Annotated in this window: 59 protein-coding genes, 2 tRNA genes, 1 pseudogene and 1 riboswitch (2 of these 63 running past the window's edge); of the genes and pseudogenes, 40 read left to right on the forward strand and 22 right to left on the reverse strand. The window is 47.4% G+C overall.

Annotated elements, in window-relative coordinates:
- The 11 genes from queF to EJP77_RS17610 form a co-directional block, all read right to left on the reverse strand.
- Nucleotides 1–336: the 5' portion of a preQ(1) synthase gene (gene queF / locus EJP77_RS17565; RefSeq protein ID WP_127200562.1), read on the reverse strand. Its footprint begins 162 nt before the window's first position; only the first 336 of its 498 coding nucleotides appear in the window; its start codon is at nt 334–336; the stop codon falls past the left edge of the window.
- 30 nt (nt 337–366) lie between these two features.
- The gene (queE, locus tag EJP77_RS17570) at nt 367–1,122 is read right to left on the reverse strand and encodes a 7-carboxy-7-deazaguanine synthase QueE (RefSeq protein ID WP_281278501.1); all 756 of its coding nucleotides are present in this window, start codon (nt 1,120–1,122) and stop codon (nt 367–369) included.
- Nucleotides 1,115–1,609 (reverse strand): 6-carboxytetrahydropterin synthase QueD, encoded by a 495-nt coding sequence (gene queD / locus EJP77_RS17575; RefSeq protein ID WP_127200563.1) that lies wholly within the window; start codon nt 1,607–1,609, stop codon nt 1,115–1,117. Before queD ends, queE begins: the two co-directional genes overlap by 8 nt.
- Nucleotides 1,606–2,274 (reverse strand): 7-cyano-7-deazaguanine synthase QueC, encoded by a 669-nt coding sequence (queC, locus tag EJP77_RS17580; RefSeq protein ID WP_127200564.1) that lies wholly within the window; start codon nt 2,272–2,274, stop codon nt 1,606–1,608. The genes queD and queC overlap by 4 nt, the downstream gene beginning before the upstream one ends.
- 91 nt (nt 2,275–2,365) lie before the next feature.
- Nucleotides 2,366–2,409, reverse strand: a riboswitch (PreQ1 riboswitch).
- 154 nt (nt 2,410–2,563) lie between these two features.
- Nucleotides 2,564–4,288, reverse strand: coding sequence for a proline--tRNA ligase (locus EJP77_RS17585; RefSeq protein ID WP_127200565.1), 1,725 nt, complete (start codon nt 4,286–4,288; stop codon nt 2,564–2,566).
- Nucleotides 4,289–4,374: 86 nt separating this feature from the next.
- Nucleotides 4,375–4,533: a hypothetical protein gene (locus tag EJP77_RS17590; RefSeq protein WP_221886022.1), complete on the reverse strand. Its 159-nt coding sequence runs from the start codon at nt 4,531–4,533 to the stop codon at nt 4,375–4,377.
- Nucleotides 4,534–4,596: 63 nt separating this feature from the next.
- Complete coding sequence (locus EJP77_RS21025; RefSeq protein ID WP_281278502.1) at nt 4,597–4,725, reverse strand: hypothetical protein; 129 nt, start codon at nt 4,723–4,725, stop codon at nt 4,597–4,599.
- 103 nt (nt 4,726–4,828) lie between these two features.
- Nucleotides 4,829–5,578: a CPBP family intramembrane glutamic endopeptidase gene (locus EJP77_RS17595; RefSeq protein ID WP_127200567.1), complete on the reverse strand. Its 750-nt coding sequence runs from the start codon at nt 5,576–5,578 to the stop codon at nt 4,829–4,831.
- Complete coding sequence (locus EJP77_RS17600; protein ID WP_127200568.1) at nt 5,559–6,104, reverse strand: PadR family transcriptional regulator; 546 nt, start codon at nt 6,102–6,104, stop codon at nt 5,559–5,561. The genes EJP77_RS17595 and EJP77_RS17600 overlap by 20 nt, the downstream gene beginning before the upstream one ends.
- A 136-nt stretch (nt 6,105–6,240) precedes the next feature.
- Complete coding sequence (gene speD / locus EJP77_RS17605; protein ID WP_127200569.1) at nt 6,241–7,059, reverse strand: adenosylmethionine decarboxylase; 819 nt, start codon at nt 7,057–7,059, stop codon at nt 6,241–6,243.
- Nucleotides 7,060–7,326: 267 nt separating this feature from the next.
- Nucleotides 7,327–8,262, reverse strand: a complete 936-nt coding sequence (locus EJP77_RS17610) for an RluA family pseudouridine synthase (protein ID WP_127200570.1) — start codon at nt 8,260–8,262, stop codon at nt 7,327–7,329.
- A 201-nt stretch (nt 8,263–8,463) separates the two neighbouring features.
- On the opposite strand from EJP77_RS17610, the gene recQ reads away from it, so the two are divergent.
- Complete coding sequence (gene recQ, locus EJP77_RS17615; protein WP_127200571.1) at nt 8,464–10,335, forward strand: DNA helicase RecQ; 1,872 nt, start codon at nt 8,464–8,466, stop codon at nt 10,333–10,335.
- Between the two features lie 36 nt (nt 10,336–10,371).
- On the opposite strand, the gene EJP77_RS17620 is transcribed toward recQ, so the two are convergent.
- On the reverse strand, nt 10,372–10,647 hold the full coding sequence (locus EJP77_RS17620) for a hypothetical protein (protein WP_127200572.1): 276 nt from the start codon (nt 10,645–10,647) through the stop codon (nt 10,372–10,374).
- A gap of 37 nt (nt 10,648–10,684) precedes the next feature.
- Between EJP77_RS17620 and EJP77_RS17625 the strand changes: the two genes are divergently transcribed.
- Nucleotides 10,685–12,457 (forward strand): B12-binding domain-containing radical SAM protein, encoded by a 1,773-nt coding sequence (locus tag EJP77_RS17625; protein WP_127200573.1) that lies wholly within the window; start codon nt 10,685–10,687, stop codon nt 12,455–12,457.
- 211 nt (nt 12,458–12,668) lie between these two features.
- Here the strand turns inward: EJP77_RS17625 and EJP77_RS17630 are convergent, their stop codons facing one another.
- The 4 genes from EJP77_RS17630 to mnmL are packed head-to-tail and all read right to left on the reverse strand — an operon-like array spanning nt 12,669 to nt 15,589.
- Nucleotides 12,669–13,610 (reverse strand): alpha/beta hydrolase, encoded by a 942-nt coding sequence (locus tag EJP77_RS17630; protein WP_127200574.1) that lies wholly within the window; start codon nt 13,608–13,610, stop codon nt 12,669–12,671.
- A 26-nt stretch (nt 13,611–13,636) separates the two neighbouring features.
- Nucleotides 13,637–14,035: a VOC family protein gene (locus tag EJP77_RS17635; RefSeq protein ID WP_127200575.1), complete on the reverse strand. Its 399-nt coding sequence runs from the start codon at nt 14,033–14,035 to the stop codon at nt 13,637–13,639.
- A gap of 17 nt (nt 14,036–14,052) precedes the next feature.
- Complete coding sequence (mnmM, locus tag EJP77_RS17640; RefSeq protein ID WP_127200576.1) at nt 14,053–14,634, reverse strand: tRNA 5-(aminomethyl)-2-thiouridylate-methyltransferase MnmM; 582 nt, start codon at nt 14,632–14,634, stop codon at nt 14,053–14,055.
- 1 nt (nt 14,635) lies between these two features.
- Nucleotides 14,636–15,589, reverse strand: coding sequence for a tRNA modification radical SAM protein MnmL/YtqA (gene mnmL / locus EJP77_RS17645; RefSeq protein WP_127200577.1), 954 nt, complete (start codon nt 15,587–15,589; stop codon nt 14,636–14,638).
- 432 nt (nt 15,590–16,021) lie between these two features.
- Here mnmL and trmB point away from each other — a divergent pair, with 432 nt between their 5' ends.
- Nucleotides 16,022–16,729 (forward strand): tRNA (guanosine(46)-N7)-methyltransferase TrmB, encoded by a 708-nt coding sequence (gene trmB / locus EJP77_RS17650; RefSeq protein WP_127200578.1) that lies wholly within the window; start codon nt 16,022–16,024, stop codon nt 16,727–16,729.
- A gap of 48 nt (nt 16,730–16,777) precedes the next feature.
- Here trmB and EJP77_RS17655 read toward each other — a convergent pair whose 3' ends face one another.
- A complete protein-coding gene (locus EJP77_RS17655; protein WP_127200579.1) occupies nt 16,778–17,917 on the reverse strand; it encodes an MGDG synthase family glycosyltransferase in 1,140 nt (379 codons plus the stop codon).
- Nucleotides 17,918–17,969: 52 nt separating this feature from the next.
- The gene (locus tag EJP77_RS17660; RefSeq protein WP_127200580.1) at nt 17,970–18,497 is read right to left on the reverse strand and encodes a phosphatase PAP2 family protein; all 528 of its coding nucleotides are present in this window, start codon (nt 18,495–18,497) and stop codon (nt 17,970–17,972) included.
- Between the two features lie 695 nt (nt 18,498–19,192).
- On the opposite strand from EJP77_RS17660, the gene EJP77_RS17665 reads away from it, so the two are divergent.
- The 5 genes from EJP77_RS17665 to EJP77_RS17685 all read left to right on the forward strand — a co-directional run bounded on the left by EJP77_RS17665 (nt 19,193) and on the right by EJP77_RS17685 (nt 22,308).
- Nucleotides 19,193–20,431: a glycosyltransferase family 2 protein gene (locus EJP77_RS17665; RefSeq protein ID WP_127200581.1), complete on the forward strand. Its 1,239-nt coding sequence runs from the start codon at nt 19,193–19,195 to the stop codon at nt 20,429–20,431.
- Between the two features lie 296 nt (nt 20,432–20,727).
- Nucleotides 20,728–21,222 carry a translation initiation factor IF-3 gene (gene infC, locus EJP77_RS17670; RefSeq protein ID WP_127200582.1) on the forward strand — a complete coding sequence of 165 codons (495 nt, stop codon included), beginning with the start codon at nt 20,728–20,730 and terminating at the stop codon, nt 21,220–21,222.
- 34 nt (nt 21,223–21,256) lie between these two features.
- A complete protein-coding gene (gene rpmI, locus EJP77_RS17675; protein WP_127200583.1) occupies nt 21,257–21,457 on the forward strand; it encodes a 50S ribosomal protein L35 in 201 nt (66 codons plus the stop codon).
- 30 nt (nt 21,458–21,487) lie between these two features.
- Nucleotides 21,488–21,847 (forward strand): 50S ribosomal protein L20, encoded by a 360-nt coding sequence (gene rplT, locus EJP77_RS17680; RefSeq protein WP_127200584.1) that lies wholly within the window; start codon nt 21,488–21,490, stop codon nt 21,845–21,847.
- 131 nt (nt 21,848–21,978) lie between these two features.
- Nucleotides 21,979–22,308 (forward strand): hypothetical protein, encoded by a 330-nt coding sequence (locus tag EJP77_RS17685; RefSeq protein ID WP_127200585.1) that lies wholly within the window; start codon nt 21,979–21,981, stop codon nt 22,306–22,308.
- Here EJP77_RS17685 and EJP77_RS17690 read toward each other — a convergent pair.
- A complete protein-coding gene (locus EJP77_RS17690) occupies nt 22,305–22,775 on the reverse strand; it encodes a GNAT family N-acetyltransferase (RefSeq protein ID WP_127200586.1) in 471 nt (156 codons plus the stop codon). The genes EJP77_RS17685 and EJP77_RS17690 overlap by 4 nt on opposite strands.
- A 559-nt stretch (nt 22,776–23,334) precedes the next feature.
- Between EJP77_RS17690 and ilvB the strand changes: the two genes are divergently transcribed.
- From ilvB to EJP77_RS17770, 16 genes and pseudogenes are all read left to right on the forward strand, one after another.
- The gene (ilvB, locus tag EJP77_RS17695) at nt 23,335–25,080 is read left to right on the forward strand and encodes a biosynthetic-type acetolactate synthase large subunit (protein ID WP_127200587.1); all 1,746 of its coding nucleotides are present in this window, start codon (nt 23,335–23,337) and stop codon (nt 25,078–25,080) included.
- Nucleotides 25,080–25,565, forward strand: a complete 486-nt coding sequence (ilvN, locus tag EJP77_RS17700) for an acetolactate synthase small subunit (RefSeq protein WP_127200634.1) — start codon at nt 25,080–25,082, stop codon at nt 25,563–25,565. The genes ilvB and ilvN overlap by 1 nt, the downstream gene beginning before the upstream one ends.
- Nucleotides 25,566–25,747: 182 nt before the next feature.
- A complete protein-coding gene (ilvC, locus tag EJP77_RS17705) occupies nt 25,748–26,740 on the forward strand; it encodes a ketol-acid reductoisomerase (protein ID WP_127200588.1) in 993 nt (330 codons plus the stop codon).
- Nucleotides 26,741–26,883: 143 nt separating this feature from the next.
- Nucleotides 26,884–27,660: pseudogene (locus EJP77_RS17710) on the forward strand (alpha-isopropylmalate synthase regulatory domain-containing protein); the annotation flags it as partial.
- Between the two features lie 197 nt (nt 27,661–27,857).
- Nucleotides 27,858–28,937 carry a 3-isopropylmalate dehydrogenase gene (gene leuB, locus EJP77_RS17715; protein ID WP_127200589.1) on the forward strand — a complete coding sequence of 360 codons (1,080 nt, stop codon included), beginning with the start codon at nt 27,858–27,860 and terminating at the stop codon, nt 28,935–28,937.
- A 187-nt stretch (nt 28,938–29,124) separates the two neighbouring features.
- Nucleotides 29,125–29,670, forward strand: a complete 546-nt coding sequence (locus EJP77_RS17720) for a peroxiredoxin (RefSeq protein WP_127200590.1) — start codon at nt 29,125–29,127, stop codon at nt 29,668–29,670.
- Between the two features lie 220 nt (nt 29,671–29,890).
- Entirely contained in the window at nt 29,891–30,316 is a 426-nt protein-coding gene (locus EJP77_RS17725) for a hypothetical protein (RefSeq protein ID WP_127200591.1), read from the forward strand.
- Nucleotides 30,317–30,594: 278 nt separating this feature from the next.
- Complete coding sequence (locus tag EJP77_RS17730; protein ID WP_127200592.1) at nt 30,595–31,707, forward strand: ATP-binding protein; 1,113 nt, start codon at nt 30,595–30,597, stop codon at nt 31,705–31,707.
- A 199-nt stretch (nt 31,708–31,906) separates the two neighbouring features.
- The gene (locus tag EJP77_RS17735) at nt 31,907–32,866 is read left to right on the forward strand and encodes an aldolase catalytic domain-containing protein (protein WP_127200593.1); all 960 of its coding nucleotides are present in this window, start codon (nt 31,907–31,909) and stop codon (nt 32,864–32,866) included.
- Between the two features lie 122 nt (nt 32,867–32,988).
- A complete protein-coding gene (locus tag EJP77_RS17740) occupies nt 32,989–35,109 on the forward strand; it encodes a putative bifunctional diguanylate cyclase/phosphodiesterase (protein WP_127200594.1) in 2,121 nt (706 codons plus the stop codon).
- Between the two features lie 77 nt (nt 35,110–35,186).
- Nucleotides 35,187–35,263, forward strand: a tRNA-Pro gene (locus EJP77_RS17745).
- Between the two features lie 10 nt (nt 35,264–35,273).
- Nucleotides 35,274–35,347, forward strand: a tRNA-Gly gene (locus EJP77_RS17750).
- A gap of 286 nt (nt 35,348–35,633) precedes the next feature.
- Nucleotides 35,634–36,662, forward strand: coding sequence for a BMP family ABC transporter substrate-binding protein (locus EJP77_RS17755; protein WP_127200595.1), 1,029 nt, complete (start codon nt 35,634–35,636; stop codon nt 36,660–36,662).
- Nucleotides 36,663–36,814: 152 nt separating this feature from the next.
- Nucleotides 36,815–38,350, forward strand: coding sequence for an ABC transporter ATP-binding protein (locus tag EJP77_RS17760; protein ID WP_127200596.1), 1,536 nt, complete (start codon nt 36,815–36,817; stop codon nt 38,348–38,350).
- Nucleotides 38,343–39,419, forward strand: coding sequence for an ABC transporter permease (locus tag EJP77_RS17765; protein ID WP_127200597.1), 1,077 nt, complete (start codon nt 38,343–38,345; stop codon nt 39,417–39,419). Before EJP77_RS17760 ends, EJP77_RS17765 begins: the two co-directional genes overlap by 8 nt.
- Nucleotides 39,420–40,379 carry an ABC transporter permease gene (locus EJP77_RS17770; protein ID WP_127200598.1) on the forward strand — a complete coding sequence of 320 codons (960 nt, stop codon included), beginning with the start codon at nt 39,420–39,422 and terminating at the stop codon, nt 40,377–40,379.
- Nucleotides 40,380–40,617: 238 nt separating this feature from the next.
- Here EJP77_RS17770 and EJP77_RS17775 read toward each other — a convergent pair whose 3' ends face one another.
- Nucleotides 40,618–40,812 carry a YwbE family protein gene (locus EJP77_RS17775; RefSeq protein ID WP_127200599.1) on the reverse strand — a complete coding sequence of 65 codons (195 nt, stop codon included), beginning with the start codon at nt 40,810–40,812 and terminating at the stop codon, nt 40,618–40,620.
- A gap of 523 nt (nt 40,813–41,335) precedes the next feature.
- On the opposite strand from EJP77_RS17775, the gene pheS reads away from it, so the two are divergent.
- The 3 genes from pheS (at nt 41,336) to zapA (ending at nt 46,499) form a co-directional block, all read left to right on the forward strand.
- Nucleotides 41,336–42,370: a phenylalanine--tRNA ligase subunit alpha gene (pheS, locus tag EJP77_RS17780; protein WP_127200600.1), complete on the forward strand. Its 1,035-nt coding sequence runs from the start codon at nt 41,336–41,338 to the stop codon at nt 42,368–42,370.
- Between the two features lie 24 nt (nt 42,371–42,394).
- Nucleotides 42,395–44,842 carry a phenylalanine--tRNA ligase subunit beta gene (gene pheT / locus EJP77_RS17785; protein ID WP_127200601.1) on the forward strand — a complete coding sequence of 816 codons (2,448 nt, stop codon included), beginning with the start codon at nt 42,395–42,397 and terminating at the stop codon, nt 44,840–44,842.
- 109 nt (nt 44,843–44,951) lie between these two features.
- The gene (zapA, locus tag EJP77_RS17790; RefSeq protein ID WP_185897389.1) at nt 44,952–46,499 is read left to right on the forward strand and encodes a cell division protein ZapA; all 1,548 of its coding nucleotides are present in this window, start codon (nt 44,952–44,954) and stop codon (nt 46,497–46,499) included.
- A 51-nt stretch (nt 46,500–46,550) separates the two neighbouring features.
- On the opposite strand, the gene EJP77_RS17795 is transcribed toward zapA, so the two are convergent.
- Entirely contained in the window at nt 46,551–46,925 is a 375-nt protein-coding gene (locus tag EJP77_RS17795) for a cupredoxin domain-containing protein (RefSeq protein WP_127200603.1), read from the reverse strand.
- Nucleotides 46,926–47,525: 600 nt separating this feature from the next.
- On the opposite strand from EJP77_RS17795, the gene EJP77_RS17800 reads away from it, so the two are divergent.
- Entirely contained in the window at nt 47,526–48,257 is a 732-nt protein-coding gene (locus EJP77_RS17800) for a GGDEF domain-containing protein (protein WP_185897390.1), read from the forward strand.
- Between the two features lie 75 nt (nt 48,258–48,332).
- Here EJP77_RS17800 and EJP77_RS17805 read toward each other — a convergent pair whose 3' ends face one another.
- Nucleotides 48,333–48,680: a phage holin family protein gene (locus tag EJP77_RS17805; RefSeq protein WP_127200605.1), complete on the reverse strand. Its 348-nt coding sequence runs from the start codon at nt 48,678–48,680 to the stop codon at nt 48,333–48,335.
- Nucleotides 48,681–48,862: 182 nt separating this feature from the next.
- Here EJP77_RS17805 and EJP77_RS17810 point away from each other — a divergent pair, with 182 nt between their 5' ends.
- The 12 genes from EJP77_RS17810 to EJP77_RS17865 form a co-directional block, all read left to right on the forward strand.
- Nucleotides 48,863–51,229 carry an endonuclease MutS2 gene (locus EJP77_RS17810; protein WP_127200606.1) on the forward strand — a complete coding sequence of 789 codons (2,367 nt, stop codon included), beginning with the start codon at nt 48,863–48,865 and terminating at the stop codon, nt 51,227–51,229.
- 19 nt (nt 51,230–51,248) lie between these two features.
- Complete coding sequence (locus EJP77_RS17815; RefSeq protein ID WP_127200607.1) at nt 51,249–51,668, forward strand: DUF350 domain-containing protein; 420 nt, start codon at nt 51,249–51,251, stop codon at nt 51,666–51,668.
- Nucleotides 51,669–51,817: 149 nt separating this feature from the next.
- Nucleotides 51,818–52,357: a hypothetical protein gene (locus EJP77_RS17820; protein ID WP_127200608.1), complete on the forward strand. Its 540-nt coding sequence runs from the start codon at nt 51,818–51,820 to the stop codon at nt 52,355–52,357.
- A 124-nt stretch (nt 52,358–52,481) separates the two neighbouring features.
- A complete protein-coding gene (locus EJP77_RS17825; RefSeq protein WP_127200609.1) occupies nt 52,482–52,715 on the forward strand; it encodes a hypothetical protein in 234 nt (77 codons plus the stop codon).
- 17 nt (nt 52,716–52,732) lie between these two features.
- Nucleotides 52,733–53,077: a spore coat protein gene (locus tag EJP77_RS17830; RefSeq protein WP_127200610.1), complete on the forward strand. Its 345-nt coding sequence runs from the start codon at nt 52,733–52,735 to the stop codon at nt 53,075–53,077.
- A gap of 189 nt (nt 53,078–53,266) precedes the next feature.
- Nucleotides 53,267–53,767, forward strand: coding sequence for an Lrp/AsnC family transcriptional regulator (locus EJP77_RS17835; protein ID WP_127200611.1), 501 nt, complete (start codon nt 53,267–53,269; stop codon nt 53,765–53,767).
- Nucleotides 53,768–53,780: 13 nt separating this feature from the next.
- On the forward strand, nt 53,781–54,995 hold the full coding sequence (locus tag EJP77_RS17840) for an aminotransferase class I/II-fold pyridoxal phosphate-dependent enzyme (protein ID WP_127200612.1): 1,215 nt from the start codon (nt 53,781–53,783) through the stop codon (nt 54,993–54,995).
- 138 nt (nt 54,996–55,133) lie between these two features.
- A complete protein-coding gene (locus EJP77_RS17845) occupies nt 55,134–55,400 on the forward strand; it encodes an aspartyl-phosphate phosphatase Spo0E family protein (RefSeq protein ID WP_127200613.1) in 267 nt (88 codons plus the stop codon).
- Nucleotides 55,401–55,486: 86 nt separating this feature from the next.
- Nucleotides 55,487–56,053, forward strand: coding sequence for a cob(I)yrinic acid a,c-diamide adenosyltransferase (locus EJP77_RS17850; protein WP_127200614.1), 567 nt, complete (start codon nt 55,487–55,489; stop codon nt 56,051–56,053).
- Nucleotides 56,050–57,012: an RluA family pseudouridine synthase gene (locus EJP77_RS17855; protein WP_127200615.1), complete on the forward strand. Its 963-nt coding sequence runs from the start codon at nt 56,050–56,052 to the stop codon at nt 57,010–57,012. Before EJP77_RS17850 ends, EJP77_RS17855 begins: the two co-directional genes overlap by 4 nt.
- A gap of 13 nt (nt 57,013–57,025) precedes the next feature.
- Complete coding sequence (locus tag EJP77_RS17860; protein WP_127200616.1) at nt 57,026–57,391, forward strand: arsenate reductase family protein; 366 nt, start codon at nt 57,026–57,028, stop codon at nt 57,389–57,391.
- Between the two features lie 101 nt (nt 57,392–57,492).
- On the forward strand, nt 57,493–57,671 hold the start of the coding sequence (locus EJP77_RS17865) for a 5'-3' exonuclease (RefSeq protein WP_127200617.1). 709 nt of this gene lie beyond the right edge of the window; 179 of the gene's 888 nt are visible here — the first part of the coding sequence; the start codon lies at nt 57,493–57,495; its stop codon lies beyond the right edge, outside the window.

Genomic DNA, 57,671 nt, shown 5'->3' on the forward strand with positions numbered 1-57,671 from the left:
CATAAGTTTAATTAGATCGTTCATAATGATATTCATGCAATCTTCATGGAAATCACCGTGGTTGCGGAAGCTGAACAGATACAACTTCAGCGACTTGCTCTCTACCATCTTGATATCAGGAATGTAGCTGATATGCAGAGTTGCGAAATCAGGCTGGCCGGTAATCGGGCACAGGCTGGTGAACTCCGGAAAGTTGAATTTTACGAAATAATCACGATAGGCATGCTTGTTCTCGAAGCTTTCCAGAACTTCTGGGGCGTATTGGAACACATATTTGGTTCCTTGATTGCCCAGCAGGGTCAGGTCCTGCATCTCACTTGGTTGTCTTCCGCTCATAGTTTGATTGTCCTCCGATATCTATATTAATTAGACCCCGCGCTTGTTCCCCCATACGAGGGTATGCAGCTGAGGCAGTACGCGAACGTTGTTCAGCTCTTCAGATTGCATAACAGCATCAATCAGCTGTTCATATTGAGTAAGCAGATAGGAAGCATGAGCATCGGTATCCATCCGCTGTACATCGGGATTCCCGACCTGCAGGAACATGACCGCATCAGGATAACGAGCGTGTACCTTTGTGGCATAGGCCAAGTCTTCCTCATCAAAAATAACGACTTTCAGGCTGTAAGCATAACCCTGCGGTCTCGCCGCAAGCTTGAATACAATCTCATCAAGTTTGCCCCAATCGGTGGTCATTCCTGAACTTGGCGGCTTCGGAGAGAGGGTAACTTCATCAATCTCATGCAGCCAATCCTGCCAGCGTGAACCTTGAGTCTCCACCGCAATACGGATCCCCTGTGCCTTAAGCAGAGAGACAAGTGATCCAAGCTGCGGCAGCAGGGCAGGGTTCCCTCCAGACAGAGTCACGTGGGAGAAGCGGCTTCCGCCGATGAGCTTCAGTTCCTCCCATATTTGCTCCGCGCTCATGGGCTGAATCAGATCCTTGGCACTGCCATCCCAGGTAAAAGCAGAATCGCACCACGAGCAGCGGTAGTCACAGCCCGCGGTACGAACGAACATGGTTTTCTGTCCGATGACCATGCCTTCGCCTTGAACGGTCGGACCGAAGATTTCGAGTACAGGAATGCCGGGAGCCGCTTTGACCTCAGCTGAATTATTCACCGGTCATCCACTCCCGTCTAACCTCGGCGTAGCTGGTCGGAGTCTCATACAGCCTGATGAACTCAGTACGTCCATCACAGATTAGGGACTTATACTCATCAGACAACAGAGCTTCTTCCATTTGTTCATACAGCCATACGACCATATTCTCTGCGGTTGTGTTCATTGGCGGCAGGGTCTCGTTCAAGTAGCGGTGATCCAGATAAGTCTCTATCCGGGTTTTCCATATTTCTTTGATCAGCCCGAAATCAGCCGTAATCCCGGTATCATCCGGCCGTGCACTGATTCCGATGACAGCTTTATAGGTATGGCCGTGCAGATTCTTGCACTTGCCTTCATATGCGTGTAGATGATGCGCGGCATCAAATGTAAATTCCTTGCTCACCAGAACTCTACGGTTGTGGTAACGGAGCTCGCTGGCCTTAATATCAACCTCAAACTGCTGGAGCTTTTCTACGATGCGAAATTCACCTGGTGTTCGGCTCATGAGCGATCTCCTTCCTTACGGGACTGCAGGAATTTATCCAATCCGGCTTGTCTGAGCTTGCAGGCAGGGCATTCTCCGCAGCCGTGTCCAATCACGCCGTTATAGCAGGTCAGCGTCTTCTCGCGTACGAAGTCGAACGCGCCGAGCTCATCCGCAAGCGCCCAGGTCTCAGCTTTATCCAGCCACATAAGCGGGGTGTGGATCACAAAGTTATAGTCCATCGCGAGATTGAGTGTAACATTCAGCGATTTGACAAAAGTATCGCGGCAGTCCGGATAACCGCTGAAATCGGTCTCGCAGACACCGGTGATCAGGTGTCTTGCCCCGGCTGTCTTGGCTAGTACAGCTGCAAAGCTGAGGAACAAATGATTGCGGCCTTCCACAAAGGTGCTTGGCAGGCTGCCCTCTTCCTGGGTAATCTCGATATCATCACGTGTAAGAGCATTCGGGGCCAGCTGGTTCAGCAGGCTCATATCAAGCACGGTATTCTTGACTCCTAGCTCGTCGGCAATCTGCTTGGCGCATTCGATCTCCAGGCTGTGACGCTGACCGTAGTTGAAGGTAACCGTCTCGACCTCGGCAAAATGCTTCAATGCCCAGAACAGGCAGGTCGTGCTGTCTTGCCCGCCGCTGAATACGACGACAGCTTTTTCATTTTTAAGCATAAAAAAACCTCTCTATCTTCTAAAGTGTGGAAGAGAGAGAGTTCTTGAACTGGCATCGCAAAAAAACAAGCCCTGTCAAATTGCGGATAAGGCTAGCTTAGTTTTTTATAGAGGGAGTTCGCGAACCTCTCCCATGCGCCTTGGCACATGGACTTTCTTCAGTTAAACGCAGGATGCGCTGAACTATTATAACACAATTTAGCTGCAGGAGAGGAAGAAAGTTATGGCTATATAAATTCAAAAAAAGGAATGACCGGGCAATCCGGCCATTCCTTGATGCAGCAGCGAGTTACTTCAACTGATGCTCCGTTATTCTCGACAATGCAGCTTCTAATTCCAGCACTTCCGCCTCCGCCTTGTGTCTTTCTTTCCACTCCACCTGTCTGTCCTTGGCCAGCTTGCCAATGACGATGCGGATCGGAATCCCGATCAGGTCCGAGTCCTTGAATTTGACACCGGGCCGCTCGTCCCGGTCATCCAGTAAGACCTCTATACCTTGGCTTGTGAGCTTCTCGTAGAGCTCATCTGCCAGGCCCATTTGGGTCTCATCCTTGATGGAGAGCGGTACGATATGGACCTGGTAAGGTGCCAGGGAGGCAGGCCATAAGATTCCATTCTGGTCGTGATGCTGCTCGGCCACAGCCGAGAGAATACGGGAGACGCCGATGCCATAACAGCCCATGATGAGGTTTTGCTCCTGACCCGAGGCGTCAGAGTACACAGCCCCGAGCGCCTCGCTGTACTTCGTTCCCAGCTTGAAGACATGGCCAACCTCGATTCCGCGCACTAGATTCATCTCGCTTCCACAATGCGGGCATGGGTCGCCTAGGGTCACATTCCTCAGATCCAGCACCGTATCCAAGGCAAAATCGATACCAGGGCGGACACCGCTCAGATGATAATCGGATTGGTTCGCCCCGGTTATGCCCGTATCCATCAAGCCGACCTCTTGGTCAACAAGCAGGGGGATGGAAAGTCCTACCGGACCCGCGAAGCCAACTTCAGCGCCTGTCACCTGCAGGACTGTGGCTGCATCAGCAAGCTGAACCGTTTCAGCACCGGTATGGTTCTTCAGCTTGATTTCATTCACTTCATGATCACCTCGAACAAGGACAGCCACCGGATTGCCGTCCATGAGATAGATCAGCGTCTTGATGAAATTGCCCGCTTCCTGCTCTGTGAAGGTAACAAGCTCATCAATAGAGTGGACTCCGGGCGTAGCGAGCAGGTGAGGGGCAGGCAGATTCGCTCTGCGGCTTATCCGGGTCCCCAGGTGCTCAGGCTGATAAGAAGTCTGATATTCCGCTTTCTCCAGATTGGCGGCATAGTCCCCTACAGGGCATACGGCGATCGTATCCTCGCCGATCTCCGCTAGAGCCATGAACTCATGAGTCTCTCCCTCGCCTCCGATAGCCCCGGCATCCGCCTGAACCGACCTGAAGTCAAGCCCGCATCTTGTGAAAATACGGGTGTAGGCTGCATGCATGGACCAGTAGCTGGTATCCAGTCCGTTCCAGTCAGTATCGAAGGAATAAGCGTCCTTCATCAGAAATTCTCTTCCCCGGAGCAGACCGAAGCGAGGCCGTCGCTCATCCCGGAATTTAGTCTGGATCTGGTAGAGGGTCATCGGCAGCTGCCGGTAAGAGTTTATCTCATCCTTCATCAGGGAAGTAATAACCTCTTCATGAGTAGGGCCAAGGGCGAACTCCCTGCCATGACGATCCTCCAGACGGACAAGCTCAGGTCCGTAGACCTCATATCTGCCCGATTGTCTCCACAGCTCCGCAGGCTGCATGGCAGGCATAAGCAGTTCCTGCGCATCCGTCAAATTCATTTCCTCCCGAACGATGGCTGCTGCCTTCTGCAGGACACGCCATCCGAGGGGCAGGTAGGTATACACTCCTGAAGCCAACTGACGGATATATCCGCCGCGCAGCAGTAGACGGTGGCTCTGCGTCTCGGCATCCGCAGGAGCTTCTCTTAGTGTAGGTATCAGCATGCGGCTTTGTCTCATTCATCTCATCCTTTCTCGAAAGTATTCTAGGAACAAAAAAGAGCGCTATTCGTCAAGGGACGAATGCGCTCGTGGTACCACCCTAATTAGATCAGCATGCTGCTAGGCTGATTCTTAGCCTGATAACGGGGTTCACCGGCAGCGGTTTGCCGCTGCAGCTTCCAAGGTAGGGAGTCCTCGAATCGTGCCGGGAAGCCTTTCAGCCCAAGGGTTTCCTCTCTATACGGCCGGTGTCCGAAGCTCATGATCTTGGTCAATGCTGATGCTATATAAGCCACTTGAAATTTTAACATTGATTAGGGTTGTAATTACGGAGAATGCTTGGACTTCCGGCCGCTGTTGTCTCCAGATTTCTTGATGTATACCGTTCTTTGCGGTTGAAATCCGGAGACAAAGGCGGTCGCGTTCGCTCCTACAGTTCCAAGCTTCCCCTCCATTACGCCTTCCTGTATGTTATTTTTTAAGTGCTTTATATTTAATATTTCCAATTAAATTACAACAAATTTGGCTCCAGGTCAATCTCTGGCTGCTGTTTCTGGATTAACTGGCTAGGGCGGACTGGATAGGAACCCGTCTCAAAGTTAAGATCAACCATATGGCCTGTAGGGCTAATACTGCTATGACAACAAGAGTTCCATACCAGACCGAGTCACTAGGGCTCATAAATTGAATTAGATTATGTATAAAGTGGAAGGTGATTAAGGGAAGGATATTGTTATTCATGATGATTAATAAAGCCAGGACAAGTCCAACGAGCAGGGCATATACAATCTGCAGAATCGTCTCAAATAAATTTTGACCAGACAGGGCATTTAATATGTGCGTGACTCCGAACAGGATGCTGGAAGTTACGACAGCGGTGGTGACCCCTTTGGCAAGCAGAGTCCGAAGAATTAAGCCGCGGTAGATGGTCTCCTCGACAAAACCAACCAGCAGAGTAAACCCGATAAAGTACAGCAAAGTTGAAGCTGATGTGGACTTAAAGCCATTCATGCAGTTAATGCCGAGGACCAGCACAAGCGGCAGATAATAGATCCAGTTCCGGGACGGTATGTTCCTAAGCGACTCAAAGCCTAGAGCTTTCCATTTTCCTCTTATCGTCAGATACACAATCAGCACGAGAGCGAAAGGGATGAAAGAGATAACCACAGGTGCGGTATAATCCAGCTGTTTGATTTGTGCGTAAGCCCCCGCTGCGAACATGGCAATAAGCAGAAGTGCTTCAATAATAACTACGGCCAGCACAGGCCTCCTTGCTGAAAAGCTTCTTTTATTCGGAGATGTTGTCATGATTCAGATCATTCCTCTCTTTAATATCGTTAATCCATTGTTCCTTCATGTTCAGATACCGCAGCCCATACTTAAGCATGGATACCCGGTAGTAATGATCCTCCGGATTCTCCACCTCCTGCAGCTCTTTCGATACGATGTCCTGGACCGCCTCCAGACGTTTAAGCTGCTGATGAAGTCCTGAATGATATTCAGCAAGGCGCTCCTCCCGAGTAGCTGGATCCAGATAATCGTAGAAAAAAATTTTCAGCAGCGGTTCACCACGAAATACCTGCAGTGGCTCTGCCAGCCATAGAAGAAATTGGCGCTTGCCTTCAGGGAGCAGAGTGGCGATCTTCTTGTTCTTCGCATCTTCGGTATCGGTAATGGACACCCAGCCTTTCTCAGCCAGCCTCTTTAGGGCCGGATACAGACTTCCGAAGCTGGCTTTATAGAAGAGACCTACCGTGCTGTCGATCGTCTTCTTGATCTCGTAGCCGTTCATCGGCCGCTCAATAAGCAGTCCTAATATTACGTATTCCAGCAAATGAACACCCTTCTCTCCATGTATCTACTCGATATATCTATTTGATACATTTATCATAATTGATTTCAATATTTTGTCAACACAAAAAAGAGAGGATTGATGAACAATCCTCTCCAGTTCAGAACACAGGCTCGTCTCAGAGGGAGCCGCGTTTCATATTTTTTCCATAATAGATTTCATCCATTTCGATCTTGAGCCGGTCTGTGATCGAAGCCTGCTCTTCTGGGCTGAGCTTTTCCTTCGTATAGCCGAACAGGTAGTTGTCCAAATCGAAGGCTTTGAGTTTGCACTTGGTGTGGAATATATTCTCTTGATACACGTTAACATCGATCATGTCATACAGCTTCTTATCCTTGTCGGGGATGTAATTCTGGATGGAGCTGATGTCGTGATCAATGAATAGCTTGCGTCCGTTGATATCGCGGGTGAAGCCGCGAACCCGGTAATCCATTGTCATCATATCCGGCTCAAAAGAGTGGATCAGGAAGTTAAGGGCTTTGAGCGGCGAGATCTCCCCGCACGTAGATACATCAATATCTGCGCGAAACGTACAGATGCCTTCATCTGGATGAGACTCCGGGTAAGTATGAACGGTGATATGGCTTTTGTCGAGATGCATGACCACATGATCGGGAAGAGGTCCGGGGGTTTCATCGAAGGTCTCGGTGTTCATCTCGGCAACGGGTCCTTCGGATACGAGCATCGTCACACTGGCGCCTTGGGGAATGTAGTCCTGTTTGGCAATGTTTAATACATTAGCTCCAATGATGTCAGACACAGATTTTAATATGGCGGTAAGACGGTCAGCGTTATACTGCTCATCCACATACTCAATGTAAGCATCGCGTTCCTCGGTGGTTTTAGTATAGCAAATATCATACATATTGAAGCTGAGCGATTTCGTCAGATTATTGAATCCATGCAGTTGTATGGCTTGCTCGGGGGTTAATTTCATGGGTCATGTCTCCTTAAGTCACCATAATAAATAAATTATTACCTGATCTCATTTGTCCTAGTCTTTTATTGTTTTACCCGAAAGTTACTCATCGCTAACAAGTAAGCAGGAACCGTGCGGGCTATGCTGGGACAGCAGCCCAAAAAAGTCTGCTGGCGGCGCCTGCAGACTGAGGTTTTTTTAGAGGGAGATTTCCAGTTTTCATGCCGGGTCTGGGTCCATCCATACTTCTCGCGATGATCTCCACCATATTCTGGGCTTGTCCGGTTATTTGGAAGATCCCGCTCTGAACGGCTTAAGGAATACCTTGGGAATATCGGTCTCAAAGCGCATCATAGCCCCTGTTGTCGGATGCTCAAATGCGAGAATTCGGGCATGAAGCCCCAATCTGCCGATTTCTTTGCTCTTGGAGCCGTACTTCTTGTCACCGGCCACCGGATGCCCGATATCCTGCATATGAACGCGTATTTGATTTTTGCGTCCTGTTTCGAGATGAACCTCGAGGAGGCTGAAGAATTTATTGGACTCCATTTTTTTGTAATGAGTGACTGCATGTTGACCATCATTGGGATAAGGGCTGGAGTACATTTTGAGCGTGCTGCTTTCCTTCAGCCAAGAGGTAATCGTGCCTTCCTGTTTTTTCACTTCGCCATCTACAAGTGCAACGTAGGATCGCTCTTTAACAATATCCTGCCATGAATTTTGAAGGATTTGCTGCACTTTCTCACTCTTTGCAAAAAGCATGACACCCGAGGTGTCCCGGTCCAGCCGGTGGACAATAAAGATCCGTTGATTGGGGTTCTCGGTTCTTACATGACTCATAAGCTGGCGGTAAGCCGTGATCTCATTCTCTTGCCCTGCCGAGACGGATAACAGTCCATGTTCCTTCTGGATCACAACGATATCCTCATCCTCAAAAAGTATCGTCATACCGATCAGCGGTGGAGCTGAGGTTACCTTCTCCTGATGTATGGACACCAGATAGCCGGGTTCAAGCTCATAGTTGTAGGCGGTAGTCGGCTGGCTGTTCACCGTAACCTGGCCCCGAGCCAGTATAGATTTTACAGAATTTCGGCTCAGCTGGCTCAGAGTATCTAATAGAAAAGGGAGCAGCTGGGTGGACTCTTTCACCGTGTAAATCTTCGGCTTGGCCGGGCTGCTTACTTTGGTCGTGCGATTCGTGGTATAGTTCTTCTTCTTCAATGTTCATGCCTCCTGGTAATCCGTGCTAATAGTGTCTCATATCTAGACCGATGATACCCTTATTTCGACGTCCGGGTCAATGTACTGAGCGGTTGCCCAATCGTACAAACCCCGTTACACTATATGGAATGGAGCTTAAAGAAACGTCAGTTCTTGCTCCATTCCATAGATGGAATGAACAAGAGTAAGGAGATTTCTTACATGAATACTGAAATTTATACTATAGAACAAGCACAGGAAGTGCTTCAGAAGTATTATGGATATCCGGACTTCCGTGAAGGGCAGAAGAAGATCGTAGAGAGCCTCCTGCAAGGAGAGGACACGCTTGGAATTATGCCTACCGGAGGGGGTAAATCAATATGTTACCAAATCCCCGCGCTGCTGCTGCCGGGTCTTACCCTGGTGGTGTCTCCGCTGATCTCTCTAATGAAGGATCAGGTCGATGCTCTGACCACGATGGGAATTTCCGCCGCTTATATCAACAGTACGTTAAGTGGAAAAGAAGTAAATGATCGCATCCGTGCAGCAGGGCGGGGCGAACTCAAGCTCTTATATGTAGCTCCAGAACGCCTTGAGCTGGACTGGTTCCAGAACGAAATGGCCGACCTGTCTATTTCATGCGTCGCGGTCGATGAAGCTCACTGCGTGTCCCAATGGGGACATGATTTCCGGACAAGCTATCTGTCGGTTGCTCCTTTTGTCTCATCTCTGCCGCATCGTCCTATTCTGGCCGCCTTTACGGCCACGGCGACTCTGGAGGTTATGGATGATATGCTGCGGCTGCTTCGGCTCAAGGATCCCGCTGTATTCGTTACGGGTCTTGGCCGTGATAATCTGGCCATGTCCGTTCTGCGCGGGGAGAATAAGCGCGAATATGTCATGAATTATACGGCTGCCCATTCGGCCGAGCCCGGGATTATCTATGCGGCGACCCGGAAGGAGGTCGACGATCTCTATGAGCGGCTTCGCCAAGCTGGAATTCAGGCGGGAAGATATCACGCCGGCCTGTCCGATCAGGAAAGAGCCGACAATCAGGAAGCTTTTCTATATGACGATATCCGGGTGATGGTCGCTACCAATGCGTTCGGGATGGGGATCGATAAATCCAACGTACGGTACGTAATTCACTATAATATGCCGAAAAATATGGAGGCTTATGTTCAGGAGGCAGGCCGCGCAGGGCGGGACGGCGAACCGAGTGAATGTATTCTTTTATTCAGCGCCCAGGACATCATGACCCAGAAATTTCTGATTGAGCAGAATCCCCAAGAGGGGGACCGGAAGCGTAATGACTACCGGAAGCTGCAGCAGATGATTGAATATTGCTATTCCAATCGCTGTCTCAGGTTCGCCATGCTGGAGTATTTCGGGGAAGAGCATGATCAGAAGCCGTGCGGAATCTGCAGCTCCTGCCGGGATGAGAGGGAGCTCACCGATATGACGAGAGACGCCCAGGTGATCTTCTCGTGTATTTACCGGATGCGGGAGCGCTTTGGCGTATCGATGGTGGCCTCAGTGCTTAAAGGCTCACAGAACAAGAAAGTGCTCCAGTACGGGTTCGACAGTCTGCCTACCTATGGGATGATGCGGACAAGAACCGAGAAGGAAATTTCGGAATTGATTAACACCTTTGTTGCGGATGGTTATCTAAGCTTGTCTGAGGGCCAGTACCCCGTTGTGCGTCTCCAGCCCGTAGCTGCTGATGTTCTTAAAGGAAACCATCAGGTGATGATGCGTGCGCCGCTGCCTTCTGCTTCAACAGCAACCTCCGGCAGCTCCCGCCGCAGAGGGCCGTCTTATGATACAAGCCCGTCGGCGGTGAATGAGACCGTGTTCGAACAGCTTCGGCTTATTCGCCGTGACCTGGCCGAACGGGAGAGAGTGCCATCCTACATTATTTTCAACGATGCCACGCTGCGCGAGATGAGTGTGGTCTGCCCGCAGTCAGAAGCGGCAATGCTGAAGATAAAAGGTGTAGGTGAATTGAAATACAAGAAATACGGCCAGCCGTTCTTGGATTTCTTCCAGAACCAGGGCGGCGTACCGGATAACGATAATGACGATTATTTTTGAATAAATTGTTTGTGCAAAGCTTACGTATGTTTTGAATCAATTAGCAATGTGCTCCAGCACCAGCGGAGGGGGCGGAATCGTCCTGAAGAAGCGAAGCGTTCGCCTTTGCTCCCGGATTCCATCACTAAAGTGATGATAATAAGGAATCCGGAAGCAACAGCGATCGTAAGGACGATCCGCCCACGGAGCGCTGCACCATGCACCCAAGGACGATCGCTCACGGAGCGCTGCATCATGCACCCAAGGACGATCCGCCCACAGAACGCTGCACCATGCGCCCAAGGACGATCCGCCCACAGAACGCTGCACCATGCGCCATACTTTTTAACTCAAAAGAAGGTTGTGAACCATGAAAGTTATCCTGTCAACGCTTAACGCCAAGTACATTCATACATCCCTGGCCATCCGCCTGCTCAAGGCGTACAGCGATCATGAATTCGACATTCAGCTTGCCGAATATACGATTAAGGACCCGGCGATGAACATCGTGTCGGACCTGTTCAACAAGAAGCCCGATGTAGTTGGATTCTCATGTTACATCTGGAATATTGAAGAGACCCTCAAAGTCGTCGAGATTCTTAAGAAGGTCATGCCGGAGGTCACAATCGTACTGGGTGGACCCGAAGTGTCCTACGATACAGAGTATTGGATGAACCGGGCGCGGCATGTTGATTTTATCGTGATGGGCGAAGGAGAAGAGGTATTCCATCGGCTGCTGCAGGAGCTGAGCGGAGAGCGTAAATTCCACTTTGTATACGGCATTGCCTACCGCAAAGATCAGGAAGTCGTTATCATGCCTGGTCATCCCAAAAGCGATTTGAACACACTCCCATCACCGCATCGGTTTCAAGAGGACATTCCGAATTTGGGCAAACGAATTGTATACTTCGAGACAAGCCGGGGATGTCCCTTCAATTGTCAGTTCTGTCTGTCGAGTATCGAGGTCGGAGTGCGTTATTACGATATAGAACGTGTGAAGTCGGATATTCTCTATTTGATCAGCAATGGAGCCAAGATCATTAAATTCCTGGACCGGACTTTCAATATTAATAGAGCCTATGCCATGGAGATGTTCCAGTTCTTGATTGAGAACCATCAGGGCTGCATTTTCCAGTTCGAGATTACTGCCGATATCATGCGTCCCGAAGTACTTGAATATCTGGCTGAGAATGCGCCTCCGGGGATCTTCCGGTTCGAAATCGGGGTTCAATCCACCAATGATGCTACCAATGAACTGGTCAAGCGCCGCCAGAACTTTACCAAGCTGACGCGGACCGTCACTACAATCAAGAACAGCGGGAAGATCGATCAGCACTTGGATCTGATCGCAGGTCTGCCTGAAGAGAACTACGAGTCGTTCCGCCAAACTTTTAACGATGTATTTGAACTGGGTCCCGAGGAGCTGCAGCTCGGTTTCCTCAAGATGCTTCGGGGAACTGGACTCCGGAATGATGCCAAGAAATACAACTATACTTACATGGACCACGCGCCTTACGAAATTCTGGGTAACGATGTGCTGCCTTTCTCTGACATTGTCAGACTCAAGCGGCTGGAGGATGTGCTGGAGAAATACTGGAATGCTCATCGTATGGACAATACCTTGAACTATTTGATGAAGCACGAATTTGACTCACCATTCGATTTCTTCCAGGACTTTGGTAACTACTGGGAAGAGCAGGGTTGGCAGCGGATTGGGCATCAGCTGGAAGATTTATTTACCAGGCTGCAGTCCTTCCTGGATTACCGGGGAATGAAGCGTCCTGAAGTAGTTATGGGGTTGATGCAGCTCGATTATTTCTTGGGTCACAAATATAAGCCGCGGAAAATCTGGTGGGAGACCCGTGTGGATAAAGACCGCAGAAGTGCCCACTTCAAAGCACTGATCGAAAGGGCGGATCAGGTCTCCGGGGATTTTGCGAATTTAGGAGTCCAGGACCGGGAGCTGCAAAAATTTGCAGTGGTGGAAGAGCTTCCATTCCCGCTTCATAAGGTACTAGGGGACGAACCCATCTCGGGTACAGAGAACGAGAACACGTTGTTAATCGTCCTTTATCAGCAAAATGACGCCGAGGTTCCGGTGTTCTATACCCTGCCGCTGCTTGAGACAGCTGTGCTTGAATAGAGGCTGTCCAAGAAAAGCAGTCGCATAAACAGCCATTTTCTATGAAGAAGAAGACAACAATCCAGTGAGCAATCAGCTCCAAACTTATACCAAAAAAGCAAGCCCCTGCAAAGGGAGACTTGCTTTTTTTGGCTTGTTTATTTACTGCAGCCGTAGGCTTGCTACTATCGCTTTCAACTTGTAGGCGGGTTGATCCAGCCAGCCATCGCCTTCAACTCGTATGCCGGTTGATCCAACCGAGCAGGTCGCTTGTGACTTCATCCCGGTTAATTTCGTTCAGCAGTTCATGGCGTGCTCCCGGATAAAGCTTTAGCTCCACGTCCTGAATCCCAAGATGATGATACTGCCTATACAGACGGCGAACTCCATCTCCCTTAAGACCGACAGGATCCTCTTCTCCGCTGAACAAGTAGATCGGCTTATCCTTAGGGATCAGAGCCATCCGCTCAGGATTATGAATTTCCAGCAGAAGACGGAAGAAATCCCGGAAGAAGCCTGTGCTGCTGATCGCCCCGCATTCAGGATCCTCGATGAATTTGTCCACCTCCGCTTGATCACGGGTTAACCAGTCAAATGGAGTTCGAACCGGTTTGAATGAACGGTTATAAGGTCCAAATACGACAGCATTAAGCAGAAGACTGGGGTGACGTTCACCCTGAAGCATAACCTGCAGCAAAGCCAGCTTCTCGCCAACTTCCAGCATACTTCGCTTCCCGCAGGTTCCTGACAACATAAATCCCGAATAATGTTCATGACCTGTATACATGACCTTTTGGGTGAGGAAAGAGCCCATGCTGTGACCGAGAAGCAGAATCGGCAGATCCGGATACTTATCCCGGATAACACTCCCCAGTGAGATCATATCGTTCACCATGGCATTGAAGCCGTCCGTACCGATCTTGCCCAGTTCATCCAGGCTGCCTGCAGTCCGCCCATGACCACGATGGTCGTTGGCATAGACAATATAGCCCTGCAGGGTAAGCTCGAAGGCAATTCGCTCATATCTTTTGGCGGTCTCGGCCATACCATGTGCAATCTGGATCACCCCACGGGGGCGAGCCTCGGAAGCCGGGGAAGGAAGCCAGTTATAGACATAGATATCCGTGCCGTCTGAGCTGAGTAGATTGAAATGATTCGATTCTATAGAGGTCATCCTCCTTCAGCTGTTGCTTGAATGGTTCAAGATATGCGCGCAGGTTCAAAAAATTCAATACGTTCCCCATCTGGCCCATTAAAGAAAAAGAAACGGTTCCCGTTAGGAAGTGAACGGATCTCGGGGTCCCGTCCGGATAATCCAAGTTCAGCAATACGAGCATATTCTCTGTCGATATAGCTTACAGTGAATGCCAAATGATTTACACGTCCTTCACTGGCGAGTTCGGGAGCATCTTTGATGTAGACCAGCTCGATCTCTACACTTTCCTGTCCGGGAAAAGAAAGAAAGGCGAGACGAAGGTCCTCTCCAACCTCCCCAATGGTATAGAGCAGTTTGAGTCCCAGTACTCGTTTATAAAATTCAATGGAATCCTCAAGAACGGATACGCGGATTCCGATATGTTCAATCTTGTGTACACTCATATATTAACCTCATTTCATTATTTCTTCTCGATGGCAATTAGGTATGGCGCAGCTGCTTTCTGCAGCTGCCGGTATATTAATGACTGCCCTTCGGATAGAGGCAGGGAGGCTGCCCAATCCTGAACGGCAGCGGCTTCATCTGCCCCGCCAGGATGACCTGGATAGAGAACCGCCGTAATGATCCCCCTTGGGCGAAGCAGCTCCATGGCAGCCTTTAGAGCAGCCATCGTACTGGCCGGCTCTGTAATCAGCGATGAATCGGCGCCTTCTGCCGGGAGATAGCCGAGGTTGAACATGACAGCCCCAAGACGGCCGTGTAACTTGGCAGGCACAGCCTCTTTCATCTCAGCATGACTGCGCTGCAGCAGAGTTACCTGGGCCAGCTTGGCCTGCTCCTCCTTGGCCAAACGCCGCTCCGTTAAGATGAGCGCCTCGGCTTGTACATCAAAGCTGAAGACCTGTCCCCTGCGCCCGCAGGCAAGCGCCAGGAACAGGGTATCTGCACCGGTTCCAGCCGTTGCGTCAATAGCTGTGTCCCCAGGCTGAAGGCGGGCGCCTGCCAGCTGATGAGCCATGCTGAGTACGGACTGAAAGCCCATCTTAACGCCCCCTCCAGAACTTACCCTGCCAGGTGTCACGGGCCTTAAGTTCAGCGTCTATCGCGTTCAGAACTTCCCACTTCTTCAGGCTCCAGAGGGGTCCAATAAGAAGATCCCTCGGTGCATCTCCGGTTAGCCGATGTACAATCATCTCAGGTGGGAGGAACTCCAACGTGTCCACGATGAGCTTCACGTATTCATCTTTCTCCAGGAAGCGCAGGAGTCCTGCCTCATATTGTTTCACCATAGGGGTCTTTCTCATGAGATGCAGCAGATGGATTTTGATTCCTTGAACGTCCATGGCCGCAACGGCTCGTCCCGTTTCCAGCATCATTTCATGGCTCTCCTGTGGCAGCCCGTAAATAATATGGGCGCAGACCCTGATGTTTCTTTTGCGAAGCTTCTCTACAGCCTCGAGGTAACACTGGGTATCATGCGCACGGTTGATTAACTGCGAAGTAGATTCATGGACGGTCTGAAGTCCCATTTCTACCCATAGATAAGTCCGTTCATTAAGTTCTGCGAGGTAATCAATCACCTCATCAGGCAGACAGTCTGGGCGCGTAGCAATAGATAGGCCCACTACACCGGGCTGCTGAAGGATAACCTCATAATATTCCCGGAGCTCCTCCACCGGGGCATAGGTATTGGTATATGCCTGGAAATATCCGACATACTTTGCGTTTGGCCACTTCAAATGCTGTTTGTCCCGTATGGTATTGAACTGAGTGACAAGATCGTCCCGGCGGCTTCCTGCAAAGTCGCCTGAGCCCCGCGCACTGCAGAAGGTACATCCTCCTTTGGCGATGGACCCATCCCGGTTTGGGCAGGTGAACCCTGCATCCAGCATAACTTTGAACACTTTCCCGTCAAAAACCTCACGCATTTCTGTGTTCCATGTATGAAATCTTTTACCTCCCCATAAGGTTGGGGCCGAAGGTATTTGTATACTCATGGTAACTCCTTTGTATTTGAAATGACCCAAATAGATTATTTCTGTGTGACGACTTTTTTCTTATGTTACATTGTATCAAAAAACACAAAAAAAGGGGAACCGGAGGGTGGTTTGTTGAATTCATCGGCCTATTGTGATATTTTAATATCAGTCAGTAGCTGAGTTGACTTGTCAGTTTCTGAATGTCTTGCAGCCTATGAAAGTCCTATATGAAGCGGATCCGGCAATGATGCGGATCTTAAGAATCGTTGGACCCCAATTCCAAATATAGTGAAAGAGGAATCCTTGATCGTTTCCAGCGGTCACCAGGATTCCTTTTTCCATTTCATACCGGCCTTTGGTCTTTACTTTTGGCGAAATCTTAGGCACAATAATGCAGGAGTATCAAATGTTTAATGTGCCAACAGCACATGATAAAGGCGGAGGAATGAGATGCGTTTACGCGGTAGAAAAGGGATACGGGAGAATTTGGAGTCACAGCAGGATATCGTTACACTGGATCCCCGGGAGCATAAAGGACGCTGGGCGGAATGGTTCGGCAATGATAATCCGATTTATATTGAGCTTGGTATGGGTAAAGGGCAGTTCATCAGTGGGATGAGCGTGAAATATCCGGATTGCAATTTCATTGGGATGGACATGTATGATGAGTTGATCCGGAGGGCAAGTGAGAAGGCGCGTGGAATCTGGATGGAACAGGGCGTAGACCTGCCGTCTAACGTGAAGCTGGCTCTTGGAAATATTGAGTCATTGGAGGAGTTCTTTGCTCCTGGCGAAGTAGAGCGGATCTATCTGAACTTCAGTGATCCCTGGCCAAAATCCAGACACGGTCGCCGCCGGCTGACTCATCCGCGCTTCCTGGACAAATATCGTTCGGTTCTTAACGAGAAGGGAGAAATCCATTTCAAAACGGATTCCTTAACGTTGTTTGAATTTTCACTCAATTCCTTTGCGGCTACCGGATTGCAAATGAACAATATTTCCTTAAGCTTACACCGGGAAGGAATTAATGAAGAGCATGTAATGACAGAGTATGAGACCAAATTTGTTGGACAAGGAATGAACATTTACCGCTGTGAAGTTATGGTGGGAAATGAAGCTCTTCGTAAGTATCAAGAGCATAAGATGGATCAATTCTAATTACTGGAATATGAATAGAAGAAGGGGCTCTTCTTTAGTCAGATATGACTAATGAACAGCCCCTTCTTTATGTTCGAGTACATCAATAATGGCTTGAGCGCTTTGCATGGGATGATAACGTTTGATCTGTTCAATCACACGCTGGCGATTGTGTTTCACTTCTTCGTAATTGTCCGTCAGTTGACTCATCCACTCCGTAATTACATGAAGACCTGTAATGGGTGTACCCCATCCCTGGGAAGCGAAATACTGGGAATTCTCTTCTTCCTGCCCGGGAAGAGGTTTGTGGAACAGCATGGGAATTCCTTTGGCGAGACCTTCCGAGCAGGTCATTCCGCCTGGCTTGGTGATCAGCAGGTCAGAGACCTCCATCAGCTTATCGATTTCTTTCGTAAAGCCCATAAGATGGATATTGGGATGGTTGAATCTTGGATCATCCTCCATCCTTTGGAGGGACTTAGTATTGCTGCCGAAACAGAAGATCAGCTGGATCCGATCGCAGTATCGTGCGAGAAGGGTATTGACCGCTTCATCCTTCATAAAGCCCCAGCCACCGCCCATAACCAGCACCGTTGGCATATCAGCCAGACCGAATTTGAGTCTTATATCGTCTTTGCTGTGATGCCGTTCCCAGAAGCTGGGATGCACGGGGATCCCAGTGACCCGGATTCTTGCTTCCTCAACTCCCCGCTCAAGGAGCCTGTCTTTGACCTGATTGGTCGAGACCAGATAGCAATCGACTTCCCGGCTCACCCAGGTTCCGTGCGCATCATAATCCGTAATGACCGTACATAATGGAACATCAAGCCCGAGCCGCTTCATCCGTGAAATTACCGCACTGGGGATCGGGTGAGTACATACAATTACATTGGGACGAATCTGCTTGACCAGCTGCGTGGTGTGCGTATAAAAAATCCGATGCAGCGCAAGCGTCGTCAATCGGTTTAATGATTTTTTATAATTGCTGCGGTACATCATTCGTACCAGCCGGGGTTGGGAGCTGAGCGTTTTCTTATATGCTGTAATAATTAGTGGAGCCATTCTCGGATTCAAAAAACTTCCAAGCTCAAGGACCTTGGTCTGCACATTTGGCGATACTTTACGCAAACTGCTTGAAAGCGCGTAAGCCGCTTGGGTATGCCCTGCACCAAATCCTTCAGATAAAAGCAGTACTCTTTGTTTTTGCACGTTAGTTTCACCTTTTCCTGCAAGGTTTTACCATAACCTAACAATATCCCCTTTAGGTCCATAATGCAACCGTGCCAAGTGCGACTCCGGTCCCGATCACGGCTCCAGCCAGTACATCAGACGGGTAGTGCAGACCCAGGTAAATTCGGGATAAGCCTACCATCATGGCAATTGGAGCGAGTATAAACGATGTCACAGGCTCCATTACCATAAAAGGCATTGTAACTGAGAAAATGGCTGTGGTATGCCCTGATGGGAACGAATGATCTGTCAATGGATCACGGAATGTATTGGTACCCGGAAGCGTTAGATAGGGCCTCACCCGCGGGTAAGTCTTTTTGGCTATTGCAACTGGGATATGACTGATGGCCAGTGAAGCAGCTGCTATTAGAGCCGTGTGTCTCCATGGATCTGGAGTAAAAATCCACAGCAGTATCGTTGCTGCAATTGTAAAGGTTGCTCCTCCCATATGGGTCAGGTAAAAAAGCCAAAAGTTGAGGAAGCTGCCGTGAAGTCCAGTATTTATGGCTACAAATAATCGTTGGTCCAAGTGTGTTAATTTCACAAATAATCGCTGCATACAATCCCTCCGCTTTGGATAGGCCGCTAAGCTGACCCGAATCATCCCTTATTTATGGAGTGTGGTGTGTAATCCATATAACCAGCGGAAGCTGGCCTGAACAACCCTTAGCAGCAGATTGCCGTTATTTTCAGGATAGGATAATCATATTTTTATTCTACGGTCATTTCAAGGTCAGTTTGTTTTATTTTCTACTTTAGCCGCCGTCCTTTTTTGACTTATCAAGGATACACCTACTACAATGATTCAAATGATATCAAAAAAGTTTAAAAAAATATCAGGTTTTCCGTAAACTTTTCCTGATAATTCCCGTTTGATTTAATATAACCTTTACGTTCATCGATTATTTTAGGCAAAGGGGGCGAACCAGGGAAATAAAAAACGGCTAAATGGATGAAAATAAGACCTAACCGCTATGAATGCAAGGACGAGGTACTGCTGTACCCTGATATAGACATTCTTTGGGCGTAATTTACACGTAGAAGAGAAATTAGCCTTTTGACAAATCGGGCGAATTCGTAGAGAATCTTAATGTCTGACCATTTGCACCCAGATAAAGATAAGGGGCAAATGGAGTACCATGCTTCACTAAATTAAATATGAAACAAGGGTCATTAGAAACTGCGATAACAAATTGTAGAGAGAAAAAGCGTAGTTTAATTTCATGAGGGTTAAAAGGGGGGTACCAGGGAATCATGTTGGATGCCATTCTAGTTGGACTGCAGATTATCCTTGCAGTCATTGGTGTGTATCAATTCGTGTTCTCTTTGTTTGGCTTGTATAAGAAAAAGAAAAAACAGCATTTTCCTCCGACCAAATCTTTCGCTGTCTTGGTAGCAGCACACAACGAGGAGCAGGTCGTCGGAGCCTTAATGGAGAACTTAAAGCTTCTCAACTACCCGCAAGATCTGTATGATGTGTTCGTTATTTGTGACAATTGTACGGACGGCACCGCCGATATCGTACGCAGTCATAATATGAATGCGTGTGTGCGTACCAATCCGAACCTTCGGGGTAAAGGGTATGCCATTGAATGGATGCTGAAAGAACTTTGGAAGATGCCGCGCCAGTATGATGCGGTTGTTATGTTTGACGCCGATAATCTGGCTCATCCGGACTTCCTGAACGAGATGAACAATGATCTTTGCAGCGGCGCACGCGTAATTCAAGGTTACATTGACACCAAGAATCCTGAGGATTCATGGGTGACTGCGGCTTATGGAGTATCATACTGGTACGTTAACCGCCTATGGCAGCTGCCTCGTCATAATCTGAAGATGGCTAACTTCCTTGGCGGTACAGGCATGTGCTTCGAGACTGAACTTTTGAAAGAAATCGGTTGGGGCGCAACCAGTCTTGTGGAAGACCTGGAATTCACGATGCGTTGTGCGAGTAAAGGGATTTATCCAGTGTTCAACTATGACGCCAAATTGTTCGATGAGAAGCCGCTAACCTTTAAGGCTTCAGCCCGCCAGCGTCTGCGCTGGATGCAGGGGCACTTCACCGTAGCGCGCCGATACTTCTTCCCGATGCTGTGGAAGAGTATCAAAGAAAGAAGCATGATCAAGTTTGACCTGGCTCTGTACGCAGTAAATGTCTACATCGTACTTCTGACATTTTTGCTTACGGCTTTTATCTGGGCAGATCAATCTTTGTTTAATGGACCGCATATCTCAACCATGTATAGCTACCTGCCATTCTGGGTATCGCTTCTGGCGATTGCCGGTAATGTGTTCATCTTCTTGGCAGCGATGATACTTGAGAAGATTACGTATAAGAAAGTGTATCTGTATCTGATTTTGTTCCCGGTTTACTTATTCTCATGGTGGCCGATTACGTTCTACGCATTCTTCACACAGAACAACAAGCAGTGGAGTCATACGGAGCATACGCGTGTTGTTCGTTTGGAAGAAGTTCAAAGCAAGCAGGGATAATCTCCCTGCTTTTTATTTTTTATTTCTGCTTGACCGGCGAAGTTTGGTGTGATATATTAATCAAGTATTTGCTGTTGCAAGTTTTTGGATTGCAAGCAGAGGCCCAGGCTTCTCACCTGACTGACTTCGGTTAGCTGGTTTTGATCCGTTGATTTATGAATGTGAATGTTCATAAAGAATTGACGATCAATATGGGATGCGGGTGATAACCTGTATCCCTTTTTATTTTGCTTATAATGGGTTATACAATTTGGCTAAAGACCATTTGGAGGTGGAGAATTATCAGTAAGGAACATATGATCAATGATGAAATACGGGCGAAAGAAGTTCGTTTGGTTGGTGCAGAAGGTGAGCAAATCGGGATTAAGCCGATTCGTGAAGCGCTGCAGATGGCTATCGATCTCAATCTGGATTTGGTGAATGTAGCGCCGACGGCTAAACCGCCGGTATGCCGGATTATGGACTACGGCAAGTTCCGTTACGAGACACAGAAGAAAGAAAAAGAAGCCCGTAAGAATCAGAAAATCGTCGATATCAAGGAAGTTTGGTTTCGCGCTAATATCGAGGAACATGACTACCAGACGAAACTTCGTAATGTGATCAAATTCTTGAAAGACGGCGACAAAGTGAAATGCTCTGTGCGTTTCCGTGGCCGTGAAATCACTCATGCCGATATCGGGAAGAAGATTTTGGATCGCGTCAAGGAAGAAGTTACTGAAATTTCTACCATTGAGCGTCTGCCAAAATTGGAAGGCCGCAGCATGATTATGATTTTGGCACCGAAAAACTAAGCGATAAGCTTACAACCTATAAGGGGGAAGTACCATGCCTAAAATGAAAACTCACAGCAGCCTTAAAGGCCGCTTCAAAATTACTGGAACTGGTAAAGTGAAACGCTACAAAGCAGGCCGCAACCACTTGCTGTCCGGTAAATCCAAAAGCACAAAACGTGTTTTGGCCGGCAATCCAGTTATGTACGCAGGTGACGTAAGACGTTTGAAACAAGGTCTGTCTAATCTTAAGTAGTAGAACACACTTTCTGGGAGGTTTTTTGATATGGCAAGAGTAAAAGGCGGATTCGTCGTTCGTCGTCGTCATAAAAAAGTATTGAAGCTTGCTAAAGGTTATTTCGGTTCCAAACACCGTATTTTCAAAACAGCTAATGAGCAAGTAATGAAATCATTCCTGTATGCATACCGTGACCGTCGTCAAAAGAAACGTGATTTCCGCAGACTGTGGATCGTGCGTATTAACGCGGCAGCTCGTCTGAACGGTTTGTCTTACAGCAAATTGATGCACGGCCTTAAGCTTGCTGAAGTGAACATTAACCGCAAGATCCTTGCTGATCTGGCTGTTAACGATCTTACAGCGTTCAACTCTTTGGCTGCTGTTGCAAAAGAAAAAATCAACGCGTAAATTGCGTTTTACGTACAGGAACAGGCGTCCCATTCGGGACGCCTGTTTTCTTTTTTTTCAAGGCGAGGGTACAGGCGTTCTTCACATCCAGAGAATATGCTAGGGGGAAGACATTTGGAGGAGGGGAATGCATGAATTCATCCGCAATGAAGAAGGAAGCACAAAAGCTGGTAGGTAAAAATATTGTAGCTTATAAAAAAGACGGCGGTATGGTTACGGGCAAGCTTGTTAAGATCAGCGGGAACCGCCTGATCCTGGCACCGAAGAAGGGCAAGAAGGTACACACCAAAGCGATTTTGCCGCTGGCCTTGTTCGATCTGCTTGCCATAGGAACTTTGCCATACTCATACGGCGGCTATGGTTATGGTCATGGCCCTTATGGTGGGGGCTACGGCTATGGTGGCGGGTACGGGTATAACTACGGCTACGGCGGGGGCTACGGCAGCCCGTTCATTTTCTAAATTAGCCGAGCAGGCTGATTTGATCGCAGGGATTTGTTCATTTCGTAGCATAGAGACATGGGGATGAATCTCGTTATTTCGTATCCGAGCTTTTGGTAGAACAATCGGGCGCGCTCATTTCCCGCGTCGACCATGACTTTGGCCCTGCTGCACCCACGTGAGGCGGCGAAGCTTTCGGCTTGCGAGAGCAGTGTCTTCCCATGGCGCTTACGCTGCTGCGCGGGTGCAACGGCCATCATGTCAATGTATAATAAATCTCCGTGAATCATAAAATGGATAAAGGCGCACGGATCATCCTCATAGGCAGGGGAGACAACTAAAGTCACACCACGGCTCATCCTGATGGGAAGGTCTTTCCTTACGGCGTCCAGGTCTCCCTTTGACAGATGTGAATAGGGGACAAGCTCGGTTTCGATCAGCCGGTAAATGATAGGGTCATCCTGATTTGGTCTCCGGTAACGGATCATTGTGAATTCTCCTCCTCACCGTACATATTTCTGGGCAATGTACTCTATCATATGGTGAGGGAGAAAAAGGGTTCCTCATGTTTAAAGGGAATCGATTTGCAAAAAGTGTTGACTATGGCACCTAGGAATCATATAATGTTTCTAAACATTTTAACGCGATAACGCGATACGAAATCGGCAATGATGAGGACGAAGTGTTAGGGGCTCTTTTGATCAGAGAGTGGATGGATTTGCTGAGACCACCACCATTATCCCTTAATGACGAGCTCACCTCTGAGCTGTTCTCCTGAAAAGTTCTTCTTACCGGATATAACCACGCGCGTGGAGAAGAAGAAGCTATTAGGGAGAATCGTAAGGTCTACGTTACGGACCATGAGTAGGGAGAGATCCTTTACTCGACAAGGCCTGGGTTTGTGAAGATCCGGGTGAACATGGGTGGTACCACGGAAGCGATAACCTTTCGTCCCTCGAAGCAGAAATCTGTTTTGAGTGACGGAAGGTTTTTTTGATGTTATAGACCTAAGCTATGTGAATGGTAATTTTGAGAGGAGGATGACTGATGAACGCTCGAATTCCAGAGATGCGCTCTACAGAAGAATTACGTGAGAAATGGATGAAGCCGGAAGTGATTACAGGTTCAGATATTTTGCTCAGAAGCCTGGTGCTTGAGGGTGTCGATTGCGTCTTCGGCTATCCGGGTGGTGCCGTATTATATATCTATGATGCGTTATATGGATTTAACGATTTCCATCACTTGCTGACCAGACATGAGCAGGGTGCGATTCACGCAGCAGACGGTTATGCTCGTGCAAGCGGCAAAGTGGGAGTCTGTATCGCCACATCAGGTCCAGGGGCAACGAACCTGGTTACCGGAATCGCGACCGCATATATGGACTCGGTACCTCTAGTAGTGATCACAGGGAATGTAGCGACAACCTTGATTGGTACAGATGCTTTCCAGGAGGCGGATATCACGGGGATCACGATGCCGATTACGAAGCACAGCTACCTGGTACGTGATGTGAAGGATCTTCCGCGTGTCATTCATGAAGCATTCCACATTGCGAATACAGGGCGTAAAGGCCCGGTATTGATTGATATTCCGAAAGACGTTTCGGCGGCCAAGACACTGTTTAATCCGGTTGAAACCCTGAATCTTCGCGGATACAATCCAACGGTTCAGCCGAATCGCCTGCAGCTTGATAAACTTCAAGCAGCCATTAGCGAAGCTGAGCGTCCAGTAATTATTGCAGGAGGCGGCGTAATTTACTCCGGCGGTCATGAAGCATTATTCGAATTCGTGAACAATACCGGAATTCCGATTACGACCACGTTGCTGGGACTTGGCGCTTTCCCAAGCGGCCACGAACTCTGGATGGGCATGCCGGGTATGCACGGAACGTTCACAGCGAACCATGGTATTCAGGAAGCGGATCTGCTCATTAATATCGGCGCACGCTTCGATGACCGGGTAACAGGAGCTTTGGGGGGCTTTGCTCCACTGGCCAAGATAGTTCATATTGATATCGATCCGGCTGAGATTGGCAAGAATGTGCCTGCTGATATTCCAATTGTCGGCGATGCCAAGACGGTTCTTGAACTGCTGAATCAGAATCCGGTCTACACCGAGAAGGCTGATGCATGGAGACAGACCATCCAGACACGCAAGCAAGAGAAGCCGCTGAAATATATTGATTCGGATACCGAGCTCAAGCCTCAATGGGTTATTGAACATTTGAATGAGACTACACACGGTCAAGCGATTGTAACTACGGATGTAGGTCAGCATCAGATGTGGGCAGCCCAGTACTACAAATTCAATCAACCTCGTTCCTGGATTACTTCAGGAGGACTTGGAACGATGGGATTCGGCTTCCCGTCAGCCATCGGTGCCCAAATGGCCCATCCTGAGCGCCTGGTTATCTCTATTAACGGGGACGGCGGAATGCAAATGTGCTCGCAAGAGCTTGCCATCTGCGCGATTAACAAAATTCCGGTGAAGATCGTTGTCATCAACAATCAGGTGCTTGGCATGGTACGCCAGTGGCAGGAACTGATTTATGAGAACCGCTACAGCCACATTGACCTGGCTGGAAGCCCGGACTTCGTAAAGCTGGCTGAAGCTTATGGTGTAAAAGGGCTGCGGGCAACGAACAAGGAAGAAGCCAAGAAGATATGGCAGGAAGCTCTGGAGACTCCTGGACCGGTACTGGTTGAGTTCGTAGTACGTAAAGGGGAAAATGTATATCCGATGGTTACGCAGGGCTCCACCATTGATCAAATGTTAATGGGGGATAGCGAATGATGACTAAAAGCCATGCAATTGCCGTTTTAGTAAATGACCAGCCGGGAGTACTGCAGCGTGTGTCCGGGTTGTTCGGACGCAGAGGCTTCAATATTGAAAGTATTACCGTGGGCCAATCCGAGGAGCAAGGCTTATCGCGTATGGTTATTGTCACTCACGGAGATGACAAGACACTGGAGCAGATCGAGAAGCAGCTGTACAAACTGATCGATGTCATCAAGGTTGTTAATCTCAGCTCCAAGCCCATGGTTGCAAGAGAGCTTGCGCTCATTAAAGTCAAATCCGAGCCATCCGAGCGCCCTGAAATCATGGGACTGGTTGAAACCTTCCGCGCCGCTGTTGTTGATATTGGAACCCACAGCCTGATGGTTCAAGTTGTTGGTGACACAGAGAAAATTGATGCTATGATTGAACTGTTGACTCCATACGGAATCCGGGAATTGTCCCGGACCGGAGTAACGGCAATGATTCGTGGTAATGCCTAATTAATAAATATGCAGATTAAGAACCGCTCATAATGAGCGGGGGCTTGAAGGGATCATCAAGGTCCTTTGAAGCACCCGTTCATTATGTGGAGGGTTTATACATTCGGCGATAGCTGAAAGGAACCGGAATTCAGGGGGACCGGCAGGCATCGACCAATACTATTTTAGGAGGACGAACGAAAATGGCAGTAACATTGTACTATGAACAAGATGCAGAGCTTAGCTTATTGAAAGGAAAGACCATCGCAATTATTGGATACGGAAGCCAAGGGCATGCCCATGCACAGAACTTGCGTGAAAGCGGACTTAACGTAGTCGTGGGTCTTCGTGAAGGTAAGTCTTTCGATAAAGCCAAAGAAGATGGCTTTGAAGTATTGTCTGTTGCTGAAGCAACTCGCCGTGCGGATGTAGTTCAAATTCTTATGCCAGATGAAACACAAGCTTCTGTGTACAATAGCGAAATTGCTCCTAACCTCAAAAAAGGCGCAGCTCTCCTGTTCGCACACGGATTCAACGTTCATTTCGGTCAAATCGTTCCTTCTAAAGATAACGATGTACTGCTTGTAGCACCTAAATCCCCAGGTCACATGGTTCGTCGTACTTATGTTGAAGGATTTGGTGTACCAGGACTTATCGCTGTTCATCAGGATGCAACTGGACAAGCCAAAGAAATCGGACTTGCTTATGCAAAAGGAATTGGCTGTACTCGTGCCGGAGTTATTGAAACTTCCTTCCGTGAAGAAACAGAAACCGATTTGTTCGGTGAGCAAGCTGTTCTCTGCGGTGGCGTGAGCGCACTGATCAAAGCTGGGTTCGAAACATTGACTGAAGCTGGTTATGCTCCTGAAATGGCTTACTTCGAATGTCTTCATGAATTGAAGCTCATCGTAGACCTGATCTATGAAGGAGGTCTAGCTACTATGCGCGATTCCATCTCGAACACAGCGGAATATGGTGACTATGTAACTGGTCCTCGCGTTGTAACTGAAGAGACGAAGAAAGCTATGAAAGCTGTTCTTTCCGACATTCAACAAGGTAAATTTGCACGTGACTTCATTCTTGAGAATCAGTCCAACCGTGCATTCTTGACAGCTACCCGCCGCAATGAAGCTAGTCATCCAATTGAAGTTGTGGGTGCAGAGCTTCGCGGATTGATGCACTGGATCAAGAAGTAATACTCTTTTTATATAGGTTTGACCTTTCAATGCGGCCGTGCGTAAGCGTGGGCCGCATTGAAGGTTTCTAGGTATTTATTCAGTTAGTTGAAATATTCAGGAGGTGTAGTTATCCGGAAAATTTATGTGTTCGATACGACGCTGAGGATTTCTTCGGTGCCAAGACCTCTCTGCAGCTGACTGAGATTGCCCGGACAAGCCGATTGGTCAGCAAGCTGACAGGTATGGTCGTTCCTGGAAACAAGGCGATCGTAGGCGCAAATGCTTTTGCCCATGAGTCCGGAATCCACCAGGATGGCATGCTCAAGGAGAAGACCACATACGAGATCATTACTCCAGAGACGATCGGGCTTAAGGAAAGTAAATTGGTACTTGGTAAGCACTCTGGCCGTCATGCTTTCCGCGAGAAGCTCGTGGACATGGGTTATGTGCTTGAAGATGAGCGGCTGAATGACGCCTTTGCCAAGTTTAAAGTGCTTGCTGACAAGAAGAAGGATGTCACAGACGAAGATATTCTGGCCATTCTTGAAGAGAAGCTGACGGATACACCGGGGGTGTTCCATTTGGAGACAATTTACGTATCCTATGGAAATGAATCCACTCCAAAGGCTAAAGTACGTATGGCTACTCAAGACAGTGGCATCATCAAGGAGGAAGCGGAAGGCAACGGTTCTGTGGATGCGATCTACAATGCGATTGATAGAGCATCCAAGGAAGAGGTTGAACTTTCTGATTATTCCATTAAATCGATCAGCCATGGCAAGGATGCCCAAGGTGAAGTGCATGTCGTACTCACGCAGAACGGGGTATGCGTACAGGGACGAGGTATCAGCACAGATATCCTTGAGGCGAGTGCCCGAGCTTACGTAGATGCGCTAAATCGTCTTTATGATAAAAAGGCATCTGCATTTTCATATTAATCATTGTTTCAGATCATAAGAGACACTTTCGAAGTGGATTTCCGCTTGAGGGGTCTCTTATTATATAAGCAACAAAATTGTCTTATAGCTATAACCTATTAACGTCATAGATTCTATATCTTTGTCTAACTAATCTATATATGTTACAACTGAATGAGATGTTATTGGACTGAACCTAATTAAGGGAGTGGATGAGTATGTCAGAAGTGAAGAAAATTGCGGTCATTGCCGGTGACGGGATTGGACCTGAAGTTGTAGCAGAAGCAGAGAAAGTATTGAAGCGCACCGAGGAGCTGTTCGGCTACCGTTTTGAAACCGAGCATGCCTTGTTCGGTGGGATTGCGATTGATGAGAAAGGTACCCCGCTTCCGCAAGATACACTAGAAATTTGTAAATCGGCAGATGCGGTATTGCTCGGTGCTGTTGGTGGGCCGAAATGGGACACGAATCCGAAGGAGCTTCGTCCTGAGACAGGACTTCTGGGCATTCGTAAAGCGCTGGGCTTGTTCTCCAACCTGCGTCCTGCAGTTGTATTCGACTGCCTGAAGGATGCTTCCACGCTGAAGCCTGAAGTTCTTGAAGGTACAGATCTTATGGTTGTCCGCGAATTGACTGGGGGAATTTATTTCGGGGAGAAATTCCGCCGTGATACTGAACATGGTCAAGAAGCTGTTGATACCTGCGCTTATAATGTATCAGAAGTAGAGCGTATCGTGCGTCAAGCATTTGAAATTGCACAAAAACGCCGTAAGAAGCTGGCATCTGTAGATAAGGCGAATGTCCTTGAAACCTCCCGCTTGTGGCGTGAAGTTGTAATCCGCGTCGCTCCAGAGTATCCGGATGTGGAACTTGAGCATGTGCTAGTAGACAACTGCGCAATGCAGCTCCTGAGACGTCCTTCAAGCTTTGACGTAATCGTAACCGAGAACATGTTCGGAGATATTCTAAGTGACGAAGCAGCCATGCTTACCGGATCCATCGGAATGCTCTCCTCTGCGTCCATGGGTGAAGGAAGCTTTGGACTGTACGAGCCGGTACATGGCTCCGCTCCGGATATCGCTGGTCAGAATATCGCTAACCCGATTGCTACGATTCTGTCCGTAGCCCTTATGTTCCGCTTGACCTTCGGATATGCAGATGCTGCAGATGCAATTGAAGCCGCTGTGGCTGAGGTGTTGGATGCAGGTCATCGTACAGGTGATATTGCTGTTGATAAGAGCAAGGCAATCGGCACGACTGCAATGGGCGACCTCATCGTAGCCGCTATGAAGAAATAAGAATCAGGAATGAATCATATTTAACACAATCTACTTATTTATAATAATTATAAAAAAGAAATTCTTCTAATCTTGACTTTGCATTTTACCGATGATACCATTTGTATGTAATCAGTAATTGCATAAGTTGATAAAGGAAACAGCCCCCGGCTTGTTTTCTTACATATTTTCAAAGGAGGATTTTGAAATGGCAGAACGTTTGGTTGGTAGACCCGCTCCGGATTTCGATCTTGAAATTGTGACTGGAGACGGAAAAGAATTTGGACGTAAGAAGTTAACAGATTACCGTGGTAAATGGTTGGTATTCTTCTTCTATCCGCTTGACTTTACATTTGTATGCCCTACAGAGATCACTGCACTTAGCGATGCTTATGAGCAGTTCAAAGCATTGGATACTGAAGTTCTGGGCGCGAGCACAGACTCTGTACACAGCCACAAAGCATGGATCAATACGCCTAAAGACAGCAATGGTCTTGGACAATTGAACTTCCCGCTTGCTGCTGACATTACTAAGAGTGTAGCTCGTGAATACGGCATTCTGATCGAAGAAGAAGGGGTTGCACTACGCGGCTTGTTCATCATCGATCCAGAAGGTGAGCTTAAATACCAAGTTGTTAACCACAATGATGTGGGACGCAGCGTGGAAGAGACTCTTCGTGTGCTTCAAGCTTTGCAATCCGGCGGATTGTGTGCAATGAACTGGAAGCCAGGCGACAAGAACCTGAACGTTTAATTTACAGCTGGACAAGTATTAGGAAAGCCCCCTCTTGGTGAATGACACCTAGCGAGGGGGCTTTTTATCCCATAGACCAGGACTATTTCCTTATTTATTCAAATCTGTGTTATAAATTCCTCACATTGAAAGGAATTTACATTTCACTTATCGAATACGTTAGAGGAAATAGGGATAAAGCGCTTCATATATTGAACCTAACTAAGGATGGTGAAGGGGAATGAGTTTTTGCTGTGGAGCGAGTATGGTTGGCACGAAAGGAACTTTGAAGCATTATCGTACGCAAGTCCATAATGTTCCCCTACTTTTCTGTCCGGTCTGTCATCGGGTAGAGGTTCATTATAAGGTTGAGAATGAGTATGAGATATTGGCTGAATATGCTCATGATGACGGAGCTGCTGAGGTTGACTTTCAGGATTTTGTAATGGAAGATGAGGAGTCGATCTTCGGGAATTGTGTCAATTATGAGAGCGAAGATCCACTAGATATCGTTCAGAGTCAGATTGACATGTCACTCGATCTGCTTACGGTAGCGAAGCAAATTGAGGATGAGAAGTGGGAACGAGAATTGAAGAAGCGGCTTGCGGTAATGAGTCAAAGACGTACCAAGCTGATTCATAATAAGAGTAAAGGCAGCACAAGATAGTCTCCTGACAGGGGGACTATCTTTTTCTTTTAGTGAAAAATGAATTGGAGACGGGGATATCCCACTTTTTTCGACAGTATCTCTGATTGACGGTTCCCGGCATACTTAATATGATGATTACAGAAGTTTTCTAGGTTTTTCCAATGTCGGACTAGCCCCAAAAAGTGTGAGGGAAAGAGAGATGTTCGCAGCAAGAGTTAGTATATACTTCTTTCGTTAGATGATGGAATATTGTCGGATAGGCAGGTACATCATTAATCAGAAAAGGGGGGGTCAACTTGTTGAGTGAATTTCAAGAAACACTGCTTCAGTCAGTACAAGCATTTCAATCGACCCAACTTGTCAAAAATAAGTATGAGAATGTGCTGCAGCATCTTGATAGCGGCATTCTTTTGTTTGATAGTGATGGTGTTCTAACTTTCATCAATGTTCAGATGGCCAAGCTTCTCGAACTTCCTCGTCAGTCCCTGATTGGCTGTAATCTCCTTCAGCTGCTGCGTCATCCTTATTTAAGCCGGTTCAAGCAGAAGAAGATTGCCAGAATCTACAGGGAGACAATCTTTCATCGCCGTAAATATCATGAGTTAATTGATGAATATGGAAGGCACTGGCTCATTACCGTTACTTATGGAGATCAGATGGACGGAGATTTTCTCCTGAGTGTAAAGGATGTATCTGATTACAAGCAGATTGAACAGACTGCTTACCAGAATGACAAACTGGCGATGCTGGGCAAGATCTCGGCGGCCATTGCTCATGAGATACGTAATCCGCTCACCGCAATCCGGGGATTTATCCAACTTCTGCGTCCGCACCTTCTTCAGCTTGGGAAAGATGAGTATGCTCGAATTATACTGATGGAAATCGATCGTGCGAACGATATCATTCATGAGTTTCTTAATTCCTCAAAGCCCTCAGCCCCCCAAAAGACAGTTGTAAGTGTACCTTCCTTATTGAAGGATACACTCCTGCTTAGTGAGAGCGAAGCTCTTATGAAGGGATGCGAAATGAGACTTCAACAGATCAATGAATCTTTGCTAGTATCGATAGATGTCAAACAAATCAAGCAAGTCATCTTAAATATTATCAAGAATGCGATGGAAGCAATTGAAGAAGTGCAAGGCGACCACGCAGGAATGATTGAGATAGGCGCGAAGCAGGAAGGCAATTATGTGAATATCTCTGTAAAAGATAATGGAAATGGAATGGACAAAACGTTGCTAACACGCCTGTTTGATCCTTTTTTCACCACAAAGGAGAAGGGGACGGGGCTTGGTCTATCTGTCAGCTACAAGATCATAAAAAACCACGGAGGAACAATTTTGGTAGACAGCATGAAGGGTGAAGGCACCGTATTTATGATATCGCTTCCATTAACCCACCAGGTGTAAACTGCGGTTAGGTTGCAAGTGAGTTTAATTGAAATAAAGGCGATGTGCATTCTTGCGCAGGCGCCTTTTTTGATTAAGTATGCCGGGCAACAGGGAATTGTACTGAATCGGTCAAATAACTTCAGATATAACCTTTACTTTTGCTTTTAGCTTCAAGTAAGATGAATAGTAAAACAGATGAGAGAAGGTACCTTTGCGGATGAAGACGAATAATAGTAAAATTGTCGATTGCACCATACGGGACGGAGGTCTCGTGAATAACTGGGATTTCAGCGTGGAATTCGTTCAACAACTCTATGCAGGCTTGAATGAAGCAGGCGTTGATTATATGGAAATCGGATATAAGAACTCTCCAAAGCTGCTGTCGGGAGCTGATTCTGCAGGTCCTTGGCGTTTTCTGAACGATGAATTTCTACGTAAGGTAATTCCTCAGAAAGGCACAACCAAACTGTCTGCACTCGTGGACATTGGCCGTGTTGATGAGAATGATATCCTGCCCCGCTCAGAAAGCATGCTGGATCTGATTCGTGTAGCTTGCTACATTAAGGATGTGGACAAGGCGCTTCAGCTTGTTCAGACATTCCATGACAGAGGATACGAGACAACACTTAATATTATGGCGCTATCCAACGTTATGGAGAACGAATTGATTGAAGCCTTTGAAATGATTAATGAGAGTGTTGTTGACGTTGTTTATATTGTAGATTCATACGGAAGTCTTGATTATAAGGATATGGAGTACCTCGTTCAGAAGTTTAAGACGCATCTTCCTAATAAACGTCTGGGTGTACATACCCATAACAATATGCAGCTGGCTTTCTCTAATACACTTGTGGCGGCTCAAAACGGGGTTGAGTTCCTTGATGCCTCGGTATATGGGATGGGACGCGCGGCAGGAAACTGCCCGACAGAGCTTCTCGTTACGCATTTGAAGAATACCCACTACAAGCTTCGCCCTGTGCTTGAAGTGCTTGAGAACCTGCTGATTCCTCTGCGGGAGAAGGAAGAGTGGGGTTACCTGATTCCTTACATGATTACTGGAACTTTGGATGAGCATCCTCGTTCGGCTATGGCACTTCGTGCTTCTGCAGATAAAGATAAAGTGATAGGCTTTTATGATAAGTTAACGACTCCAGAAGTTAGCTTCGAGAAAAAATAATAGATTATTCGAAAATCCGGCAGAGTTCTGCCGGATTTTTTTGCCAAAAAAGAAGGAAAAACGCGAAAGATGTTGAATTGTTTCAAATACGTCGATATTTACATCTGGGGGTCAGAGAGCAAATGCAGATCAGAAAAGCAGAGAAGATGACAATATTTAAAGGATTGTGTGGATTTGTCGTCATGATCTGGGTGAGCATGATCTCAACGACATCTTTTGATGGGGCTCAGTTGAAGGAAGTGCTGCAAGGTCTGCTCTTGTCGATTGGATTCCTGGCTGGAGCGATTTGTTTTGCAATATTTGCACAGGGCTGGATCCTGTTTACTAACAAGCTGTCCAGACACCGATTATATAGTGCCGTTCTGTTTGCCGTCATCGGAATTATTGATGTCTTGTACAAGACAACTCTTAGTGGTGTTCACCTGCTAGGATTGGAATTTCAGACCAATACCCTTGTGTGGATGGTTATGGTATCGCATGGAATTGGTGCTGCAGGAGTGCTGATGATATTCAGCAGTAATGATAAGGAGGTTGGCCGCACCCAAAAGTTTAACGCACTTGCCATCTCCTTAATCACCATGATCATTGGCCTGTATGTAGTGGGGCAATTTCAATCGAGCCTTCCACAACTGATTGGCCCTAATCGCATAAATTCTTGGCATCTGTTTGGAAGTGCAGGGATTCAGATTCTATATATCACTGCGCTGGCGGCTATTTTGTACAAGAATCGTGTTGAACGCTCCACGGCCGTTTTGTCAGTTATCAGCGCTCTGGTCTTTATGATGATGGGGCATTATTTAACTTTCATTTCAGAACCGGAGTATTTGGGGATTACTCATCTGACCGGCGAAATTTTTATGATGCTGTCTTATTACTTCATCTTGGAAGGTGTATACAAGCTTACTATTGAAGAACCACTTCGTTATCAGCAGCTGGCCGAGGCAAAGATTACCTACCTGGCCTATCATGATGATTTAACCGGACTGCCAAACCGTAGGAAATTGAAGGAAACCCTGCAGGATCAAATTGAAGTTTCACGCCTATCAAGGGTATCGACTGCAGTGATCATTGTAAATATTAATCGATTTAAGGCGATTAATGACTCCCTGGGATATAGTGCCGGAGACCGTCTTCTTAGCGTGATGGGGGAACGCCTAATGGATAGCTGCACTCCAGCTGAAGAAGTATTCCGGATGGGCGAAGATGAGTTTGCTGTTATTGTACCAGGCATTTCAAATGTCAGCAGTATTTATGACCGGATGGATCAGCTGCTTACTGCTCTGGAATCCACTATGGTCATTGACAATTCAGAGTACCATCTCTCCGTAAGTCTGGGCCTCGCTTTATTCCCCGAGGATGGACAATCGGCCGATCAGCTTTTGCAGAATGCAGATATGGCTGTTCATAATGCGAAGGAGCAGGGAATGGACTCCAGCCGATACATGCCTTCTATGCAGGTACAAGTTCAGTCCCGTCTCAAATTGGAGAATGACCTGCGTAAAGGAATTGAAAGGCAGGAATTCTTCCTTGAATTCCAACCACAGATCCATCTGGATACCGGCAAAATTGTGGGGATGGAAGCCCTAGTGCGTTGGAATCACCCTCATCGAGGTCTTATTCCCCCGGCAGAATTCATTCCTTTAGCCGAAGAAAGCGGCTTGATTGTACCCCTTGGAGATTGGGTGCTGCGTACGGCATGTATTCAGAACAAAAAGTGGCAGATGCAGGGATACGAGCCCATCTGTATTTCTGTAAACTTGTCGATGCGGCAATTCCGGCAATCGCATCTTTCAGAACATATTAGGGATATTCTCGCAGAGATCGAACTTGACCCGAACTATCTGGAGCTTGAGATTACAGAAAGTATGACATTTGATAAAGAATCGGCATTTGATCAGCTGAGACGGCTTAAGGAGCTCGGCGTTCATATCAGTATCGATGACTTCGGTACGGGTTACAGCTCACTTCATTACCTGAAGAGCCTGCCGATTGACCGATTGAAGATCGACCGTTCATTTGTAAAAGAAGTGATGGAGGATAATAACGATGCTGCTATTGTATCGACCATTACATCGATGGCTCATCATTTGAAGTTAAAGGTAACAGCAGAGGGAGTAGAGAATCAGGAGCAACTTGAATTTCTGAAGCTTCAGCGCTGTCATGAAGGACAAGGGTATTTATTCAGCAAGCCTCTGGGTGCACAGGATATTGAAGCACGCTTTTTGGGTAGGGAAGCGGTATAAATGTAAATAACACTTGCAAAGTGTAAATTTAAATGATATATTTATTTTTGTCTTTACGAAACACATAGGCAAGATAACGGGACGTAGCTCAGCTTGGTAGAGCACCTGGTTTGGGACCAGGGGGTCGCATGTTCAAATCGTGTCGTCCCGACCATTATCATTTTGCGGGTGTAGTTCAATGGTAGAACTTTAGCCTTCCAAGCTAATAGCGTGGGTTCGATTCCCATCACCCGCTCCATATGCATATTCAAGCTCTTCCTTGTGAAGAGCTTTTTTATTTGTCAATAAATGATGAATTGTCACGATATGGGGAATGCTAAAGATATCGGATAAACTTAGATAATATAGGGGAATAGACGCTTTAAACGAACATAGCAAGTGAGCTATTAATGATGAAGCGCTTGCATGCTTGCAAATCCGTAAATTTATTGACCTTTGTTCATTAATGTGTGGATTTTAATCTGGTTTAATTGTATAATTTGGTCGACAGACACGCTTCAAATTTCTAAGGGGGATTATAAACAATGAAAAAGACTTTTAAATTGTCGATTGTCATGCTGCTCGCACTTACTGTAGTACTTGCAGGATGCGGCAACAAAAAAAGTGAAACGAATGGTAGTGCAAGCACTTCCGAAGGTTCATCCAAATCCGATATCAAAATCGGTATGGTTACTGACGTTGGTGGTGTAAACGATAAGTCGTTCAACCAGTCTGCTTGGGAAGGTCTGCAGCAATTACAGAAGGACAAAGGCGTTAAAGCTGAATATTTGCAAAGTACAAAATCAGATGACTACAATACAAACTTGAATAAATTTGTTAAAGGTAAATACGCTTTGACCTGGGGTATCGGTATGAGCCTTGGTGATGCAGTCGGTACTGTTGCTAAACAAAACCCGGATGCCAAGCTTGCGATCATCGATGCGGTAGTAGATGCTCCGAACGTTAAATCGGTAACTTTTGCTGAAAATGAAGGCAGCTTCCTGGTAGGGGTTGTTGCTGGTAAGATGACAAAAACAAATAAAATCGGCTTCGTAGGCGGAATTAAACTTCCGGTTATCGAGCGCTTCGCTGCTGGATTTAAAGCTGGCGTACTTGCAGTTAATCCGAATGCTGAAGTGAACATCAACTACACAGGCGCATTTGACAAGCCTGACCTGGGTAAAACAGCAGCAGCTACCCAGTACAACAATGGAGCAGATATTATCTTCCAAGCTGCTGGCGGAACAGGTACAGGCGTATTTAACGAAGCTCTTGGCCGTGTGAAGAGTGGACAGAAAGTATGGGTTATCGGCGTAGATAAAGACCAATCCCTTGAATTCCCTGATGTAACTTTGACTTCCATGGTTAAGCGTGTAGATGAAGCGGTTAAGCGTGTCAGCCAAGAAGTTATTGACGGTACATTCAAAGGTGGACAGGAAACTTTGACTTTGAAGGATAATGGTGTAGGTATCCCTGACACATCCAGCAAATACGTTCCAGCTGACGTGCTTAAGCTTGTAGAAGATTACAAAGCAAAAATCGTTAGCGGCGAAATCAAAGTTCCTGAGAAATAAGTTACCGATTTAAACGGATTTTGAAGTTTCACATGAACGTAATATAGGCTATATTTATAGGGCAAGGCTGGTTATTTAACTAGCCTTGTTCCCTTGTTAACAAGGTTATTTTCATGTCCTGTCCAGACTATCTTTATGAGAAGGGTGATCTCATGTCAGCAGCGCCTCCGGTTCTGGAGCTTAAGGGAATTACCAAGCGGTTTCCTGGTATTGTAGCTAATGACTCCATTAGTTTGAAGCTAAATAAGGGCGAAATTCATGCGCTTCTCGGTGAGAATGGAGCCGGTAAGTCTACTCTGATGAACATTGTGTTCGGATTATACCAGCCTGACGAAGGAAGTATTGATATAAATGGTCAACCTGTACTTATCGATAATCCCAATAAAGCGATTGACCTTGGTATCGGGATGGTCCATCAGCATTTCAAATTAGTGGAACCGTTTACGGTGACTGAGAATATTATTTTGGGCATGGAGCCGCGCAAAGGTATTAATCTGGATTATAAGACGGCATCTGCCAAGATCAAGGCATTGTCTGAACAGTATGGACTCAAGGTGAATCCGAATGCCAAAATCCACGATATTTCCGTCGGTATGCAGCAGCGCGTAGAGATTCTGAAGACACTTTACCGCGGAGCGGATATCCTTATTTTTGATGAACCGACAGCGGTTCTGACTCCTCAGGAAATTTCCGAGTTGATGGAGATTATGCGACGGCTGGTTGCTGAAGGCAAATCCATTATTTTGATTACACATAAGCTGAAAGAAATTATGCAAATCTCAGATGTCGTTACGATCATTCGCCGGGGTAAGGTAATCGACACGGTGAAGACTTCAGAATCCAGTCCACATGAGCTGGCAGAGAAGATGGTGGGAAGAAGCGTATCCTTTAAAGTGGACAAGAAGCCGGCAGAACCGAAGGAAGCAGTACTTCAAGTCAACAACATTTCGGCTAAGAATAAAGATGGGGTACCTGTCCTGGATGGTCTCAGTCTGACGCTTAGAGCCGGTGAAATTCTTGGGGTCGCTGGAGTAGATGGCAATGGACAAAGTGAGTTGATCGAAGCCCTGACAGGACTTCGCAAGATCGACAGCGGGTCTATTAAGGTTCTGAGTCAGGAGATCTCGAATCTGCCGCCGAGAAAAGTCATCGAAAGCGGTGTGTCCCACATTCCGGAAGACCGTCATAAGCATGGTCTTGTCCTGGATTTCTCTATGAAAGAGAACATGGTGCTGGAGACATATTATAAAGAGCCTTATAACCGAAAAGGGTTCTTGGACTATGATGCCATCGGTAAGCAGGCAAAACGTCTGATTGAGCATTTCGACGTCCGTACGCCAAGCATGGATACACTGGCACGATCACTGTCTGGCGGTAATCAGCAGAAAGCAATTATAGCCCGGGAAATAGATAAGAACCCTGATCTCCTGATTGCTGCGCAGCCTACCCGGGGTCTGGACGTAGGTGCAATAGAATTCGTACAGCGCCAGCTGATCGCACAACGGGATCAAGGTAAGGCCGTGCTGCTAATTTCGTTTGAATTGGATGAGATTATGAATGTATCTGACCGGATTGTGGTTATCTATGAAGGCCGTATTGTTGGCGAAGTATATCCTGAATCAACTAACGATCAGGAGCTCGGTCTGATGATGGCAGGCAGCACGGCGGGAGGTAAGGCACATGAGTAAATTGTACAAGATTTTTACCGGAAGTATTGTTGTGCCTCTGGTTGCCATTATATTTGGCTTGATCGTCGGTGCGATCATTATGCTAGTTGGCGGATATGATCCGCTGCTTGCCTACCAATCCCTATTTGAGCAGGTATTTGGGAACCTGTATGATTTTGGGGAGACGCTGCGTGAGATTACACCGCTAATCTTGACGGGTCTTGCAGTGGCATTTGCCTTTAGAGCGGGTCTCTTTAATATTGGTGGTGAAGGCCAGTTTATCGTGGGAATGACTGCTGCTACCTTTGTTGGAATCAAGGTGACCGGTCTGCCCTCCATCATTCACGCTCCACTTGCGCTTATTGCCGGGGCGCTTTGCGGCGGCTTGTGGGCTGCTATTGCAGGGTATCTGAAGGCTAAAAGAGGCGTAAATGAAGTTATTACAACAATTATGCTGAACTGGACCGCGTTATATTTGGGGAACTACATCGTAAACTCCTTCCTCCTGCCGGAAGGAATGGATCATTCGGAAGAAATTCAACCAACGGCTTCTATCTCCATACAAAGTTTGGTTAATTTCTTCAATGATGCTCGCATGCACTGGGGTATGCTCCTGGCTGTGCTAGCATCCGTGTTCTTCTATTACTTCTTGTGGAAGAGTAAGCAGGGCTATGAGCTTCGTGCCGTAGGCTTTAATCCGAATGCTGCTGAGTATGCCGGAATGAATGTGGGCCGGAATGTAGTTAAAGCGATGTTTATCAGCGGCGTGTTTGCGGGATTGGCAGGAGCTGTACAGGTACTTGGGGTATTTCATTACCAGTCGATCATGTCCGGATCGCCAGGGATTGGCTTTGACGGTATCGCTGTCGCCTTGATCGGGATGAACCATCCGTTTGGTATTTTGCTGGGAGGATCACTGTTCGGGATTCTGACTTACGGATCTGCAGGCATGAGCTTTGGTGCAGGTGTACCGCCGGAATTGATTCGGATTGTCATCGGATCGATCATCTTCTTCATTGCCGCACAGGGCATCGTACGCTGGGTCCTTAAACCTCTTTACTCCAAACGCAAGAAAGAGAAGGTGTTGTAAATGGATTGGGTAACTACTTTAGGCCAGTTGATCAATACGACGCTTGTATTCTCGACAGCGCTTATCTTTGCGGCCTTGGGCGGCATCTTCTCTGAGCGTTCAGGGGTAACTAATATCGGGATTGAAGGACTAATGACCTTCGGGGCCTTCTCGGCCGCAGTAGCTACTTACTATGCTGAACAATCGGGCATGGGCGGAGGAGCTCCGTGGGTTGGTCTTGTTGCAGCGATAATTACGGGGGTACTTGCTTCATTGATTCATGCTTTGGCTTCGATCACGTTCAAGGCGGATCAGATTATAAGCGGTATCGTAATTAACTTCCTGGCTGCTGGGAGTACCTTGTATCTGGTTAAGCTGATTTTCAGTGGAAATGGGGAGACTCCGCTTTTGCAGGTGGTTAGTAAATATCCAATTCCGGGTCTTTCCCAGATTCCGATTATTGGAGAAGGTCTGTTCAATAATTACCCCACTACTTATTTGGCCATCATACTGGTGTTCGTGGCTTACTATGTTCTCTACAAGACTCCGTTTGGTCTGCGTCTGCGTTCGGTGGGTGAGCATCCAAGTGCTGCAGATACTGTGGGGATCAACGTTCGTCGTATGCGTTACATCGGTGTTATGATCAGTGGTGCTCTAGCTGCTCTCGGTGGCGCAACCGTCACATTGACTACAACAAGTACCTTTGCGCATAATACGATCTCGGGTCAGGGCTTTATCGCTATTGCGGCGATGATCTTCGGGAAATGGAACCCAATTGGTGCGTTCGGAGCAGCTGCGTTCTTCGGCTTCTCGCAAGCGATCCGCAGTTATGTTACGCTGTTCTCCTGGTCCAGCCACATTCCAATGGAATTCATCTACATGCTTCCATATGTGCTGACCATAATCGTATTGGTGGCTGCGGTAGGGCGTTCTTCCGCTCCTGCTGCACTGGGGATTCCTTACGATCCGGGTAAAAGATAAACGGGCATACAGCGAGGTAAGCCTCGTGCTTTTGACTAGGCGGATATCCAAGGTGTGTAGTATTTCTGGGCAACTGACGAATCACTGAGAATTCCGGTTGTTCCAGCTTCAAAGTATCACGAAGGCTGACCTATAGGTCGGCTAGCTTCCACTAGCCCACAATCTCTGATTGATGTAGATCATAACAGCAAAGCTCCAGCCCAAGGATGCCTTTTGGGACTGGAGCTTTTGCTATGTGTTAGATGTGGACGGTTTTGACTCGCCCAACCTGTCCATCCTCCAAGCGAACCTTGATTCCATGGGGATGGCTAGGAGAGTTGGTCAGAATGTCTTTGACAACCCCACGGGTAAGCTTGCCGGTTCGCTGATCTTGCTTGAGTACGATATCCACCGTTCTTCCGGGGATGATATTTTTGCGCTCTGTTCCATTCATGTGGTTCACGGGTCTCCTTTGGGTAGATAATACAAACATATCATAACAAAAGAGGAATCCAAAGCTTAGACAGGATTCGACTTGCCAATAGGTGTATGTTTTGCATATAATATTGAACATAAGAATGCAGAGTAACCATGATATGAAATGCTGAGATGGAGAAGAGTAAGCAGTGCCTCTTTACAGGGAGGAAACGCCGTAAGATTGAGAGCGTTTCTACAGAATCAGGCTGCCGAAGTTCACTCCGGAGCAGCGCCTTGAACCGATAGTCCAGGGGGACTATGACAGTAGAGGCTGCCGGCTACGAACCGTTAATTCGATGAGTGAGAGAAGTATCTTTCAGAATGGTGCTGTTAATATGAGCACCTAAGAGGATATGGATCTAACAAGGGTGGTACCACGGTCTTTTCGTCCCTTACGGGAGAGAAGGCCTTTTTTTGTTGTACTCGGGAATTGTGCTCGTCATAAGACGAAGGATTTCGAGTTCGGTATCTTGGGTCTTAAACTTTAAGGAGGTTCATAAATGAAAGAGCGGTTGGAATCGTTAAAAGTCGAAGCGTTGGATCAGCTGAAGGATGTTGCTGATGCTGGGCAGCTCAATGATCTTAGAGTGAAGTATTTAGGCAAGAAGGGTGCTCTTACAGAAATTTTGAGAGGGATGGGAGCGCTTAGTGCAGAGGAGCGTCCGGTAATCGGGCAGGTCGCCAATGAAGTACGTGCCGCCATCGAAGAAGTTATCGAGCGTCAGCAGCTGGAATTCCAGAATCAAGAAACCGAGCAAAGACTCGCAGCCGAGAAGGTAGATGTGACTCTACCGGGACGCCCGCTTCGCCAAGGAAGCGTTCATCCGCTGAATAAGGTCATCCAGGACATTGAGGATATCTTCATTGGACTTGGATACCGCATTGCGGAAGGTCCAGAGGTCGAGACGGATTACTACAACTTTGAAGCCCTTAATCTGCCGAAGAACCATCCGGCTCGCGATATGCAGGATTCCTTTTACATTACAGAGGACATTCTGATGCGGACGCAGACCTCTCCAGTACAGGTTCGTACGATGGAAGCCATGCAAGGTGAGGTGCCGGTTAAAGTCATTTGCCCAGGTAAGGTCTACCGACGTGATGATGATGATGCGACTCACTCCTTCCAGTTCAACCAGATTGAAGGTCTGGTCATTGGTAAAGGAATCCGGATGAGTGACCTCAAGGGCACCCTGCTCCAGTTCACTCGCGAAATGTTCGGACCTCATACCCAGATTCGTCTGCGTCCAAGCTTCTTTCCTTTCACAGAGCCTAGTGCTGAGGTAGACGTAACTTGTGTGAAGTGCGGCGGTTCAGGCTGCCGGATGTGCAAACACACAGGCTGGCTTGAAATTCTGGGTTGCGGTATGGTACACCCGCGTGTGCTTGAAATGGGCGGTTACGATCCAGAGGAGTATACGGGCTTTGCCTTCGGGATGGGCGTAGAGCGAATTGCAATCCTCAAATACGGGATTGATGACATCCGTCATTTCTACAGCAATGACTTGCGGTTCCTGCAGCAGTTCGCTCGAAACTAATTATCGAAGGGAAGGGACATATTCATGAAAGTATCAACCGAATGGTTGTCGGATTATATATCTTTGGACAATGTGGTGACGGAGGAACTAGCTGAGCAGATTACACGTTCCGGTATTGAGATCGATTCTGTAGAGAAGAGAAGCCCAGGTGTGAGCCAAGTCGTTGTGGGTTATGTGAAGAGTAAGGAAAAGCACCCCGATGCGGATAAGCTTAATGTATGTATTATAGATGCGGGACTTGATGAGGACCTGCAAATCGTATGCGGAGCCAAGAACGTCGATGCCGGTCAAAAGGTACCTGTTGCTCTGGTAGGCGCCAAGCTTCCCGGTGGACTTGAGATCAAGAAAGCGAAGCTGCGCGGCGTTGCTTCCCAAGGCATGATCTGCTCTGCCAAGGAACTCGGCCTGAATGAGAAATTCGTACCGAAAGAACAGCAGGAAGGGATTCTCGTTCTTCCCGACAATACCGAGGTTGGAGTTCCGATTAATGGCGTGCTCGGTCTGGATGATGAGGTTCTAGACTTTGATCTAACGCCAAATCGTTCGGACTGTCTCAGTATGCTTGGAGCAGCTTATGAAGTGGGTGCTATTCTCGGACGAGAAGTGAAGATTCCTGAGCCGGAGAAAAAGTTGATTGAAGTTTCTGAAGCTGCCAGCAATCACATTGCTGTTCATATTGAGGCTCCGGAACTCTGTAACCATTACGCGGTTCGTTATTTCTCCAATGTAAAGATTGCACCTTCACCGCAGTGGATGCAGAATCGTCTTGCAGCAGCAGGTGTACGTCCGATCAATAACATTGTGGATATCACGAACTATGTCATGATGGAATATGGTCAGCCCCTGCATGCTTTTGATGCGGATCAAATTGCAGGCGGATCCATTGGTGTGCGTCGGGCAGAAGAAGGGGAGACCCTGGTAACTCTGGACGGTCAGGAGCGCAAGCTAGAGGCGGGTGCTTTGCTCATCACGGATGGCGAGAATAAGCCGGTTGGCCTTGCTGGTGTAATGGGCGGACTGAATTCTGAGGTTACGGGAAATACCGTTAATATTATTCTCGAATCTGCACATTTCGATGGTGGAAGTGTCCGCAAGACATCCCGTCAGCTCGGACTTCGCTCCGAAGCTTCCCTTCGGTTCGAGAAGGAAGTCGATCCGAATCGGGTTATTCCTGCACTGAACCGGGCAGCAAGTCTGATCGCGCAGTATGCAGGAGGAACAGTACATCAAGGGATTGTAGAATCCGTAATTAAGGCACCGGAAGACAAGAAAATTACACTATCGCTTAGCAAGCTTAATGGTTATCTTGGAACAGACATTTCCATGCTCGAAGTCAAGACGATCTTCACCAGGCTGAATTTCGAAAGTTCAGAGCGTCAAGGGGAAATTGAAGTGCTTGTTCCTTCACGCCGTGGGGATATTACCCGCGATGTAGATTTGATTGAAGAAATTGCTCGTCTGTATGGATATGCCAATATTCCTACCACCTCAATTGAGGGACCAACCACAGCCGGCTCTTATACAAGGGAGCAGTTCCTTCGCCGCAGCCTGCGTACGCTGTTAACACATGGAGGCTGGCAGGAAGTGATCAGCTACTCGTTCACTTATGAAGCTTCTGTGGGCTTGTTCCCGACTCTCTCGGCAGGAAGCCGTGCTGTGAAGCTGGCTATGCCGATGAGCGAGGACAGAAGCGTTCTTCGCACAAGTACACTTCCACAGCTGGTAGATATCGCAGCTTATAACCGGAATCGGAAGCAGGATAACCTGTCGATTTTTGAGATTGGCAGTGTATTCTGGACTGAGGAAGACAAGCTGACCAGACAGCCTAGGGAGCTTCCTGTGTTAAGTTTCCTTCTAACAGGTCTTCGTGAGGAGAAGCAGTGGAATATCCCGGCCGAGAAGGTGGACTTCTTCGATCTGAAGGGCGCCATTGAGAGCGTGACTGAATATTTGGGTCTTCGTAATAAGATTACTTATGCAGCCGATCGGCCGGAAGGGTTTCACCCGGGACGCTCAGCCTCCATATATCTGCAGACTGGAGAAGAGAAGATCCGGATTGGGGTACTTGGACAGATGCATCCGAACTTACAGCGGGATAAAGACCTAGAAGATACTTATGTTGCCGAGCTGCTGCTGACACCGCTGTATCAGCATGCAGAAAGCAATATTGAATACAACGAGCTGCCAAGGTTCCCTTCAGTCGAGAGGGATATTGCAGTGGTTGTGGACAGTGAGGTGGAAGCAGGAGCCCTGATTCAGGCCATTCAAGCCACCGCAGGTGAGCTGCTTACCGGTATTCAAGTCTTCGATGTGTTCACAGGCAGCAAATTAGGAGATAACAAAAAGAGTGTGGCCATATCCATGGTATACCAGCACAAAGATCGCACATTGACTGAAGAGGACATTACGACAGTACATGAACGCGTGCTTGAGGTCCTTGAACAAACTTTTGCCGCAGAACTTAGAAAATAGCAGGAAATTACAGAAGTCACATCGAATCCTATAGCAAGCAAGATTCGATGTGGCTTTTGCACAATAACACATCTTGGACCAGACATAAGAATTGAAGGAGGTACTTGCTTTGACTAAATCCGATCGAACCAGTGTAACCGTAGAAATTTACGGCTCTTCTTATAAAATTGTCGGCAGCAGTGCTGAATATATGAAGCAGGTTGCCCGTCAAGTTAATGACCGTATGCATACCATAGCTAAAGCTCATACGCATTTGGATATTCCACGTATTGCGGTTCTTGCCGCGGTTCATATGGCGGAGGAAGTTGTCAAGATGGATGCCGTGGAGCTGGAACTTGCTTCCGTCTCCCAGCAGAAGCAGGGACTCGAAGAGAAGCTTAATACCCAAGGAAATTTATATAATGAACAACAGATTAAGTTCGGAACCCTTCAAGAGTCCTTTAACCGCCTTCAAAGCGAAAAGTCTGGGCTTGAAGAATTATTGAAGAAATCGAATGACACCTTGAAAGAAAAGGAAAAAGAAGCTCACAATCAGTCTGTGCGGATTCAGGAGCTGGAGAAGCAGTTGAGTGAAGAACGTCAAAGCCGGACTGCTCTTCAGGACAAGCTAAGTGCAGCAGAGCAGCTTTTGAAGAAAGAAAAAGAAGACCGGGCCAAATTGGATGAACAGTACAAACAGTCCCTGCGCCGGGAAGAGAATTCTGCCGTAGAAGTGAAGAAGCTTAAAGAAAATGCAGCATTGCTTGAAAGTCAGCTTACTCAATCACTCGAAGCTTCAAAGACGGTTCAGCAGAAAGTTACAAGCCTTCAGCAGGCCCTTCAGAATGCCAAATCGCTTGAAGAGCAGCTGCGTGCAGAGGCTGCCAAGACTGTTCAGGAAGCTGAATCCAGTCAAAAGCTTGCCGAGAAGCGTAACGAGCAGATCAATCGTCTTGAAGATGAGCTGCTACAGGCTGCAGAACATAACGAGGCTTTGGAGCAAGGTCTGCGAACTTCACAGGACGAGGTTGAGTCTTTGAAAGAACAGCTGAACAAGGATAAGATGGCCAGCAAGGAAGTAGAGGAAGAGCTAGCTTTGGTACAGGAGCAGTTCCGTTCTCTTAAAGATTCCTATGAGAATACGCTGCGCCGTGAACAGAAGACGGAAGAAGTGATGCAGGAGCTGAAGGCCGAAGGCGATAAGCTTAAGCAGCAGCTTGCCGAGCTTCAAGAGCAGCTTAACCGGAATGTCGACTTGGTACAAGAGAGAACCAAGACTCTGGAAGAGGCCGAGAACAGGGAGCTGGAATGGCAGATTCGCTGTGAGACCGCTGAAGAGCAGTATAACTCAATTCGTGAATCCGAAGCGGTACTTCGCCAGCAGTTGGTTGATTGGCAGCAGCAGTGTGCGGCTGCAGGAGATACTGCAAATTCACTTGCTGAGGAGAAGTCCAGCCTGGTTCTGGAAAGAGATCAGCTGGCTGGCCAGCTGGAGGAGATCGGCGGACAGTTCGAAATGATCTCGCACGAGTATCGGCTGATGCAGACAGAGCGTGAGATGGAGCGGGAGCGGGTTCAGAAGATTCAGGAAGAGCACGCCAAGCTGAAAGAAGAGTATGCTAAGTTACAGATGGAGTACAATGAATGGATCGAGCTGATTGAACAGGACCAGACCTGATAGGATAGATCACAAAGAAAAGGACAGCACGCAGGGTGCTGTCCTTTCAAATTATTCAACTACGATTTTGGCGATCATCTGACTGTGTCCTGTACCACACATGATTGAGCAGGCGATATCAAATTCCCCGGCCTCGGTTGGAGTCACCACAGCAGACTCATGCTCGCTATCAAGCTGAAGATTCAGCTTCGGGATCATAACGCCATGATTTCCGGCTTCGTTCTTGAAGACAATTTTGACCGGAACGTCTTTCTTCAAATGATACACTTGTTGATCGAATTGATAATTAGTAGCGTTGATAACGAGCTCGGCTTTGGGGGTCACATTGGACTCACCGGCTGAGTTATTGTTAGTTTGCGTACCGCCGCAGGCGGATAGAACCAATAAAAGCATAGCTGAGAACAGAAGCGCGATTGTCTTTTTCATCGATATCCCCTTTTTCATGATATTCAATTACTGCATCAACAATATCATAACGCAAAAGAGGGAAGAGAGGGAGCATAGGGTATGAAGGATTCGTGAACTTGGAAAAGGCGAAGTTGAAAGCTCATAGGTCTTTCGAGGTCTTCCGTACAAATAGTAAGCTGGACAGAGGAGCAGAATAAGCGATATAATTCTTTCAAAACATACTAAAAGTAGGGGATACACATCAATAGCGGTCGCAAACATCCGGGAATCAGATTGACATGGAACCGAAGATTGATGAATGGATACTGGGGATCAGCCATAATTTTATTAGCTGCCCAGTGGATACTGTCTGAAAATCATTCAACCTTGTCCCCTGACTTCTACGAGTCTACATTTGAACTGAGATATCTGGTTTCGGATTTTATAATTTTTCTTTTCTTAATCATAAGTGAAATACTGCTGCGAACCCGGCCGAGGCATGTTGAGAAGATTGTATTGGTCTGCGGGTTCAGTGTGAGTTATCTGGCATTTTATATCCTCTTTCCGTTTCTTAATGGAGCGGAAATTGTACTTATCTTACCGATACTGCTCTCCCTTGTATATTTCAGCTGGAGTGCTTTGTATAGCTCAGGTTTGCTCAGCCTTCTGTTTCTGTGCCTGGCCTATTTATTTATACGTCCGGATAATCTGGGAGTAGACTGGTTTGGATTTATTATGGCTGCCATCTATATTACTCTGGTTATACTGATTGGGCGAGCTATATTGGCTCGCTCCCAGGAGCTAAGGAAGAATATGGAGTCCTTGGTGAAGTCTGAGCAGAAGCTAATTGTAGAGAAAGCCATTTCAGACAAGCTGATCAAGATGGATGCTTTGACTGGGCTTTATAATCATAAGACTTTTCATGAATACTTGGAAAATCTGATCCTACATTGTGAAACCAATGGAGTGTCACTGCACTTAGCACTCATCGATATTGATAATTTCAAAAAAGTTAATGATACCTATGGCCATTGGGTTGGAGATATCGTTCTCAAAGACGCGGCGGGTTGTATTACGGAGTTGTTAAATCCGAACAACTTTGCTGCCCGTTATGGTGGAGAAGAGTTCGCGGTAATTTTCACGGATACAACGGCTGAAGAAGCTGCTGAGCAGGCGGAGCAAATACGAATGAAGATTGAGAGCCTTCCTTTGTCCCATTCAAGGGAACAGCCAGTAACCGTAAGTATTGGTGTATGTACCTATCAGCCCGGCAATGGCAAAGAACTATTATTCCGCAATACGGATAATGCCCTTTATACAGCCAAACGAACCGGGAAGAACCGGGTTATTTTTCATCAGCTTGCGGAATAAAGGAATCTGTTCAGAATAAGAGGCCCCAGTTCCAGGAACTGGGGCTTTGTCCATTCAAGATGTCTATGCAGTAGTCTAGCGTGAATGGTTGAACGGAGTTGCTTGTGGAGCGAAGAGGTCAATGATTCCGATGACCAGGGAAGCTAGCAGAGCCCCGATGATCGTCACGGATACACCCGGAACAATGAACTGTGCGAACCAGATCACCAAAGCACTAATCAGGAAGCCTACGATGCCGCGGCCGAAAGGGGTTACTCTAGAACCTATAAGAGATTCAACAATCCACCCCAATAGGGCGATGACAATGGCCAGCAAAAGTGCACTGCCAAATCCGCCAACCGTGAAATGTGGAACCAGCCAGCCTACAAACATCAGAACTAACGCAGATACAATAAAGCGGATGATATGTCCAAAAAATTGCATGGGAATTGAGCCTCCTTTCCAGGTCATCAACGTACTTTAGATCTCCGGCATTAGGATATACCCGCTGGATTAACTTTATGTGTGATGTGGGTGGATTAACTTAGCCCGCCGCGCCAAAAATGGCGAAAAGCAAACCGGATCGTTTATAATATATGCATACCCGAGAGGAGTTGTGAACGTCCTTGGACGAGAAAATTTTACAAACCTTAGAATATAAGAAAATCATAAATAAATTAGCTGGATTCACCCAGACATCACTTGGGAAGGAGCGCGCTGAAATGCTGAAGCCTGTCACCGACCTGGAAGATGTTAAGAGGCTTCTTCAGGCTACGGATGAGGCTTTTAAAGTGGATCGGCTCAAAGGAGCTCCGCCCTTCGGCGGAATTGTGGACATAACCATGCCTGTTAAGCGGGCAAGAATTGGCGGGACACTGAATCCCCATGAGCTTATGGGAATATCGGCGACCCTATCAGGAGCACGCCGCCTGAAGCGGTATATTTTGACTATTCATGAAGAGGAGGAAGTAACTCTTCTGTATAATCTTTGCAGTGAGCTCAGTGAGCAGAAGCCGCTCGAGAATGCCATCAAGCTCTGTATCAATGAGAATGCCGAGGTTGTTGATTCAGCCAGTGCGGAACTTGCCCAGATCCGGCGCGAGCTGCGCGGAGGCGAAGTAAGAATCAGGGAGAAACTGGATGCGATGATTCGCTCCTCTTCTGTATCCAAGATGCTTCAAGACCAGCTGATTACCATCCGCGGGGACCGGTTCGTTATCCCAGTGAAGGCGGAATACCGGGCGCATTTCGGCGGAATTGTCCATGATCAGTCCGGTTCGGGGGCAACCCTGTTCATCGAACCTGAATCCATTGTCGCGATGAATAACAAGCTGCGGGAGACCCGGCTGCGGGAAGAAAGGGAAATTGAAGTTATTTTGCAGAAGCTGACAGCCCTTGTGGGTGAACAGACTGAGCTGCTTCAATATGACTGCGATGTGCTCAGTCAGCTTGATTTCATTTTTGCCAAGGCCCGTCTCGCCCGTGAAGTCAAGGGAACCCTGCCCATGATGAATGACCGCGGTTTCATGAAGCTGAAGAAAGGCCGTCATCCGCTTATTCCTTTGGATAAGGTCGTTCCGCTTGAAGCAGAGCTCGGCAATCAGTACACCTCCATTATCGTTACAGGACCGAATACGGGGGGTAAGACGGTTACTCTTAAGACCATCGGTCTTCTAAGTCTGATGGCGATGTCCGGTTTGTTCGTACCGGCGGAGGATGGGAGTCAGCTTTGTGTCTTTGATGCGATCTATGCGGATATCGGCGATGAACAGAGTATTGAGCAGAACCTCAGTACATTCTCCAGCCACATGACCAATATTATTTCGATTCTCAGCAAAATGTCTCCAAAAAGCCTCGTCCTCCTGGATGAGGTAGGAGCTGGTACAGATCCGGCAGAAGGCTCCGCCCTTGCTGTGGCGATTCTGGAGCATATTCATTCGCTGGGGTGCCGAATGGTTGCGACGACCCACTACAGTGAACTCAAGGCTTACGCCTATGAACGCAAAGGCGTCATTAATGCGAGCATGGAGTTTGATGTAAATACCCTAAGTCCAACTTATCGCCTTCTGATCGGCGTGCCGGGACGAAGCAACGCGTTCGCAATTGCGGAGCGTCTTGGGCTGCCTGGAAGTATTCTTGATTTCGCCCGGGGTGAGGTTAAGGAAGAGGATCTGCGGGTTGAACATATGATTGCTTCCCTAGAGGAGAATCGACTCGGGGCCGAGCAAGAGCGTGAGAAGGCGGAGAAGCTCAGACAAGAGCTTGAAAGCCTTCGCACCCAGCACGAGTCTGAACTGGAGAAGCTGGAGCAGCAGCGCGACAAACGTCTGGAGAAGGCTGAAGCCGATGCCCGGAATATTATTGATAAAGCCAGAAACGAAGCAGAGAAGATAATCCATGATCTGAGAAAGCTTGCCCTGGAAGAAGGAGCTTCCGTTAAGGAGCATAAGCTGATTGCGGCCCGCAAACAGCTGGACGAAGCAGAGCCAGCCAAGCGGAAGAAGGCGGCTGCCGTGCGCAAAGCGGCCAAGCAAGTGAGATCAATCGAACCTGGGGATGAGGTTAAAGTGTACAGCCTGAATCAGAAAGGACATGTCGTAGAGCTGTCCGGCAAGGAAGCGGTTGTGCAGCTTGGAATCATGAAGATGAAGGTGGCGCTGGATGACCTGGAGCTGATCCAGCAGGGTTCCGCAGGGGCTGCTGTACAGCAGCGCACGGTAACGAATCTGAAGAGAACCCGGGATGACCAGACGCGGTCCGAGCTGGATCTTAGAGGTGCGAATCTGGAAGAAGCGCTAATGGAGGTAGACCGGTTCATTGATGAAGCTTTTCTGAGCAATTTGGGCCAAGTGTATATCATCCACGGTAAAGGAACGGGAATTCTGCGTACGGGAATTCAGGAATATCTCCGCAAGCACAAAAATGTGAAGAGCTACCGAATTGGTAATTATGGTGAAGGTGGTACTGGGGTTACCGTTGCGGAATTGAAATAACGATGGGGGAGATTGCCTGTTGAAGGAATCCATTGATCGGCTGCTGGAGTATCCTATTGGAATGACTTTAGGTTTGTTCTCGGTTGCTATATTGGAATTGATCGTATTTCTCTATTGTTTTGAATTCGCGGCCCGCTATCGGTGCTGGGATGAGATCAAACGCGGAAATATGGCAGCTGCACTGGCTACAGCAGGTAAAATATTTGGAATATGCAACATTATTCGCTATTCCGCAGCGCTTCATGGAACCATCTACGATTTCATGATCTGGTCCTTCGCAGGCACCATACTGCTGTTCATCTCCTATATTTTATTTGAATTTGTAACCCCTGTATTTCGGATCGATCGAGAGATTGCAGAGGATAACCGGGCTGTGGGCATCATTGCCTTGGGGATATCGGTCTCGTTATCCTTCGTAATCGGAGCAAGTCTTGGATAGTTCTCACAGATATAATGTAGAGGGCATTAGGAGGATACATGATAAAAAATCTGGTCCGGGTATTGTTTGTGGCTGCAGTGCTTTTTATTATCGCAGGCGTCATATTTTTAATGCGGGCTTAAATTTAACAAGAGGAAGGACTATCTAATATGGAAACCACTGTGTGTCCTTGGTGTCTGACAGAAATCGTATGGGACGAAGAAATTGGCCCCGAAGAGGAATGTCCACACTGCCATAATGAACTGAAAGGCTACCGTACTCTTCAAATTAACCTGGGAGACGAAGAGGAGTATGAGGAAGATACTGACTCTGTTGATGAAGAAAGCCAGGATACCCTTGGCTTTTGGGATGCTGATGAAGAAGAGAGCTCCGGTGTAGTTCGCCGGGTGAATTCTTTTGCAAATGCAGGAGCGGACCTGCTTGAATATGAGTCTGCAGTCGAACGAATTCTGGATGCTCAAGATGACGTTCCTGAATGTCCGCACTGCCGGGAGTATATGCTCCTCGCCGGCCAGGAGCAGGTGAATGCGAATAGCGGCGTGCAGCAGCAGAACGCCCCTCTTCTTAAGGCTCCATACACTTTGAACGTGTATGTGTGCTCATCCTGCTTCTCAGTTAGCAAGTTTCTGTCAGAAACAGACAGGAACCAACTCATTCGCAGTATTACAACTGGCAAGAATCAAGCCTAGTTGGTCAAGACTTTGTCACAAAAGGCCTGCTCAGAATGCTCTGAGACAGGCTTTTTGTGCATCATAAAGTGATAAAGCGGCCATAATATGGGGGTGAAAATTTACCGAGGAGGAATGATTAACCGTGAACCCAAGTTCTCTTCAGCCGCTGACTACCAAAGAGCTGAATTATATTGCAGATTCGATCATGAATGAAGACTTGTTAATTAAGCAGAGTGCCGCAGCTGCGGCTGTATCCCAGAATGCCAATGTCCAGCAGGCACTTTCCCAGTATATTTCTACCCATCAGCAGCATTTGCAGCTTCTCACCGACACGCTTAAAGAACATCAAGCCCTTGCACCCAATCAAGTACAATAATAAAGGAGGAAGGTTCTGTGAATAACCAAGCTAATTTGGCTGAACAAGATATCCTTAATACAATTCTGGCGGATCTTAGAAGAACTGCCCGCGAATACACTACGGCAACAACGGAGTCATCGTGCCAGACGGTACGCCAGATGTTCAACCAGCTTACCGATGGTACGCTCCGCCTGCAGGGCGAGCTGTATCAGCTCATGCAGCACAACGGTTCTTATCAGTCACCCTCTCATGCCCCGCGGCAGGAAGTGGATAAGCTCTATCAGCATGCGACCCAGACTCAGCAGAAGAGTCAGCAGTACGCTCAGATGACGTCCGCACAAGGAAATGCTTCCCAGGGCGAGTCCCTTCATATGAGCTAAAGTGCTCTTTCACCCTTGAAATAACTGCTCTTACAATACTCCGTCCTTGCCGTGAACACTGACACGGGGGGACGGTTTTTGTTTGCAGATGCACCAAAATCATGTAAGATAGATACAACGAACTTCTGATTTCCCAAGCAAGAAAGGCCTTGAATTAAAGGCCTGGAGAACAGGTACTGGAGGTATTATATGAAAGCGCTAAGTGAACTGAAGCTTAAAGTCCTAGATCTACTCCGTGAGGATGCCAGACGTAACCCTGAACTGCTGGCCACCCTTCTAGGTGCCTCATTGGAAGAAGTCAAGACAGCCATTCGCGAGCTTGAGGAAGATCACATTATTGTGAAATATGCGACAGTGGTTAACTCCAGCAAGATAGATGACGAGAAAGTAACCGCACTGATTGAAGTCCAAATTACACCCGAGCGCGGGCGTGGATTTGATGCCATTGCTGAACGTATTTATTTGTTCTCTCAAGTTAAGTCCGTATATTTAATGTCGGGTGCATATGATCTGCTGGTAGAAGTGGAAGGACGAAATCTGAAAGAAGTCGCAAGCTTTGTATCGGATAAGCTGTCCCCGCTGGAATCGGTTCTGTCTACCAAAACTCATTTTATTCTCAAAAAATACAAACAGGACGGCATCATCTTCGAAGATCATGAAGAAGATCATCGTCTTGTGATTTCTCCGTAAAGGAAGTCATGTCATGATAGTAAATCCAGGTCAGAGATCAGAGCAGGAAGTCGGCAAATCGATGAACTCGTACTTGGCACCGCTGGTGCGGGAGATCCAGCCATCGGGAATTAGAAGATTTTTCGATTTAGCGAGCGGCAACAAAGACATTATTACGCTGGGAGTCGGTGAACCGGACTTTATTACGCCATGGCATGTCCGGGAAGCAACCGTACACTCTCTTGAAAGAGGATTTACGAGCTATACATCAAACTCCGGAACACCAGAACTACGTGAGGCGATTGGCCAGTACTTGTACGATAACTTTCAAGTGGCATATGAGCCTTCGAATCAAATCCTGGTTACCGTAGGGGGAAGTGAAGCCATCGATTTGGCACTTAGGGCGTTGATTGCTCCCGGAGATGAAGTGCTGGTTCCTGCTCCATGTTATCTTCCCTATTCTCCGCTCACCTCCATTGCCGGAGGAGTTCCGGTAGAGATCGGGACCTACGCGAAGGATAATTTCAAGATAACTGCGGAGAACCTACTTGCTAAGATCACTCCCAAATCTAAAGTCTTGATCCTTAACTACCCGAGCAATCCAACCGGCGGAATCATGACTTATGAGGACTGGCTCCCGATTGCCAAAGTTGTGGAGGATCACGACCTTCTCGTTATTTCCGATGAAATTTATGCAGAACTAACCTACGGACAGAAACATGTCAGCTTTGCATCTATTCCGGGCATGATGGACCGCACGATCCTAGTGAGTGGATTCTCCAAAGCCTTTGCCATGACAGGCTGGCGGATGGGATATGTATGTGCTCATCCTGATCTGATCTATGCCATGCTGAAAATCCATCAATATACCGTGATGTGTGCACCTATTATGGGCCAAGTGGCTGCTCTTGAAGCGCTCACCAACGGAATTGAGGAGAAGGATCGAATGATCGATTCCTACAATCAGCGCCGCAGATTGGTCGTTCAGGGACTGCGTGACATCGGACTCGAGTGTCATGAACCTCAAGGCGCTTTTTATGCCTTCCCAAGTGTGGAATCTACGGGTCTCTCTTCAGACGAATTCGCGCAGAGACTGCTTGTTGAAGCTAAGGTGGCTGCGGTTCCAGGTAATGTGTTCGGTCTGGGCGGAGAAGGATTCCTCAGATGCTCGTACGCAACTTCTGTTGCCAATTTAACGGAAGCTATCAGCCGTATGGGTGAGTTTATCAATAAGCTGAAAATGGGCTGAATTAGCAGAATTTTCATATTCTAATTGATTATTGGATGATAGTCATGATATAATTTTGTTTTGTGAGAGCTGATTTTAGGTAACATCTTATGTAAGAGAAAGTTTAAGAGATTTCTAACATTCAAGGAGGGATTGCGAATGCGAAGCGGAGAATACAACCTGTATAATCAAACTGATTACTACGTTGCCGAAGATGATAAATCACAACAGTGGACAACGAAAGAGAACCCTCTCGCTTCATCATCCATTTCCGAATCCTTGGAAGATGAAATTTTAGTTCTCCGTAACCGGATGGAGAGACTTTTCATGCAGGAACAATCTTTTACCTCCGATATAGTCATCGAGATTAGCAGCCTGCTTGATCTTAAGATTAATGAATTTATGAAGAGTAACAAGAAATACTAATCTATATTTAATCAAAGGAGATCCTCCAGAGGGTCTCCTTTTTTCGGAACAGGACTTAATAACATAGAGGAGTGACACAAGCAAATATGTCTATTTATACACGCACGGGTGATGAGGGCAAAACGTCTGTCATTGGAGCCAGAGTCATGAAGGACGACGAGCGAATTGAAGCCTATGGAACGATTGATGAGTTGAATTGTTTTGTAGGCCAGGCGATGAGTCAGGCTGATCCTGCAGAATTCGCAGACTTAATTCAGCATTTACTCCAAATCCAGCACGAGCTGTTCGACTGCGGGTCAGACCTGGCTTTTGTCCAGTTAAGCGAATCCCGCTATAAGGTAAGTGCGTCTATGGTGGACCAGTTGGAGCAGTGGATAGACGCCTATGAACAAGAGAACCCGAAGCTTGAGAAATTCATACTGCCTGGCGGTACTGCACTGTCTTCTACACTGCATATCTGCCGTACAGTCTGCCGCCGGGCTGAGCGCCGGACGGTCTCACTTGGAGCGAAGCGGGACATTAACCCGGATGTTCTTAGATACTTGAACCGCCTGTCGGATTTCTTCTTCGCTGTTGCCAGAACGGCTAATGCCAGACTGAAGATGGCCGATATAGAATATGAGCGCAGCGCTAAGGTGTTCCGTAACCAATGACAGCTTATTATGATCCTATTGAATATGAAGTAAAAGAAGAAGACAGCGGCATGCTGCTGAAGACAGTGCTTCAGCGAAGACTCGGCGTATCCCGTAAACTTATGTCCAAGATCAAGCTGACGGAACAAGGGGTTATGCTGAATGGGGAAAGAGTCTACATTAGTGTCAAGGTCAAGCAGGGTGACCGGATTGCCATCCGAATGGAGCAGGAAGAGTCGGATGATATTTTGCCGGAGCCAATTCCGTTTGAAATTTTGTATGAGGATGAAGCTCTGCTGATTGTGAATAAAGAACCGGGAATTATCGTACACCCCACCCATGGTCATTATACCGGGACGCTTGCAAATGGGGTGGTTCACTACTGGAAGGAACGCGGAGAGAGATTCCGATTTCGCCCTATACATAGGCTCGATCAGGAGACGAGCGGTGTACTCGCCATAGCCAAGAATGCCTATATCCACCAGCATATTTCTGAACAGTTGATTGCCGGGCAGATAACCAAACGGTATAGAGCCTTGGTTCACGGGGCTCCTTCGCCTGAAGAAGGAACAATAGACGGGCCTATTGACCGCGACCCGCTTGAACCCCATCGGCGTATCGTTACGCCTGACGGATACTCTGCTTTAACCTTTTACAGAATCGTTGAGAAATACAGCCCTGCTTCTTTAGTGGATATTCGACTGGGAACAGGACGAACTCACCAGATTCGTGTGCATATGACTTCGGTGGGGTGTCCGCTTATTGGGGACAAGATGTATACCTATCCGTCCAGGGATAAATGTCCAGAGGGCAATCGGGAGAAGATGGATCAGCTAAACCTCCTGATTGGGCGGCAGGCGCTGCATGCAGCAGAACTGGGGCTGCGTCATCCGCTTACTGGCCAAGATATGATCTTCAAAGCGCCTCTTCCTGAAGACATGGATAGGCTAAGAAATTATTTAATAACAGATCACGGATAACTGGAGGCTCATCATGAGTGAATTAATCGTATATCAATACCCGAAATGCGGAACCTGCCGGAATGCAGTGAAATGGCTGAATTCAGCGGGATACCAGCTTGATACTAGACATATTTTTGAGGCACCGCCAAGTAAGGAGGAGCTTGCAGCTTTGATTGATCACAGCGGACTTGAACTCAAAAAGTTCTTTAATACGAGCGGTGAAGTCTATAAAGAGATGGGGCTGAAGGACAAGCTTGCGGGTCTTTCCCGGGAAGAGCAGATCGAACTGCTTGCTTCAAATGGCCGTCTAATCAAGAGGCCGATCGTTACAGACGGGAAGAAAGTGACGGTAGGCTTCAAGGAAGACATGTTCGAGCTGGCATGGGGAAGACATTAGTAATCGAAGACGTGCTGCTCATGTGATATACTGGAGTATATACGATCTGGGTTCAAGAGTTCAAAGCTCCAAATCCAGGAACGAATGAAGGAGAGAGAACGTTGACGACAAGTAACAAAGAAACTTTATTGTTGGTAGACGGAATGGCGCTCATGTTCCGGGCCTTTTATGCGTCCGCAGCCAGCGGCTACATCCGCCGCACGAAGGCCGGTCTTCCCACCAATGCGATATATGGCTTCATGCGGTATTTCTGGGATGCTGTAGAGAAGTTCTCCCCTTC

The sequence above is a fragment of the Paenibacillus zeisoli genome, from assembly GCF_003994465.1.
Classification (GTDB): Bacteria; Bacillota; Bacilli; order Paenibacillales; family Paenibacillaceae; genus Fontibacillus; species Fontibacillus zeisoli.

Bases quoted from the DNA above. Each gene is read 5' to 3' on its own strand.
- queC (WP_127200564.1), bottom strand. From the start codon at position 2,274: ATGCTTAAAAATGAAAAAGCTGTCGTCGTATTCAGCGGCGGGCAAGAC.
- mnmL (WP_127200577.1), bottom strand. From the start codon at position 15,589: ATGAGTATACAAATACCTTCGGCCCCAACCTTATGGGGAGGTAAAAGA.
- pheT (WP_127200601.1), top strand. From the start codon at position 42,395: ATGAAAGTATCAACCGAATGGTTGTCGGATTATATATCTTTGGACAAT.
- EJP77_RS17635 (WP_127200575.1), bottom strand. From the start codon at position 14,035: ATGAGTGTACACAAGATTGAACATATCGGAATCCGCGTATCCGTTCTT.
- EJP77_RS17740 (WP_127200594.1), top strand. From the start codon at position 32,989: ATGCAGATCAGAAAAGCAGAGAAGATGACAATATTTAAAGGATTGTGT.
- speD (WP_127200569.1), bottom strand. From the start codon at position 7,059: ATGAAATTAACCCCCGAGCAAGCCATACAACTGCATGGATTCAATAAT.
- infC (WP_127200582.1), top strand. From the start codon at position 20,728: ATGATCAATGATGAAATACGGGCGAAAGAAGTTCGTTTGGTTGGTGCA.
- EJP77_RS17685 (WP_127200585.1), top strand. From the start codon at position 21,979: ATGAATTCATCCGCAATGAAGAAGGAAGCACAAAAGCTGGTAGGTAAA.
- ilvN (WP_127200634.1), top strand. From the start codon at position 25,080: ATGACTAAAAGCCATGCAATTGCCGTTTTAGTAAATGACCAGCCGGGA.
- EJP77_RS17735 (WP_127200593.1), top strand. From the start codon at position 31,907: ATGAAGACGAATAATAGTAAAATTGTCGATTGCACCATACGGGACGGA.
- EJP77_RS17630 (WP_127200574.1), bottom strand. From the start codon at position 13,610: ATGACCTCTATAGAATCGAATCATTTCAATCTACTCAGCTCAGACGGC.
- rpmI (WP_127200583.1), top strand. From the start codon at position 21,257: ATGCCTAAAATGAAAACTCACAGCAGCCTTAAAGGCCGCTTCAAAATT.
- EJP77_RS17795 (WP_127200603.1), bottom strand. From the start codon at position 46,925: ATGAAAAAGACAATCGCGCTTCTGTTCTCAGCTATGCTTTTATTGGTT.
- EJP77_RS17820 (WP_127200608.1), top strand. From the start codon at position 51,818: ATGGAAACCACTGTGTGTCCTTGGTGTCTGACAGAAATCGTATGGGAC.
- EJP77_RS17760 (WP_127200596.1), top strand. From the start codon at position 36,815: ATGTCAGCAGCGCCTCCGGTTCTGGAGCTTAAGGGAATTACCAAGCGG.
- EJP77_RS17860 (WP_127200616.1), top strand. From the start codon at position 57,026: ATGAGTGAATTAATCGTATATCAATACCCGAAATGCGGAACCTGCCGG.
- EJP77_RS17805 (WP_127200605.1), bottom strand. From the start codon at position 48,680: ATGCAATTTTTTGGACATATCATCCGCTTTATTGTATCTGCGTTAGTT.
- EJP77_RS17690 (WP_127200586.1), bottom strand. From the start codon at position 22,775: ATGATCCGTTACCGGAGACCAAATCAGGATGACCCTATCATTTACCGG.
- ilvB (WP_127200587.1), top strand. From the start codon at position 23,335: ATGAACGCTCGAATTCCAGAGATGCGCTCTACAGAAGAATTACGTGAG.
- mnmM (WP_127200576.1), bottom strand. From the start codon at position 14,634: ATGGGCTTTCAGTCCGTACTCAGCATGGCTCATCAGCTGGCAGGCGCC.
- EJP77_RS17620 (WP_127200572.1), bottom strand. From the start codon at position 10,647: ATGGTGCAGCGTTCTGTGGGCGGATCGTCCTTGGGCGCATGGTGCAGC.
- queD (WP_127200563.1), bottom strand. From the start codon at position 1,609: ATGAGCCGAACACCAGGTGAATTTCGCATCGTAGAAAAGCTCCAGCAG.
- EJP77_RS17775 (WP_127200599.1), bottom strand. From the start codon at position 40,812: ATGAATGGAACAGAGCGCAAAAATATCATCCCCGGAAGAACGGTGGAT.
- EJP77_RS17590 (WP_221886022.1), bottom strand. From the start codon at position 4,533: ATGAGCTTCGGACACCGGCCGTATAGAGAGGAAACCCTTGGGCTGAAA.
- EJP77_RS17720 (WP_127200590.1), top strand. From the start codon at position 29,125: ATGGCAGAACGTTTGGTTGGTAGACCCGCTCCGGATTTCGATCTTGAA.
- EJP77_RS17770 (WP_127200598.1), top strand. From the start codon at position 39,420: ATGGATTGGGTAACTACTTTAGGCCAGTTGATCAATACGACGCTTGTA.
- EJP77_RS17835 (WP_127200611.1), top strand. From the start codon at position 53,267: ATGAAAGCGCTAAGTGAACTGAAGCTTAAAGTCCTAGATCTACTCCGT.
- EJP77_RS17845 (WP_127200613.1), top strand. From the start codon at position 55,134: ATGCGAAGCGGAGAATACAACCTGTATAATCAAACTGATTACTACGTT.
- pheS (WP_127200600.1), top strand. From the start codon at position 41,336: ATGAAAGAGCGGTTGGAATCGTTAAAAGTCGAAGCGTTGGATCAGCTG.
- EJP77_RS17595 (WP_127200567.1), bottom strand. From the start codon at position 5,578: ATGACAACATCTCCGAATAAAAGAAGCTTTTCAGCAAGGAGGCCTGTG.
- recQ (WP_127200571.1), top strand. From the start codon at position 8,464: ATGAATACTGAAATTTATACTATAGAACAAGCACAGGAAGTGCTTCAG.
- EJP77_RS17585 (WP_127200565.1), bottom strand. From the start codon at position 4,288: ATGAGACAAAGCCGCATGCTGATACCTACACTAAGAGAAGCTCCTGCG.
- rplT (WP_127200584.1), top strand. From the start codon at position 21,488: ATGGCAAGAGTAAAAGGCGGATTCGTCGTTCGTCGTCGTCATAAAAAA.
- EJP77_RS17665 (WP_127200581.1), top strand. From the start codon at position 19,193: ATGTTGGATGCCATTCTAGTTGGACTGCAGATTATCCTTGCAGTCATT.
- leuB (WP_127200589.1), top strand. From the start codon at position 27,858: ATGTCAGAAGTGAAGAAAATTGCGGTCATTGCCGGTGACGGGATTGGA.
- ilvC (WP_127200588.1), top strand. From the start codon at position 25,748: ATGGCAGTAACATTGTACTATGAACAAGATGCAGAGCTTAGCTTATTG.
- EJP77_RS17725 (WP_127200591.1), top strand. From the start codon at position 29,891: ATGAGTTTTTGCTGTGGAGCGAGTATGGTTGGCACGAAAGGAACTTTG.
- EJP77_RS17625 (WP_127200573.1), top strand. From the start codon at position 10,685: ATGAAAGTTATCCTGTCAACGCTTAACGCCAAGTACATTCATACATCC.
- EJP77_RS21025 (WP_281278502.1), bottom strand. From the start codon at position 4,725: ATGGAGGGGAAGCTTGGAACTGTAGGAGCGAACGCGACCGCCTTTGTC.
- EJP77_RS17755 (WP_127200595.1), top strand. From the start codon at position 35,634: ATGAAAAAGACTTTTAAATTGTCGATTGTCATGCTGCTCGCACTTACT.
- EJP77_RS17660 (WP_127200580.1), bottom strand. From the start codon at position 18,497: ATGCAGCGATTATTTGTGAAATTAACACACTTGGACCAACGATTATTT.
- EJP77_RS17840 (WP_127200612.1), top strand. From the start codon at position 53,781: ATGATAGTAAATCCAGGTCAGAGATCAGAGCAGGAAGTCGGCAAATCG.
- EJP77_RS17855 (WP_127200615.1), top strand. From the start codon at position 56,050: ATGACAGCTTATTATGATCCTATTGAATATGAAGTAAAAGAAGAAGAC.
- trmB (WP_127200578.1), top strand. From the start codon at position 16,022: ATGCGTTTACGCGGTAGAAAAGGGATACGGGAGAATTTGGAGTCACAG.
- EJP77_RS17765 (WP_127200597.1), top strand. From the start codon at position 38,343: ATGAGTAAATTGTACAAGATTTTTACCGGAAGTATTGTTGTGCCTCTG.
- EJP77_RS17850 (WP_127200614.1), top strand. From the start codon at position 55,487: ATGTCTATTTATACACGCACGGGTGATGAGGGCAAAACGTCTGTCATT.